The sequence below is a fragment of the Lysinibacillus sp. UGB7 genome (assembly GCF_049058285.1).
GTDB classification, from domain to species: domain Bacteria; phylum Bacillota; class Bacilli; order Bacillales_A; family Planococcaceae; genus Lysinibacillus; species Lysinibacillus sphaericus_B.
In genome coordinates this window covers 1-57,671 of sequence record NZ_JBMGUV010000018.1, presented here as the reverse complement: position 1 = coordinate 57,671, position 57,671 = coordinate 1, and the positions used below count along the sequence as shown (strand labels likewise).

The following is a 57,671-nucleotide window of genomic DNA, read 5'->3' as shown; positions in this document are numbered from 1 at the left end:
TTCAATATAATTTGCATAAAAACGGAGTGGGCAGAAAATGAGAAAAACAAAAATCGTATGTACAATTGGACCAGCAAGTGAATCACCAGAAACTTTAGAAAAACTTATCGAGGCAGGTATGAACGTAGCTCGCTTAAATTTTTCGCATGGCACACATGAAGAACATGAAGTGCGCATTAATTTGATACGCGAAGTAGCAGAGAAGTTAGGCAAACCTGTGGGAATTTTACTAGATACAAAAGGACCTGAAATTCGTACACATAACATGCAAAATGGCGAACTACATTTAACAACAGGTCAAGTTATTGATATTTCAATGACTGAAGTAGAAGGAACAGAGGCAAGTTTCTCTGTCACTTATCATCAATTAATTGAAGACGTAGAACAAAACTCAATTATTTTATTAGACGATGGTTTAATTCAATTACGTGTATTAGCTACAGATACAGAAAATGGCCTAATCCACACAATTGTAGAAAATGCCGGTGTATTAAAAAATAAAAAAGGTGTCAACGTACCAGGTGTTTCTGTGCAACTTCCTGGAATTACCGAAAAAGATGCACAAGATATTTTATTCGGCATTAAGCAAGGCGTCGATTTCATTGCAGCTTCATTCGTACGTCGTGCAAAGGATGTGCTAGAAATCCGTGAGTTGCTTGAACAAAACGGTGGTGGCCATATTCAAATTATCCCGAAAATCGAAAATCAAGAAGGTGTCGACAATATCGACGAAATCATCTTAGTATCCGACGGGTTAATGGTAGCACGTGGAGACCTTGGGGTAGAAATTCCTGCTGAAGAAGTTCCTCTTGTACAAAAGAAATTAATTTTAAAATGTAACCAAGTAGGTAAACCCGTAATTACTGCAACGCAAATGTTAGATTCAATGCAACGTAACCCTCGCCCAACACGTGCTGAGGCAAGTGACGTTGCCAACGCTATTATTGATGGAACAGATGCGATTATGCTATCGGGTGAAACAGCAGCGGGCCTTTATCCAGTTGAATCTGTACAAACAATGAATAAAATCGCAGAGCGTACAGAACATTCATTAGATTATAAGGCTATCGTATCCACAAGAAGTCGTGAAAAAGAAGCAAATATGACAGAAGCCATTTCACAGGCAGTTGCCTATACTTCGATTAACTTAGGCGTAAGAGCCGTACTTGCACCAACAGAAAGTGGTAATACAGCTCGAATGATTGCAAAATATCGACCAGGTGTGCCGATTGTCGCGGTAACAGGCTCTGTCAATACAGCGAGTACATTAACTCTTGTTTGGGGTGTATATCCAGTAGTATGCCAACGTGTAACAACGACAGATGAAATTTTAGAGCTTGCTGTTGATGAAAGCTTAAAACATGGTTATGTAACACACGGTGATGCAGTTGTTATTACAGCTGGTGTACCAGTGGGCGAAGCGGGTACAACAAACTTAATGAAAGTACACATTATTGGAGATTTACTTGCTCGTGGACAAGGTATTGGCAAAGCTTCTGTAATCGGCAAAACAGTTGTTGCAAAAAACGCAGCAGAAGCACTTGCTTATGATACAGAAGGTTGTATTTTAGTAACAGTTGGCTCGGATCGTGATATGATGCCAGCACTAGAAAATTGTATCGGTCTTATTACGGAGGAAGGTGGACTGACAAGCCATGCAGCGGTTGTTGGGCTAAGCCTTGGAATTCCAGTTATTGTTGGTGTTAAAGAAGCAACGACAATAATTCGACACGGTCAAGAAATAACAATGGATGCTGAAACAGGTGTCATTTATAAGGGGCATGCGAGTGTTCTTTAATTAATAACGAAAAAGCTCTAGTACGTGACACCGTACTGGAGCTTTTTGTTTATAGTGCAATATATAGAGGCTAAATAGTATTTACAGCTATCGCTACTGTTCCTTAAAAGTACACAATATTTTGAGCTTTTACTTATAATTTAGGCTCATTGTTTTTTATATGAAACTTATTGGTCTATAATAACGTATAAATGGTATAGCTTTTTCATATAGGAAGGAGAAAAATATGCGAAAAGTTTTTCTTGGTTTCATTGTGTATGCATTAGCCGAATTGGCGTTATTAATAGTTGTTGGTCAAAATATAGGTGTGTTGAATACTTTATTGCTCATTGTGGCAACGAGTGTTATCGGTGTTTATGTAGCAAAAAATAAAGGTATGAATTCTGTACAAAAGGTAAAAGATACGATGGCTAGAGGAGAAGCGCCGGGACCTATTTTAATTAATGCGCTGCTGAATTTTAGTGGCGGTGTGCTGTTAGCATTACCAGGTTTTTTAACGGATCTTATCGGCTTATTACTACTCATGCCTTTTTCAAAAAAGCTGTTTCAACCAATCGTATTTTATTGGATTCGTAAAAAAATGAAAAAAGGGCAGTTTATCATCGTTCAAAAATAGATTTTTCCTTAAGTTTAACAGCCAAGAATAAAAATATAGGGCTGAGTAAAATGCCATAAAATCCGAATAATAAAATAGATGCAGCACTGATGAAAAAAGTGTGGAATGTACGTAATTGAAGTGTATTGGACCACAGCATGGAATCAGCTAGCTGCCTTGTTAATTGAACAAACAAATACAACAGTAAAATCGCAACACATAAAAAAGTATTGCCATTGAAATAAAAGTAAATACTCATGGGTACGAGAAAGACCCCAATACCGAAGAATGGAAGCACATCTGCGAATGCAACGATAAATGCTTTAATAATGGCTTGTTCAAATTGAAAAATCATAAAGCCTGCACAAAGTATGAGGAGTGTAATGGTGAATAACTGAAACTCCACAAATATAAAGTAATGAAAGAGTTGCATGATTTTTGAAAAATGTGATTGCCACTCGTTGCGAAATTTCTTCGGAACGTACTGGAAAAACCAGTAGCGGGATTTACGTGTTTCCAGTAACGCAAAATAGTAAGCGACAAGGAAAATAAACACTTCAATTACATGCTTCATGAATAGTTGCAATAAATTTGCTGTATAAACGAGGATAGAATCAAAAATTGTCAACGATTTTTCCTGTAAAACTTGTATAAACATGGACTCGTATTCAGTGAATAACTGGAAGTTTTGAAGTGTATCTCTTATTTCAGGGAAGATAAGTATGATGCTGTTAATAGATATAATTATGAGGAGAAAAATACAAGTAAGTATCAGTATTTCTACGATAATTGCTGCGAGCCAATAGGCGATTTTACAATAAGAATTGAGAAATTTTATAATAGGATACGTAGAAAAAGATAAAAATATTGCAAGGGATACAGGTAATACGAACCAAAGGATTAATAAATAAAAAATAAATAATAGAATATTTGTAGTTCTTTCGTATGAAAAATACTTAATATTCCTCATTTTTACAAATTCACCTCGTTTCAAATAAAAAAATAATGTCAAAAAATACAAAAGAAACTCTTTGGAACGTGTTTATAGTCGCTCGGGCGCCTTTTTCTTTATTTGGGTGTTTTTCATTCACAAAGCTGTCAAAAATGATTATAATAGCAATGTAAGCGATTTACTTAATGGTTCATATGAGCAAAAACCGTAAATGATAACGATTGAATAGCATTTACAACAAAAATATAAAGTATGAGGGAGCGATAATTTATGTCAGCAACAAAAGGTTTAGAAGGTATCGTAGCGGCGGAATCTAAAATCAGCTCAATTATCGATGACACACTTACATATGTTGGTTACAACATTGATGATTTAGCAGATAACGCATCATTTGAAGAGGTAATTTACCTACTATGGCACACTCGTTTACCAAAAGCGGACGAGCTTGCTGAGTTAAAACAACAATTAGCAGACAACATGTCTATTCCACAGGCAATTGTAGACCAATTCAAAGCATACCCACTTTCAACTGTACATCCAATGGCTGCACTACGTACTGCAGTATCTTTACTTGGTGTATTCGATGAAGAAGCGGATGTAATGGATCCAGAAGCTAACTACCGTAAAGCTATCCGTCTACAAGCTAAAATTGCTACAGTTGTAACTGCGTTCGCACGTGTTCGTAAAGGCTTAGAGCCAATTGCACCAAAACCAGAATTAGGTTATGCAGCGAATTTCTTATACATGTTAAAAGGTGAAGAACCAGCAGCAATCGAAGTTGAAGCATTCGATAAAGCATTAGTATTACATGCTGATCATGAATTAAATGCTTCTACATTCACTGCACGCGTATGTGTAGCTACATTATCAGACGTTTATTCTGGTGTTACTGCAGCTATCGGCGCATTAAAAGGACCACTTCATGGTGGTGCAAACGAACAAGTTATGAAAATGCTAAGCGAAATCGGTTCACTTGAAAAAGTTGAATCTTATATTCAAAATAAATTAGATAACAAAGAAAAAATCATGGGCTTCGGTCACCGTGTATACCGTAAAGGCGATCCACGTGCACCACACCTACGTGTAATGTCACAAAAATTAACTGAACTAACTGGTAAACCAGAGCTTTATGAAATGTCAGTTAAAATCCATGACATGATTGTTGAACAAAAGAAATTACCTGCAAACGTAGACTTCTTCTCTGCGTCAGTGTATGATTCTTTAGGCATTGATCATGACCTATTCACACCAATTTTCGCAGTTTCTCGTACTTCTGGTTGGGTAGCACATATTCTTGAACAATATGCTAACAACCGCTTAATCCGTCCACGTGCGGAGTATGTTGGACCAGGCATGCAAAAATATGTTCCAATCAGCGAGCGCTAATTTGGAAAATATGCTAGAATATTTGGGACTGTGTTACCTTTAACACAGTCCTATGATTATGAATTTAGGAGGCAACAATAATGTCAAACAAAATTGTAGTTGAAAATGGCGTACTTAATGTACCAAACAATCCAGTAATCCCGTTCATCGAAGGTGATGGAATCGGTCCAGATATTTGGGCTGCAGCATCTCGCGTTATCGACGCAGCTGTTGAAAAAGCTTATAACGGCGAAAAGAAAATCGAATGGTTAGAAGTTTTAGCTGGTGAAAAAGCGTTCAACCAAACTGGTGAATGGTTACCACAAGAAACTTTAGACAAAATTAACGAATACCTAATCGCAATCAAAGGTCCTCTTACTACGCCAATCGGTGGTGGTATCCGCTCACTAAACGTAGCATTACGTCAACAACTTGATCTATATGTTTGCTTACGTCCTGTACGTCACTTTGATGGAGTACCTTCTCCAGTTAAACGCCCAGAAGACGTTGAAATGGTTATCTTCCGCGAAAACACAGAAGACATCTACGCTGGTATCGAGTTCGAATCAGGCTCTGAACAAGCTCAAAAAATCATCAACTTCCTACAAACTGAATTTGGTGTTAACCAAATCCGCTTCCCAGAAACTTCTGGTATCGGTGTAAAACCTGTATCTAAAGAAGGTACTGAGCGTTTAGTGCGTTCTGCTATTGAATATGCTATTAAACATAACCGCCCATCTGTAACATTAGTTCACAAAGGGAACATTATGAAATTCACTGAAGGTGGATTCAAAAAATGGGGTTATGAATTAGCTGAAACTGAATTTGCTGATAAAACTTTCACTTGGAATCAATATGATGCAATCAAAGCTGAACAAGGTGAAGAAGCAGCAAACAAAGCACAAGCTGATGCTTTAGCAGCTGGTAAAATCTTAGTTAAAGATTCAATCGCTGACATCTTCTTACAACAAATTTTAACTCGTCCAACTGAGTTTGATGTAGTAGCTACAATGAACTTAAATGGTGACTATATTTCTGATGCATTAGCTGCACAAGTTGGTGGTATCGGTATTGCTCCAGGTGCGAACATTAACTACGTAACTGGTCACGCAATCTTCGAAGCTACTCACGGTACAGCTCCAAAATATGCTGGCTTAGATAAAGTAAACCCATCTTCAGTACTACTTTCAGGCGTATTAATGCTTGAACACTTAGGATGGCAAGAAGCAGCTGATAGCATTACAGCATCAGTTGAAAAAACAATCTCTTCTAAAGTTGTAACTTATGACTTTGCACGTCTAATGGATGGTGCTAAAGAAGTGAAATGTTCTGAGTTCGCTGACGAATTAATCAAAAACCTATAATTTTCCCAACTTTAGTTGCATAAAATTATAGCTGTGATGCATGCAAAATCTGTCGAGATATGTTTGATTAACAGCAAATTATTTTCGACTTTATTTAAATGAAGTATTTCCAACTTGTTTAATCAAGGGAGAGAGAGTTATTCTCCTCCCTTTTTTTTTAACATAAAACCCAAATCAAAGGAGCGTATTCAAATGTCTTTGAAACGTAAAAAAATCTCAGTAATCGGTGGCGGATTCACTGGCGCTACTGCAGCATTTTTAGCAGCTCAAAAAGAACTTGGTGATGTAGTATTAGTAGACATTCCTCAAGCTGAAAACCCAACAAAAGGTAAAGCTTTAGATATGTGGGAAGCTGCTCCAATTCAAGGTTTCGATTCTTATGTTAAAGGTACTTCTGACTATGCAGATACTGCGGATTCTGATGTAGTAATCATCACTGCGGGTGTTGCTCGTAAACCTGGGATGAGTCGTGACGATCTAGTTCAAATCAACCAAGGTGTTATGAAAACAGTTTCTAAAGAAATTGCCGCTCACTCACCAAACGCAACAATAATTGTACTTACAAACCCGGTTGATGCAATGACTTACACAGTATACAAAGAAACTGGTTTCCCTAAAAACCGCGTTATCGGTCAATCTGGTGTACTTGATACAGCTCGTTTCCGTTCATTCGTCGCTGAAGAACTTAACATTTCTGTTAAAGACATTACTGGATTCGTACTAGGTGGCCATGGTGATACAATGGTACCACTTACTCGCTACTCTTTCGCTGGTGGTATTCCACTAGAGTCTTTAATCGCTCCTGAGCGTTTAGAAGAAATTGTTGACCGTACTCGTAAAGGTGGTGCTGAAATCGTAAACCTACTGGGTAACGGTTCTGCATACTATGCGCCGGCTGCTGCAATGATTGAAATGGCTGAAGCGATTCTTAAAGACCAAAAACGTATTCTGCCATCCATTGCTCTTCTTGAAGGCGAATATGGCTACAACGATATTTACTTAGGTGTACCAACACTTTTAGGTGCAGACGGTATTGAAAAAATCTACGAACTTGAATTAACTGATACAGAAAAAGCAGCATTAGATAACTCTGCTGAAGCTGTAAAAGCAGTTATGGAAGTTTTAGCTTAATAAAAAGTTTATGAAATCGAGTGGGAATCATTCCTACTCGGTTTTTTTTATTGTAATGCGGGATAAAATGGTTATTCTGCTTTTCATTGTACTTTTAGAATAAAATTGATACTATGAAGGTAGTATGATAGAAAAGGGGTTGGCGTATCTTTGCTTCAAAAGAACAGTAAACTTGGTCTCACTATAGATGAAATTACGGTTGGCGAGAAAATTCATATTACTGAAAAAATAGAGGATAAAGATTTAATGCTTTATTTAGGGCTTACAAATGATAGCAATCCGCTCTATATTCAACATGATTATGCAGCAATGACACCATTTAAAAAGCCAATTGTACCAACCATCATGTTAAATGGCATTATTACGTCAGCTGTGTCGAAGTATATACCTGGACCAGGTGCACGAATTATTGAACAGCATATAAAATACTTAGGACCACTCTATCATTATGAATTATTTGATACACTATTAGAGGTAACAGTAGTCAATAAAGTACAAAATACAATTACGGTTTCAGTAAACTCATACAATGAGCAAAAGCAACTTGTGATTGAAGGTACATTACTGGTAACGCCACCACTTGCGTTATAGTAAACGTCTTGTAGATTTGAAATGGGGGTTTCAAATCACTATCGGAGGCATTATACATGACAAAAACAATTTTAGTTGTAGAAGATGAATTATCCATTGCAACATTATTAAAATATAATTTAGAGCAGGCTGGTTATGTAGTTGAAACAGCCGCGGATGGACAAGAAGGTCTAGATAAAGCTATCACGCTACAGCCTGATTTAATGCTGTTAGATTTAATGCTTCCTAAGCTAGATGGTATGGAGGTATGTAAACAAATTCGACAGCAGCGCATGAATACACCAATCATTATGCTAACGGCTAAAGACGACGAGTTCGATAAGGTGCTTGGTTTGGAACTCGGAGCAGATGATTATATGACGAAACCTTTTAGCCCACGTGAGGTATTGGCACGTGTGAAGGCGGTATTACGACGCTTTACACAAAATGTCGTAGTTGAGGATAAGGATGAACCATTAGAAAAAATGTATGAGTTTGGTCAACTGCGTGTATATCCAGAGCGTTTTGAGGTTTTTTTACAAGATGAAGCGCTTGAATTTACACCGAAGGAATTTGAACTCTTAATCTATCTACTTGAAAACAAAAACCGTGTATTAACACGTGATCAGTTATTAAGTGCTGTATGGAAATATGATTTTGCAGGCGATACTCGTATTGTGGATGTGCATATAAGTCATCTTCGCGATAAAATCGAAGAAAATAGCCGTAAGCCCATTTTTATTAAAACCATTCGTGGCCTTGGCTATAAATTTGAGGAGCCGAAATCGTCATGAAATCAATGAGCAACCGCTTATTCTTGACATTCATGCTATTGCTCGCAACAATACTAGCTGTCCTAATTATTGTCATAGGTCAGCTTTTTCCTGTTTATATAAAACAGTACAATGAACAGGAGAGCCCGCATATTCAAGAAGCGATAGATAAGGTATTAGAGGAACGACAGATTACACTATCTGCGGACGACAAAGAGGCGTTATTGGCAGTCCAAACAATTGACAATAACGACTCGCTGCTATCTTATTTACATGCACGACTCTTTGTAGTACTCGCGATATTATTCTTAATCAGTATTATTTTAATGGCAATTGTAAGTCGCTATATGATTCAGAATTTTACCGCACCTATTGATAATGTGACAGAAACGGCACTTGAGCTTGCAAAAGGGAATTATCGTGCACGTGCCCATGAAAATGAGCAGGAACGGACGATGCCGCTTAGTCATTCTATCAATATTTTGGCACGTAATTTGCAGGATATTACAACGATACGTGAGGTTGAAGAGGAAAGGCTTAAAACGTTAATCGAAAATATGGGAAGCTCGCTTATGATGATTGGGCGAGAAGGGAATATATCGATTGTCAATCGTGTATTTTTAGAACGCTTTGGCATGCAACTTGAAGACGTGCAAGGAAAGGTTTTTCGTACAATTGGCTTGCCAAAATCATTGGAGCAATTTATCGATCATGTGTTTTTAACAGAAATGCCCTACCGTCAGCAAATTAAGATGGAAGTCCAACAAGAGTTATATAATAAAGAAGTATATGGTGCACCGGTTATTGGAGATCATGGGCGATGGCTTGGTGTTGTAATTGTTATGCATGATATTACTGAGCTTATACGTTTAGAGCAAATTCGAAAAGACTTTGTCGCGAATGTATCACATGAACTTCGTACACCTATTACGTCTATTAAAGGTTTTTCAGAAACATTGCTAGACGGGGCCTATAAAGATGAGAAAATGTTACTGTCTTTTTTAGAAATTATTCATAAAGAAAGTAATCGTCTACAAATGCTCATTCAAGATTTACTTGAACTATCGAAAATTGAACAACATGGTTTTACCGTTAATATTATGCCAATGAACTTGCAAGATGTGCTCATACGAGGAGCAGAGCTAACAGGTCCTCGGCTAGATGAGAAAAATATGAGCTTTAATGTTGATATTCCAAGAGATGTAGAGGTAATGGGTGATGCGAATCGCATCATACAAATTGTTATGAATTTAATTACCAATGCAATCACCTATTCACCCGAAAATACGACTGTGACCATTCGTTTGAAGGAAGATGAAACGTATGGCATTCTTGAAATCGAGGATGAAGGAATCGGTATTGAAAAGCATGAAATTGCTCGTGTCTTTGAACGGTTTTATCGTGTGGATCGTGCACGAAGTCGGAATTCTGGCGGGACAGGCTTAGGGCTTGCCATTGTCAAACATCTAGTGGAGGCACATCATGGGCGTATTCAGGTGGAAAGCGAAGTCGGCGCCGGTACAAAAATGATTGTCATGATTCCTAAAAAATTAACGAATTCTTTACAATAACATGATGTAAGATTCACATTAAGGGACTATACTAATTTGTAGAAACCCCCCAAATAGTTTGATAAGACCAAATGTAGCTTGATTCACTCGTATGCTCATCAGTGGGAGATGAAGAAAACCTTCACTGATTGGAGTTTCATTTTATGGTTGTTGCTACACCACAAAAAGAATCTATTTCCAAAGTTTTTTGGAGGTGGATTCTTTTTGTGTTTTACACTTACCTAAAATAGGTGTAAAGTATAGTAGCATAAAAGATTGAAAGAAGGTTGACCATGAAAATCGCCAAATGTCTCGTGCAAATTGGCTATCTTTACATACTATTATTTGTCGGAAATAGTATTGCACGCATACTTCACTTGCCGATTCCAGGGAGCATAATAGGGCTAGTATTATTGTTTTTACTACTACAGTTTCATATCATAAAACTTGAATGGGTTGAGCTAGGTGCGGGATTATTACTGAGTGAATTATTATTGTTTTTCATTCCATCAGCAATTGGTGTTATCAATTATGATGCACTGTTCGGTGTTCAAGGCATGAAAGTCGTCCTTGTAATCGTCGTGAGTGCCATTGTCGTCATGCTAATGACGGGTTACACAGCACAATGGCTAGAGCAACGAAAGAAGGGTGATACTGCATGAGTATGTTGATTGCTGTAATAAGTTTGCTGGGAACTATCGCCATTTTTTACACGTGTAAAATATTCTATCAAAAGTTTAAAAAAGAATGGCTAACACCAATGCTTATCACACCATTAGTCATCATTACTGTTTTACTGCTAACAGGAACATCCTATGATTCCTATAATGCAGGAGCCAATATTTTAACGAACTTACTTGGGCCGGCGACAATTGCTTTTGCCGTACCGATATATAAAAATTTCTCGCTTCTAAAAAAACATGCCTTTGAAATTTTTCTTAGTATTGCTGTTGGATCGGCTGTTGCAATTATATCCTCATTTTTCATGGCATTAATGCTTGGATTAAATGACGAACTAGTGCACAGCTTAGTACCACGTTCTGTCACAACACCCATCGCAATGGATATTTCAAATATGATTGGCGGTTCGCCAACACTCACTGCTGTTTTCGTTATGACTACGGGTATTCTTGGAAGCCTACTTGCACCACTAATCATTCGATTAAGTCGTTTTCGTACACCGTCCGCAAAAGGTTTAATGCTTGGTATGGGGGCGCATGGTACAGGTACTTCTAAAGCATTTGAGTTTGGTGAGCTGGAAGGTACTTTTGCAAGTTTAGCCATGGTTGTTGCGGCTTTAATTAGTATAATCTTATCAACAACATTTTTCCCTGTATTTGAACAACTTGTTATGAATATCCTGTTGCCTTAATTGGTGACAGGATATTTTGATTATATAACAGTGTAAGACGCCCAATAAATATTATTTTCTTGAAACTTTTTGTAAGTTTTCCCGTATACAATAGTACTAAGTAAAAGGGAGGAACAGACATGAGTGTGAAAAAGACACTAATGATGGTGGGACTTGGAATTTTCGGTATTGTGGCACTGATCGCTGTATTTACATCGTGGTACACAGTAGATGAATCGGAGCAAGCCGTTGTCATTACATTTGGTCGTGCTGATGATATGGTTACAAATCCTGGTTTACACTTTAAATTACCTTGGCCAGTTCAGTCGGTAGAGGTTTTATCGAAAGAAACATTTAGTTTACAGTTTGGTTATAAGCAAAACAAGTCAGGCGAGTTGGAGGACTATGATGCTGAAACGAAAATGATTACGGGGGATGAAAATATTGTCCTAACGGACCTTGTCGTGCAATGGAAAATTACAGAACCGAATAAGTACTTATTCAACTCTCAAAACCCAGAGGAAATTTTACATAGCGCTACATCGAGTGCGATTCGTTCTATTATTGGAAGCTCATCGATTGATGCTGCGTTAACGGAAGGAAAAGCGGACATCGAAGCAAACACTCGAGATCTACTGGTTACTCTAATTGAAAAATACGATATTGGTATCAGTGTTTTAGGGGTGAAGTTGCAGGATGTCGAATTACCTAACAAAGATGTGCGAGCAGCATTTACAGCAGTTACAGATGCACGAGAGATGAAAAATACGAAAATAAATGAAGCAGAAAAATATTTGAACAAGCGCACTAATGAGGCAGAAGGAGAAAAAGATGCCATTATTTCAAAGGCCCAAGGAGCAAAAACAGCACGTGTTGAGCAGGCACAAGGAGATGTGGCAGTCTTCAATAAAATGTATGAACAATATAAAGGTAATCAACAAATTACACGTGAACGTTTGATATTAGAAACACTTGAAAACGTCCTACCGAAAGCACAACTTTATATTATGAATGATGATGGCAGTACAATGAAGTACTTACCATTACAAGCATTACAACCAACAGAACAGCAAACGACTACAGAGACAAAAGAGAAAAAAGAGACAAAAGAGGGGAGCGGTAACTAATGGATCAAAAAAATAAGGACCTTGATAAATTTCTAAGTTTTTTATCAGGTAAAACAAAAACTACCGCTCCTAGTGACGGCGACAATGTCGTGAAAATGTCTAAAAAGAGCCCGATGAACCCAAAGAAATATATATCTATTGCTGTCACATTAACAGTTGTTTTTGCAGTCGCAATTATTTTGTTTACGAATGTATATATTGTAAAAGAATCTGAGTATGCCATCGTTCGACAGTTTGGAGAAGTGGTGAAATTTGAGCGTGAGCCTGGATTAAATATGAAGATGCCGTTTATTCAAAGTGTGACAAAACTACCCAAAAGCCAATTAACGTACGAAATTTCAGAAGAAGAGATTAACACAAAAGATAAAAAACGAATTATCATTGATAATTATGCGGTGTGGCGTATTACAGATCCAAAGTTATTAATTTCAAATGCTGGTACGATTGAAAAAGTTGAATCACGCATGGAAGAGTTTATTTATTCTGTTATTCGTGCAGAGCTTGGACGGATTACTTATGCGGAAATTATTAATGATGAAAATTCTTCACGTGGGAGTATTAATGACCAAGTAACTAAACGTGTCAACGAGTTGCTATTAAACGATAAATACGGAATTGAAGTAGTCGATGTACGTATACGTCGTATCGATTTACCAACTGAAAATGAACAGTCGGTGTTCACTAATATGATTTCGGATCGTGAATCAATTGCACAAAAGTATCTATCAGAAGGTGATGCAGAAAAACGCCGTATTGAAGCACAAACAGATAAAAAAGTTCAAGAAATGCTAGCAACAGCAAATAAAAAAGCATCGTTAATTCAAGCAGAGGGAGAAGAAGAGGCTGCCAAAATTTATAACAGCTCATTCTCAAAAGATCCTGAATTTTATTCCTTGTATCGTACGCTCGAATCGTATAAGAAAACTGTCGGGGAAGATACAGTCATTATTTTGCCATCCACTTCACCATATGCAAAACTTTTATCAGGCTATATACAATAATTTAGTAATCCTTGCAGGGATTTAATAGTAGTGGAAATTGCGTACTAGCAAAGTATGCAATTTCCACTTTTTTGTTATAGCAAATTCATAATTAAGTGTTTCATAGAATCCTATTTTCTGATAAAATTATGATGTTTAGAAATGATAAATGGGGGTAATAGCTGTGAAATTACAAATTAGCACGTGGCTCCAAAATTTAGGAATAGCTTGTAGTATGGCATCGTTGTTTACACTTTTCTTTCGACTAACAGATTTTGAATGGCTGACGAAAAGTGTTTATTATATACCGGTATTTTTTGTGGTTTTGTTTTTAATAAGTTTAGTTATTGCGGAAGATGTCCGTAAGGCATTTAAAAAAATGTTCTGGTACGAGAAACGTAAAGTACAGCGACCTATTTGGCAGGTAGGGATTGGATTCATTTTCTTCCTAGCGCAAATTGGTACAGTCATGGTATTTAGTATAAAGCTCACACAACCTGAGCTTGGTGGTATGCCTTTATTTTTAGTGATTGCTTTTATGAATGCCTTTATTTTAACGGTTATATATGAGGAAATTTTCAATCGCAAAGATAAGACAACAGAAGTAAGCCAATAGTGATATAGAGTCGATTGCATTAGGCAATTGGCTTTTTTTGTGACTAGGCTAGAATTGCTCCAGTTTTGTTCTATTTAGAAATTTTAACGGATTTTCGTCTCTATGATTGGTAAAAAGTTTGTTTTCCCGATAAAGTAATGGGAAGAGGCATTTTCAAACATACGTTTTCGTTTTACAATAGAAAGACGACGACAACGCAGGAGGAATTTTAAATGACAAAGGAAAAATTGCTATTACTGGACGGCAATAGTTTAGCGTATCGCGCGTTTTTTGCGTTGCCATTGTTAACGAATGATAGTGGTATTCATACGAATGCAGTATACGGTTTTACGACAATGTTACAAAGGATTTTGGTGGAAGAACAGCCGACAAAGATGCTCGTTGCCTTTGATGCGGGAAAAACAACTTTCCGTCATGATACGTTTACAGAATATAAGGGTGGACGTCAAAAGACCCCACCAGAATTATCTGAGCAATTTCCATATATACGCAAGCTGATCGATGCATATGGTATTAAACGCTATGAACTTGAAATGTACGAAGCGGACGATATCATTGGGACATTGGCAAAGGAAGCGGCGTCTCAGGATATAGACGTTATTATCGTATCGGGAGACCGTGACTTAACACAGCTCGCAACAGAACAGGTAACCGTGTATATTACGAAAAAGGGTATTACGGAAATTGAAAAAAACACACCAGCCTTTATTGAGGAAAAATACGGTTTAACACCATTGCAAATTATCGATATGAAGGGTCTAATGGGGGATGCTTCGGACAATATTCCAGGTGTGCCAGGTGTAGGTGAAAAGACTGCGGTTAAATTGTTAAAAGAGCACGGATCAGTAGAGGCCCTTTATGAGGCAATGGATACCGTAAAGACTTCTAAAATGAAAGAAAAGCTTGTCGCAAACGAAGAACAGGCACTTATGAGTAAACAGCTTGCAACAATTTTCACAGAGGCACCGATTGAAGTAGCACTGACAGAGCTTACCTATAACGGTCCGGATGAGGCAGCGCTAATCGATGTGTGGCAGGAACTTGGCTTTAAATCACTACTAGAAAAAAGTGATTTTACGATCGAGGAAGAAGAACGTGCACCATTTGCTTATGATATTGTACAAGAAGTAAAACCTGAGTTCCTCAAGGATGTAATGGCCGTACATGTGGAGCTTGAGGACGAGCATTACCATACATGTCAGCAACTTGGAATTGCTTTTACAGACGGTACAGCTACAAAATATGTGCCGTTTGACGTTGCGGTAAAATCAGATGTACTTCGTCGTTGGCTAGAGGATGCAACAAAAGTGAAATATATGGCTGATTCAAAGGCATCCCAGGCAGCCTTAAAGCGTGAGGGGATTCGTTTAGCCGGTGTTGACTTTGATTTACTGCTTGCATCCTACATTAACAATCCTGCACTTAGTGGTGATGATGTGGCAACTCTTGCAAAGGAGCTTGGCTATCGTGATGTACAAGCTAATGAATCGGTTTACGGAAAAGGAGCAAAACGTGCTGTACCAGATACAGCTATACTTGCCGAACATGTGAGCCGTAAAGCCTTTGCTGTTTGGGCATTGCAACCGAAGCTGGAGGAGTTACTGCGTGAAAACGAACAGTTTGAGCTTTATAAAAATTTAGAACTGCCACTTGCAGCCATCTTAAGTGAAATGGAAAGTGAAGGTATTACGGTGAATCGTGCGACGCTAGAAGAAATGGGACAGGAGCTGACTGATAAGTTAGTAGTCCTTGAGCAAGCTATTTATGCTGAAGCAGGCGAAGCATTTAATATTAATTCACCGAAGCAGTTAGGGGTTATACTTTTCGATAAGCTTGGACTTCCTGTAATCAAAAAAACGAAGACGGGCTATTCGACAGCTGCAGATGTATTAGAAAAATTAAAGCCAGAGCATGCGATTATTGAACATATTTTAATGTATCGTCAATTAGGCAAATTACAATCAACTTATATTGAGGGTCTGCTAAAAGAAATTCATGAACAAGATAGCAAGGTGCATACGCGCTTCCAACAGGCATTAACAGCGACAGGACGCCTGAGCTCGACAGATCCAAACCTACAAAACATTCCAATTCGTTTGGAGGAAGGACGTAAAATTCGTCAGGCATTTGTACCATCTCAAGAGGATTGGATTTTATTCTCGGCTGACTATTCACAAATCGAACTGCGCGTTCTTGCTCATATGTCTGAAGATCCAAACTTAGTAGAAGCTTTCCGTGAAGGGATGGATGTGCATACGCGTACTGCGATGGATGTCTTCCATGTATCTGCGGAAGAGGTCGATAGTAATATGCGTCGAGCTGCTAAAGCAGTTAACTTTGGTATCGTTTACGGAATTAGTGATTATGGCTTATCGCAAAATTTAGATATCACGCGTAAAGAAGCTGCTCTATTTATTGACAAGTATTTTGCGAGCTTCCCGGGTGTAAAGCGCTATATGGATGACATCGTACAGGATGCAAAGTTTAATGGCTTTGTGACAACAATATTAAATCGTCGTCGCTATTTACCTGATATTACTAGCTCTAACTTCAATCTAAGAAGCTTTGCGGAGCGTACAGCAATGAACACGCCAATTCAGGGTAGTGCTGCTGACATTATAAAAAAAGCGATGATTGATATGGATGCCCGTTTGAAAAAAGAAAATATGCAGGCAAAGCTTCTTTTACAAGTGCATGATGAATTAATCTTTGAAGCACCAAAAGAAGAGATTGCTCTGCTTGAAAAAATCGTACCAGAAGTAATGGAGAATGCCATCGAGCTTACTGTACCATTAAAAGTGGACTTCAACTACGGGGCAACATGGTACGAAGCAAAGTAGGAGGTGTTAAAGTGCCTGAATTACCAGAAGTTGAAGGTGTTGTACAGGCGTTAAAACCTGAAATTGAAGGACGTACAATTGAACAGGTACAGCTATCTGAAATCATTCGCTTTTCTTTTAGTGAGGGAAAACAATGTATCGTTAAACAATCAGAGCCAGATGCGTTTGAAATGGCGCTAACTCAAATGACAATTCACAGGATTGAACGTCGTGCAAAATATATCTTTTTCCATCTATTGAAAGAGGATGTGCCTTATATATTAGTCAGTCATTTAGGAATGACAGGTGCATGGTTTGTTGTTAATTCCCCTGAAGATATTGGAGAGGCTAAATTTAAAAAACATATTCATGCAACATTTCACATGTCAGACGGTGGGTATTTAATTTACTCAGATATTCGTCGCTTTGGTGAGTTGCGTTTTTTAGCACAGATAGAAGATCATGCACCACTAACAAAAATGGCACCTGAGCCGTTCGATGAGTGCGCGAGTACTTATTTTATTGCCAAAACGTTATTACCTAAATACGAGAACAAGGCTGTTAAAGAAGTGATAATGGATGGACATGTTGTTTCAGGCTGTGGCAATATATATGCCACTGAGGCATTATTTGCTCAAAAAATCCATCCTGCTTGCAAGATGAACCGTCTTAGTGAAAAGCGGAAGCGTGAATTATTTGAGGCGATTGTAGCGATACTTCGGCAAAGTATTGATGCTGGTGGTTCAACAATTTCAGATTATCGCAATATAAACGGTGAGGCGGGAAGCATGCAAAACCGACTGAAAATGTATGGGAAGAAGATATGCCCAGCGTGTGAGACCGAAACGAGTCAAATGACAATTGGTGGGCGCACATCAGTCTTTTGCCCAAATTGTCAACATTAAAGGGGAATTTACTATGATTATCGGACTAACAGGAAGTATTGCAAGCGGAAAAAGTACTGTAGCGAAAATGATGACAGCGCTTGGTTTGCCGATTGTAGATGCAGATATTGTGGCACGTGATGTCGTAGAACCAGGTACAAAGACGTTAACAATAATTGCTGAAAATTTTGGTGAGGCCATATTGCATGCAGATGGTAGTTTAGACCGCGCAAAGCTGGGCGATATCATTTTCCACGAGCCTGCAAAGCGTAAAATCTTAAATGATATTATGCATCCTGCCATTCGGCAAGAAATGCTTCGTCAACGCGATGCTTTTGTTGAAGTTGGGCAAACACATATCGTCATGGATATTCCACTGTTGTTTGAAAGTAAATTACAGCATTTCGTAGAGCGTATTATCGTTGTATCCGTCAGAGAAGATGTACAACTTCGCCGCTTAATGGAGCGTAATCATTTAACGAAGGAGGATGCGCTAGCTCGCATTCATTCCCAGTTGCCATTGTCCGTAAAGGAAAAAGGTGCTCACGCGGTAATTTACAATAATGAAGATTTACAACAAACTGAGGAGCAATTAAAGAAAATCCTTCATCATTGGGGCGTTCTTTAATTTTAAGTGCGTAGCGAGAACATATCGCTACGCATTTTTTTGCGTGTAAGCGCCATAATAAAAATAAAGTAAAAACTTTCATCGATGGGAGTTTTCTTCGATTTTTTAGTTGAAGCAAACGGTTGCTACGGTGGAGTATCCGTTAGTATCAGAGGAACTTATTGGTCATTTATTTTTCAGAAAATAAGAACTTTTTTATTATGAGTATATAATGTTCATCTTTTTTAAAATTGTGTTATACTAATCAGCATAAAGTATAATTAATATGAGTTCGTACTCACAGGAGGATTTTATAAATGACAGTATCAATTGCTATTAATGGTTTCGGACGTATCGGACGTATGGTTTTCCGCCAAGCGATCGTACAAGAAGATTTAAATATCGTTGCGATTAACGCGAGCTATCCAGCTGAAACGTTAGCACATTTGATTAAGTATGACACAAATCACGGAACATTCGAAGGTACGATTGAACCTGCAGGCGATGCTTTACTTGTAAATGGTAAACGCGTGCAAATTATTAGCGAACGTGATCCATTACAATTACCATGGGCGAAAATGGGTGTGGATATCGTTATTGAAGCAACTGGTAAATTCAATGATCGTGAGAAAGCAGCAATGCACTTAGAAGCGGGAGCGAAAAAAGTTATCTTAACAGCACCAGGTAAAAATGAAGATATCACAATTGTTTTAGGTGTAAACGATGAAAAACTTGATGTTGACAAACATGACGTTATTTCCAACGCTTCTTGTACAACAAACTGCTTAGCACCAGTGGCAAAAGTATTGAATGACACATTTGGTATCGAAAGCGGTTTAATGACAACAGTTCATGCTTATACAAATGACCAAAAGAACCTAGATAATCCACATAAAGATTTACGTCGTGCACGTGGTTGCGCCCAATCAATCATTCCGACATCAACAGGTGCTGCAAAAGCATTAAGATTAGTGTTACCAGAGTTGGATGGTAAAATTCACGGTATGGCACTTCGTGTTCCAACACCAAACGTATCTTTAGTTGACCTTGTTGTAGATTTAAACACGGATGTAACAGTAGAATCTGTAAATGCTGCATTTGTGAAAGCCGCAACTGAGGGTCCAATGAAAGGTATCTTAAACTTCTCAATCGAGCCACTTGTATCGATCGATTACAATACAACAACTTACTCTTCAACAGTAGATGGTCTTTCTACTATGGTAATGGGCAACCGTAAAGTGAAAGTACTTGCTTGGTATGACAACGAGTGGGGCTACTCTGCACGTGTTGTAGATCTTATGAAAAAAGTTGCAAGAGCGTTAGAAACAGTTAACGCATAATTTTTATTCCATTAAAACTGCTCTTCAATATTGGCTATAAACAGGGCATATACCAACCTTTTAAATTTACTTTTTAATGAGCACATTGAAATCCTAGTGGTTTCGATGTGCTTTTTTAGCTGGACAAATATACTACATCTTGTCAGAAAAAACGAAAGTGATTTTTTACAAGCGGGAAATTTGTTATAATAGAAATATTAAATTGTTGTGGAATCAGGAGAGTAAATATATGAGATGTCCATCTTGCCAATTTAACGGAACACGTGTAGTGGATTCGAGGCCTGTAGATGATAATAAAGAAATTCGTAGACGTCGTGAATGTGAGTCATGTAGCTTTCGCTTTACAACGTTTGAAAAAATTGAAGAGACACCATTAGTCGTTGTGAAAAAAGAAGGTTCACGGGAAGAGTTTAGCCGCGAAAAAGTATTACGTGGTCTAATTCGTGCTTGTGAAAAACGTCCTGTTGCTCTTGAAGTACTAGAGGGACTTGTCTTATCTATCGAAAAAGATTTACGTCGTATAGGCAATGCAGAGGTACGATCAGAGGATGTCGGAGAAATGGTGATGGACCGCTTGGCGAAAATTGATGAGGTCGCCTACGTGCGCTTTGCATCGGTTTACCGTCAGTTTAAGGACATCAATGTCTTTATTGAGGAAATCAAAGAAATCATTCAACGTCAAACTGAAAAGAAATCATAAAGCAAACAGAGAGGGTGAATGACGTTGATTCATTTGTATAGGGAATTACAACCAGCTGATACTTTTGACATTCGTCTACCTCATGCGCTTTCTACACAAGAACGTCAGTTAGTAACTTTGTTTTACCAGCCCTTAACTGGAGCAGAGCCAATCAGTCTGTATTTAACGTTATGGGCGGAGGCAGAGCAAATGCCAGGGCAGCAAATGTCACATTATTATTTAATGAATGTATTGGGGCTACCCATTGGCAAGGTTTTCGAGGCACGTATTGCGCTAGAAGCAATCGGCTTATTACGCACGTGGAAAAAAGAAGAAGCCGAACAACGTAGTTTTTTATATGAGCTTATGCGTCCATTGGATGCAGATAGTTTTATGAAAGATCCCCTTTTGTCGATGTTCTTGTTCAGTAAGATTGGAGAACAAGCGTATCGGAAACTGCGTCAACGGTTTATTCGACCTGTAAGAGACAGTGAGTTTAAGGATGTGTCACGTGCCTTTATTGATGTGTTTAAGCCAGTTAGTACAAATATTCCTACGGAGTTACAAGTTGGTACGGAAAGTAATAAGCCACAAAAAGTGTATCCGTTCTATTTCGAACAGTTTGACTTTGAGTTGCTGCAAGCCGGGTTATCGGATCAACTAGTGCCAGCGAGTCTATTAACGCTTGATGTACGTGAAGCCATAGCGAAACTAGCTTTCTTATATCACTTAACTGCATTGGACATGCAAAAAGTTGTCATTTTAGCACTCGATGATGATTTAGGCATATCACAAGAGCGACTGCGCAAAGCGGCAGCTGATTTTTATAAACTGACTGTGTCCAAGGAGCCGCCGAAACTTGCTAGAGTTTATGAGGCGCCAGCAGCGGTAGAGGATTCCATGCAAAAAACAAAAGATCAAGAGTTACAACACTATTTAGAAACGACTGCACCGATTCAAGTGTTACGAGATATTAATAATGGGAAAGAGCCACTGCAGACGTCTGTCCAACTCGCTGAAAGTTTAATCGTTCAGCACGGTATGCCAGTAGGAGTGGTCAATGCGCTTCTGGAATATGTCATGTTAACGACCGATATGAAACTACCTAAAAAATATGTTGAAACCATTGCTGACCATTGGGTACGTAAAAATATACAATCAGCGAAGCAAGCAATGGAACTTGCGCGTCAGGAGCATGATAAATATACAACGTGGAAGAATAAACCACAGACGTCAGCGAAAAAGAATACCTATGCAAAAAATCGCCGCGAGGAAAAAGTACCAGATTGGTTTTACAAGAGAAATGATAAGCAAGTAGAGGTACAGTCAGAATCGGCTGTAGATGCAACAGATTTTGAAAAGGAACGACTAAAAATACTAGAAAAGTTAAGCAACCAGCAAGAATAAGGTAGGTGAAAAACAATCGAACCAATTAATGGACCACTACAACGAGTGATTAAAATGCCATCCTTTCAAGAACGTTATGAGGCGATGCGTAAAGAAATTTTAGAAAACCCTCGTGTCCAGACATTTTTAGCAGAGCATGCAGAGGAATTAAGCTATGAGGCAGTAGAACGTAATTTGCCGAAGCTCCATGAATTTATAAGTCAATCTACTGAATGCTGCGGTTGCGACCATACTGCACATTGTACAAACTATTTAACAGGGTTTATTCCAAAACTGCGAGTAGTGCGGAATTCAGTAGAAATCGATTATGTACGTTGTGAACAAAAGGTTCGTGAGGATGATCGTCGTGATATTGCCAATATGATTGCAAGCATGCATATGCCGAAGGATGTTTTACAGGCGACGATTGAGGATTTATTTATTGATGATTATTCGCGTGTCGACATTGCAAATCGTGCAGCAGATTTTGTGCAACGCACACGTGAAACAGGAGTATTGCCAACAAAGGGCTTTTATTTATATGGGCAATTCGGTGTTGGGAAATCATTTGTGTTAGGTGCATTAGCCAATGAACTTGCAACCATTAAAGTGAGATCGGTCGTGGTTTTTGTCCCTGAGTTTTTGCGTGAGATGAAAAATGCAATTGGTGATAATTCACTGCAAGAGAAAATTGACTACGTCAAAAAGGCACCTGTTTTGATGCTAGATGATTTAGGGGCAGAAACGATGTCAGCTTGGACGCGAGATGAAATACTAGGTACCATTTTCCACTATCGAATGGCAGAGCAATTACCAACTTTCATTACGTCTAATTTTAACTATGATGAATTAGAGCACCACTTAGCACAATCGCAAAAAGGTGATTTGGAAGTGGTCAAGGCAGCTCGAATAATGGAGCGTATTAAAGCCATTACGGAGCCTGTGCAAATGGGTGGCAAAAATCGCCGCGATTAATATTGATAGTTGCAATTTACGACAATCGAGCGTATACTTTCACATATACAAAATAACAAAATGCATTGATGAGGACATGAGTTTTGTGTATCAGCTTAAAGAGAGGGGAGTCATTGGCTGTAAGCTTCCTAGTGTGAACACGTTATTTACTACCTACTGAGCAGCGAGAGGGAATATCTTTCGCCGGTCCCTAGCCCGTTAGCTAGCCTTGAGCTTCGTCTGACTTTATGGTCGGAAGGAAGAAGGGTGGAACCACGAGCACACGCTTCGTCCCTTTCATTAGGGACGGGGCTTTTTTGTTTTTTTACGGTTTATTATTTGCTCAATTAGTGAATAAAGTTGCTCCACCCTACATCATTATGCATCAAAACAAAAAAACAATAAGGAGTGCAAACAATATGTCAGACATGATTAAATTAACGTTTCCAGATGGCGCTGTAAAGGAATATGCAAAAGGCACATCGACTGACGACGTAGCAGCATCTATTAGCCCAGGACTTCGTAAAAAAGCTTATGCCGGTAAAGTAAATGGTGAATTACTTGACTTGAAAACACCAATCGAAGAGGATGCAACGATTGCCATCATTACACAAGATGACCAGGAAGCATTAGAAATTCTTCGTCACTCAACAGCTCACTTAACTGCACAAGCAATTAAACGTCTATTCCCAGATGTAAAGCTTGGCATCGGTCCAGTAATTGAAGGTGGATTCTACTACGATATTGATGCACCAACACCAATTACTGCTGAAGACCTACCAACAATTGAAAAAGAAATGAAAAAAATTATCGCTGAAAATATTGAAGTAGAGCGTAAAAACGTTTCTCGTGATGAAGCTCAAGCAATCTTCACTGAAATTGATGATGAATACAAATTAGAACTTCTTGAGGCTATCCCAGCTGACGAGCAAGTATCTATTTACTACCAAGGTGAATTTTTCGACCTTTGTCGCGGTATTCACGTACCATCAACGGGTAAACTACGTGAATTCAAACTTCTTTCATTAGCTGGTGCTTACTGGCGAGGAAACTCTGATAACAAAATGCTGCAACGTATTTACGGTACGGCTTTCTTTAAAAAAGAAGAGCTAAAACATCATTTGCAAATGCTTGAAGAAGCAAAAGAACGTGACCATCGTAAAATCGGTAAAGAATTAGAGCTGTTTACAACTTCTCAAAAAGTAGGGCAAGGTTTACCACTGTGGTTACCAAATGGTGCAACAATCCGCCGTGTTATCGAACGATATATTGTGGATAAAGAATTATCTCTTGGATACAAACATGTGTACACACCAGTCCTTGGTTCAAAAGAGCTTTATCAAACTTCAGGCCACTGGGACCATTACCAAGATTCAATTTTCCCACCAATGGAAATGGACAACGAAACATTAATCATGCGTCCAATGAATTGCCCGCACCATATGATGGTATACAAAAACAGCATGCACTCATACCGTAATTTACCATTACGTATTGCAGAACTTGGTACAATGCACCGTTATGAAATGTCAGGTGCAGTTTCAGGGCTACAACGTGTACGAGGCATGACGTTAAATGATGCGCATATCTTTGTTCGTCCAGACCAAATTAAAGTAGAATTCCAAAAAGTAGTGCAGTTAATCCTTGAAGTATATAAAGACTTCGATTTAAAAGATTACTCGTTCCGTTTATCTTATCGTGATCCAGCAGATACAGAGAAATACTTTGATGATGATGCAATGTGGGAAAAAGCACAAAGTATGTTAAAAGAAGCAATGGATGAACTTGGCTTAGACTACTTCGAAGCTGAGGGTGAAGCTGCATTCTACGGTCCGAAACTTGACGTACAAGTAAAAACAGCTATCGGAAAAGAAGAAACTTTATCAACTGTTCAGTTGGACTTCCTATTACCTGAACGTTTTGACTTAACTTACGTTGGTGAAGATGGTAAACCGCATCGTCCAGTTGTTATTCACCGTGGTGTAGTGTCAACAATGGAACGTTTTGTTGCTTTCTTAATCGAAGAATACAAAGGTGCATTCCCAACTTGGTTAGCACCAGTGCAAGTAGAAGTGATTCCTGTATCAAACGAAGCGCACTTCGACTATGCAAAACAAATTGAAGAGCAATTAACAGCTGCAGGCTTACGTGTAGAGATGGATGATCGCGAAGAAAAACTTGGCTATAAAATCCGTGAAGCACAAATGAAAAAAATCCCATACATGCTTGTGATAGGGGATAAAGAAGTAGAAGCAAAAGGCGTAAACGTTCGTCGCTACGGCTCAAAAGATTCAGAAACAATTAGCTTTGAGGATTTCCTAGCGAACATTAAAGCAGAAGTAGCACGCTTCTAATAAAATCAGATGAAAACCTCCCTCCCGTTGAACGGTGAGTGAGGTTTTTATAGGTAATATAATATTTTTAGGTATAGAATAAAAATTATTAGGTTATACTAATTGTAAATGAGCAAAGTGAAAATAATTATTTGACAGCTTGTTAAGTACATGCTAATATAATGAAGGTTAATGAATACAAAGTTTGTGGTTGAAGTAGAGGCTGCCCGCTTCTCACCTGATACAACGCTTAGGCTGTGAACAGGTATGACACGTTGAATTGTTTTGCGTAAACTTGCGCATGCACATATAGCGGGCGGACATCTTCAAAAATGTCCGTCCTTTTTTTATGGACATGACGAGAGGATGTACCGTTCAACCGGGCAAGGCTTTGCCCAAACCATGTATTCGCGACAATTACTTGGAGGTGGATTACTATTAGCAAAGACATGTATGTAAACGAAGGCATTCGCGCACGTGAACTTCGATTAATCGATCACAATGGTGACCAGCTTGGTGTAAAGACACGTAATGAAGCGCTAGAAATCGCCGCTCGTGTAAACTTGGATCTTGTCCTTGTGGCCCCTCAAGCCAAGCCGCCAGTCGCTCGTATCATGGACTATGGTAAATTTAAGTTTGAACAGCAAAAGAAAGACCGTGAAATTCGTAAAAATCAAAAAGTCATCGTGATGAAAGAAGTTCGTTTGAGCCCAACTATCGATGAACATGATTTTCAAACGAAGCTACGTAATGCCGTTAAATTCCTTGAAAAAGGTGATAAAGTAAAATGTAGCCTACGTTTTAAAGGTCGTGCGATTACACATAAAGATATTGGTCAACGTGTGTTAGATCGTTTTGCTGAAGCTTGTGCTGAAGTATCGACGGTTGAACAAAAACCGAAGATGGAAGGCCGAAGCATGTTCTTAGTTCTTCAACCAAAGAACGAGAAATAATATTAGACGAACAGTTTAGGAGGAATTCGACATGCCAAAAATGAAAACTCACCGTGGAGCTGCGAAACGTTTCAAAAAAACGGGTACAGGTAAATTAAAATATGACCGTGCTTATGGAAGCCACTTATTCGCAAACAAATCTACGAAACAAAAACGTCACCTACGTAAAGCAAACGTAGTATCATCTGGTGACTTCAAACGCATCAAATCATTACTTGTTTACATGAAATGATTAACTACACAAAATAAACTAATATTCATTTTTAAATGAAAAGCAGGAGGTAATTCATATGCCACGCGTAAAAGGCGGAACAGTGACGCGCAAACGTCGTAAAAAAGTATTGAAATTAGCTAAAGGTTACTATGGTTCAAAACATACATTATATAAAGTTGCTAACCAAGCAGTAATGAAATCAGGTCAATATGCATACCGTGACCGTCGTCAGAAAAAACGTGATTTCCGTAAATTATGGATCACTCGTATCAACGCAGCTGCTCGCATGAATGGTCTTTCATACAGCCGTTTAATGCACGGATTAAAAGTTGCTGGTATCGAAGTTAACCGTAAAATGTTAGCTGATCTAGCTGTAACTGATGCAGCAGCATTCACTCAATTAGCAGACGCTGCTAAACAAGCAGTTGCTAAATAATTTTTGACATAGTCAAAATTACTTCTGCGACAGTCGTAGAATGGTGTGAATAAATAAGTATCGTAAAGATTGATGGATTTTTCCATCAGTCTTTTTTTATGTTACACTAGTAAAAAAATAGAAAGAGAAAAGGCATTTTTGCTTCAACTTGTAGCAATTGAATTTTCAACAAATAGATAGAATAGAAAACAGGTGAAACTACATATTGCAAAGGGTATGTTAGGTAAACCACCAAAAGGAGTTTCTCATGGCACAAGCATTACTTGCCTATATGGCAATAGTTTCAGTGGTACTGCTTATTATGATGGGCATGGATAAATCAAAAGCGAAAAAGCATGAATGGCGCATTGCAGAGCGTACATTATTTACATTAGCCATCGCTGGTGGTGCAGTTGGAGGCGTACTAGGAATGTATTTATTCCGTCACAAAACGCGCCACAATAGCTTTGCTTTCGGTTTCCCACTACTTGCAGCTATTCAAATTTTTATCGTCGTGCAATTATGGGGGAGCGCTCTCTAGAGGGCGTCCTTTTTTATTGTAATGATGATGGCATCGATAAATTTGGAAAGTTGGGCGATAAATTTAAATAGTTAGGTGATAAATCAAAAAAGTTGGGTGATAAATTAAAAAAGTTAGGTGATAAATCAAAAAATGTACTCGATAAATCACAAAAAGTCATTCGTTAGACATAAAAACACACCCTCATGAAGAGGATGTGTCGCGCATAAGCTGTTCAATGGGTTGCTTCCAGTTAATTTTGGCGTTTGGATAATTCATTAAGATTTCCTGCTGGAGGTACGTGAAGTCACTTTTAGTAAACCCTTGCAGTGTCGCAGCGTCTCGAGCACCAACGAAAATCGTCACAACCTCAAATGCATCTTCGGTCGTGCCTAAGTATTTTTCGCCTTCAAAAAGTGCACCCTTAAAAGAAATAAAGAAATTTTTTCTTACATTTTTGACGTCATCATAAAAGTAGTACTGGCCTTTTTCATAGGCTTCATCAAGTTTTCGCTTAGGATCAGTTATATAACGTATCGCTTTATAAAATACATAAATAATAAGCGCAATGACAGCAAGTCGAATAAGTAACGGTAACATTTTTAATTTCCCCCTTGAATAAAGGTTATTCCTTCCTATACGATTAGGGGGGACAATTAGTTTCACTATTTATAAATATTTTTAGGAATTTAGGAGAAAAAAATGAATTTACAACAATTGTTTATAATGCAAAAAGAACTAGATGAATTTATTGAGAAAACACAAAAAGTTGAACACGATGTATTTAAGGAAAAAGGATTAGCATTAATGGTCGAACTGGCAGAACTTGCTAATGAAACACGTTGCTTTAAGTTTTGGAGTACAAAAGGACCATCCACACGTGACGTCATTTTAGAGGAATATGTGGATTCGATTCACTTTATATTGTCGCTTGGTTTATTAAAAGGCTATACGACTATCGAAAAGTGGCCAGTGATAGAGGAAAAACGAGATTTGACAGAGACCTTCTTAATGACACAAGACTATATTTTAGCGTTTATTGGTCAGCCAACCGAGGATAAATATTTAGCGATATGGCAATGCTATGGATTGCTTGCGTATAATCTAGGCTTTACTTTTGAAGATGTTGTGTCTGCCTACATTGAAAAAAATGAAGAAAATTATAATCGCCAACGTAATGGCTATTAATTTCAATTTCTAAGAAGTAAAAAAATCGTCAATTTTCAGACGATTTGCTAGGAATATTTCGGTAAACGAAGTATAATAGAGGAGATATAAGATGTAGGAGGCAAAAGGATGACACAACTAGATTCAACTTTGCAAATGTTCAAAGATTTAACGGATGCGAATGGTATTGCAGGTAATGAGCGTGCACCTCGTGAGGTCATGAAAAAATATATCGCACCGTACGCAGATTCAGTAGAAACAGATAATTTAGGAAGTGTGATTGCTAAAAAAGTGGGCGATGAAAATGGCCCTAAAATTGTTGTCGCAGGTCATTTAGATGAAGTAGGTTTCATGGTGACTCAAATTGACGACAAAGGCTTCATTAAATTCCAAACTGTAGGTGGCTGGTGGAGCCAAGTTATGCTTGCCCAGCGTGTAACCATTACAACGCGCAAAGGTGAAGAAATCATCGGGGTAATCGGTTCTAAACCGCCTCATATTTTACCAGCAGATGTACGTAACAAAGTAGTAGACATTAAAGATATGTTTATCGATGTTGGTGCAGCTTCAAAAGAAGAGGTACTGGAATGGGGCGTACGTCCTGGTGATATGGTGACACCATATTTCGAATTTAATGTCATGAAAAACGACAAGTATTTATTAGCTAAAGCATGGGATAACCGTATCGGCTGTGCCATTGCAATTGATGTTATGAAAGCATTAAAGGATGAAAAGCATCCAAATATCCTGTATTCTGTAGGGAACGTACAAGAGGAAGTTGGCCTTCGTGGTGCGAAAACAGCAACGCATAAAATTCAGCCCGATATCGGCTTTGCTGTCGATGTTGGTGTAGCTGGAGATACACCAGGAGTAACGCCAAAAGAGTCAAACAGTAAAATGGGTGCTGGCCCGCAAATCGTTGTCTACGATGCCTCGATGGTATCACATCGTGGCCTACGTGAATTTGTTTTAGACGTGGCAGACGATAACAATATTCCATATCAATTTGAGGCGATGGCAGGCGGCGGTACAGATGCTGGCTCTATTCACTTGACTGCAAATGGTGTACCTGCACTATCAATTGGTATTGCCACACGCTATATCCACTCACATGCGGGTATTTTACACCGTGATGACTACGATAACGCGGTAAAACTTATGGTTGAAGTGATTAAAAAATTAGACCGTGATGCAGTGAACAAAATTACATTTGACTAAGATGATTCGAGCTTGCCCTTGGGCAGGCTCTTTTTAATTGGCTATACTTTTTAAACTACATAAGCAAGGTCCTGTCCTTTACCATTTCTCAAGTGGAAAAGTTAGAATTCACTTTTTGCAGCAATTATTTGTACAATAAAAAAAGTTAATAATGCATAAATATTCGAATTGACGAATTCCTGACACAATCCACAATTAAATTCTAAGTTTTGAAAATAAACATAAAAATTCAGTTGATTTTATATTTATGCATGTGTATACTAAATTCAACAGCAATAAAAGCAAGGAGCGAAGGCTATGAAACTATTAGAAGAAGTACAGTTAAAGTTAGTGTCTAGCTTAAAAGGAAAAGACCTACTGACTTTGTTAGACTATACAAGTGAAGAAGTTCAGGGATTAATTGAACTATCAACTCAACTGAAAATTATTACAAAAGAAGGTAAATGTCCGAAGCTATTAGAAGGAAAAACACTCGGTATGATATTCGAAAAACATTCAACACGTACACGTATTTCATTCGAGGTTGGCATGAATCAATTGGGTGGTAAAGGTATGTTTATGCATGCACGTGATTTACAAATTGGTCGCGGAGAGTCAATTTATGATACAGCACATGTGCTATCAGGTTACTTAGATGGGATTATGATCCGTGCAAACTCACATGCCATGGTAAAAGAACTTGCAGAGCATGCTGCCATTCCAGTTATAAATGGATTAACAGATATTTATCACCCATGCCAGGCATTAGCGGATTTAGAAACAATTGCAGAAAATAAAGGTGAACTAAAAGGACTTAAAATTGCATATGTTGGAGATGGCAACAACGTGGCGCACTCATTAGTAGTCGCTTCTGCACACGTAGGAATGCACGTAGCAGTTGCAACGCCAGTTGGCTATGAATGTGATACAGAGGTTATCGCACAAGCACAAGCTATCGCAGCAGCAAATGGCAGTACGATTACTATTACGAATGATCCAGTAGAAGCGGTGAACGATGCTGACGCTGTTTACGCAGATGTTTGGACATCTATGGGGCAAGAAGAAGAAGCTACCAAACGTCTACAAGATTTTGCTGCTTACCAAATCAATGACGAGCTTGTTGTCCATGCGAAACCTGATTATATGTTCCTCCACTGCTTACCAGCGCACCGTGAAGAAGAAGTGGCAACATCAGTTATAGATGGCCCTAATTCTTACATCTTTGAGCAAGCAGAAAATAGACTACATGCACAGAAGGCAGTGCTTGCATCAATTTTAGGATAAATAAACTTCTGTGGCGAATCAGATAGGTGCTCAACAGTAAAACGGTTTATATGCCTCAAAAAAGGCAGTCTTTGTATCATTTTGGTTGAATGGTTGACATATGCTTCTCGGGTTGAGAAGTGCTGATATATTTAGAGTTCAAGTTGGCAACAGAGGGTGGCAATTTGAATAAATAACAGCGACAAGCAGACAGAGGGATGTGTGTCGCACGCGATGTAAGTTGTCAAGATGGATGGCCTCATCGTTACATAGAGAAAGTAACCTGGGAGACGCTAGGTTACTTTTTTTGTCTTAATTTAACAAACGGTTTAAATTGCATCCTTGTGTTTTTCAAATTCACCGTTCAGAGTTAGCAAGAGCTAGTTCATCAAAATCACAAAAGAGACGAGCTAATTAAGAATTTAAATACCTAGTTTTCCAATCTTTTATAGAGAATAAAGGTGGGAATCTATATAATAGGATAAATAAGTAATTTTAGGAGGGCTACAGTTGAATATTGACCATATCGAAGCGTTTTTATATGTTGTGCATTACAAGAGCATTCATAAAGCTGCTCATGCATTGTTTTTGTCACAGCCAACAGTGACGGCGCGTATTAAATCATTGGAGCGAGACTTAAATGTTGAGTTATTTCACCGGGATGGACGAAGCGTCATCTTATCGGATAAGGGGAAGGATTTCTTACCATTTGCGACACAGATTGTGCAAACGTTTCAGCAAGGAAAGAAGCATTTAAAAGAAACACAGCAATCGGACGAAATATGCATAGGCACAAATCTTGTGACGGCTCAATATTTTTTAGCGTACGCATTGCCTAAATGGAAAAAAAGTTTTCCACACATGCGCTTTCAAATAATAACTGGTACAACAAGTGTGATTTTAGAAAAATTACAAAGTCACCAAATTGATATAGGGTTTATTCAATACGTGCATAAGGATGGCATTAATAATGAGTTCTTGCTGAGTAATGCTGTTAAATTGGTCATGCATCGAGATCATCCTTGTAGCGGAAATTCACTTGTTAAAGCGAAGGAGCTTGCAAAGCAGAAAATGGTGTTTTTTGAGTGTGGTGCGTTTGATTGGAATTATGTGCACAAAATGTTTGAGGTAGAAGGCGTTACAGCCAATATTGAAGTGCGTACAGATCATTTAGAAATAGCCAAAGCATTAATTCACACGAAAGAATACCTGAGTTTTTTGCCACATTTATGTGTGAGAAATGAGCTTGCAAGTGGTGAATTTATAGAAATTGATGTCAAACATTTACTCGATATGAACCAGCATATTTTTTTGACATATAGAAATAAGAAAACACTTGCACCAGCATTTTGGGATACAATGCTAGAAACGGCTGTGCAATTTCAAGAACAAGAAAGGCCTGATTGATAAAATATTTTATTGAGAATTAAAATTTTTTCTATTAAGCGACCTATTGCATAAAGGGTAAATGAACTGTAATATCATCCTCAATCCTATTTTATTTATGAATGTTTAGAGCGCATCATAAGTGAAATATTATTTTTTAACTAAAAACATACTTAACCACTTTGTTTAGTAAAAATAAGAAAATGTGGAGGAGAAAATGATGGTGAGACAGGATAAAATTCGATTTGGTGCAATAATTCATGGTGTGGGCGGAAATATTTCAGGTTGGCGTCATCCAAAGGTAGCGAGCAATCAAAGTGTAAGCTTATCATTTTACACACAACAAGCGCAGAAAGCGGAACAGGGAAAATTTGATGTTGCTTTTATCGCAGATGGTGTATTTATAAATGAAAAGTCGATTCCACATTTTTTAAACCGCTTTGAGCCACTGACAATATTATCGGCATTGGCCGTAGCAACAAAAAATATTGGCTTAGTCGGAACAGTTTCAACGTCTTATAGTGAGCCCTTTACAGTGGCGCGTCAGTTTGCATCGCTCGACCATATTAGTGGTGGTCGCGCAGGCTGGAATGTAGTAACGACACCACTTGAGAGCACAGCTTTAAATTACAATAAGACCATTGAGCAACATCCAAGCCATGCAGAACGCTACCAAATTGCAGAGGAGTATTTAGAAGTAGTAAAAGGGCTTTGGGATTCATGGGATGACAATGCTTTTGTGGCAGATGTTGAAAACGATGTATTTTTTGACAGAGAAAAACTCCATACATTGAACCATAAAGGACAGTATTTCTCTGTACAAGGACCGTTAAATATTGCACGTTCTCGACAAGGTCAGCCTGTAATTTTTCAAGCAGGTTCATCAGATGCAGGTATTCGTTTAGCGGCAAAGGATGCAGATGCAATATTCACGCATGGTGCGTCGATAGAAGAGTCACAGAAATTTTATAAAAAGGTCAAGGCAGAGGTTAAAGCATTTGGGCGTAACCCTGAGGAGGTAAAGATTTTCCCTGGAATATCACCGATAATTGGCGACACAATTGAGGAGGCAGAGGCAAAGTACCAGGAGATCGTTGCGCTTGTTTCTATTGAACGTGCACTGGCTTATCTTGGTCGCTATTTCGATCATCATGATTTTACACAGTATGATGTTGATGCGCCGTTCCCTGAGCTTGGCGATATTGGCGCAAATAGTTTCCGAAGCACAACAGACTATATTAAAAAGTATGCAAGGGAAGAGGGGCTAACACTACGCCAAGTGGCTTTACGAGAAGCAACACCTAAAACTGCCTTCTTTGGAACAGCTCAGCATATTGCAAATTTAGTGCAAGAATGGTTTGAAAAAGAAGCGGCGGATGGCTTTATTATAGGTGTTACAGTTCCAGGAGCACTTGATGATTTTGTTGACAAAGTTGTACCGATTTTACAGGAACGTGGGCTTTATAAAGAGGAATACGAGGCGGATACATTACGTGGTAATTTAGGTTTACCATTTAAAGAAAGCCGTTATATCAAACAGTCTGTCTAAAAACCTAGTAAATTTATTTGAATAAAAGAAATTAAGGAGGCAATGTATGAGTTACTCGTTAGGCATACTAGATCAAAGCCCTATTATTGGGGACGCAACAAACGAACGAACTTTACAAAACACAGTGGCATTAGCACAAAAAGCAGAGCAGTTAGGCTATAGCCGTTTTTGGGTGTCAGAGCATCATAATACGAATACATTAGCTGGGACATCACCGGAAGTTTTAGTATCTTATCTACTGGCAAAGACAAAATCCATTAATATTGGTTCAGGTGGCGTCATGTTACAGCACTATAGCCCATTTAAAGTTGCAGAAAATTTTCATGTGCTCGCATCGTTGGAGCCAGGGCGCGTAGATCTAGGTATTGGAAAAGCACCCGGTGGTTTGCCACTTTCTACAAAGGCTCTGCAATATGGCACGATTAATACAGGGCAAGATTTTGAGGAACGCCTATCATTTTTACAACAATTACTTGATGATGCAGTACCAGCAGAACATGAATTGCATGGTATACAGGCAACGCCTATTCCAAAGGTGAAACCTGGGCTATTTTTACTTGGTGCGAGTCCACAAAGTGCCACACTAGCAGGGAAATTAGGCATTGCCTTTGTCTTTGCGCGTTTTATAAATAGTGATCACGATGTGTTAAAAGAAGCATCAGAGGCATATCGCATGCATTATCCTAAAGGCCATTTTGCTGTCGCCGTAGCTGCTCTTGCTGCACCCACAAAAGAGGAAGCGAAAGATTTAGTAGGCGAGCAAAAAATAACGAAGGTGCATTTAGCCAGTGGTCGAAGCTTAACATTGAATTCTGTGGAGCTAGCTGAAAAATTTGGGCAAGAATCAGGAGAGTCCTTCACTGTCAAACAGTATGATGCAGATATTTTATACGGTACCCCTGAAGAAATAAAAGAACAATTAGATGCCTATCATGCGCAATATCAGATTGATGAATTTATTCTGCATACGCCCGTATTGAAGGCATTAGAGCGTGAACGGTCATTTGAGCTGTTAAGTCCAGTGAATTTACATTTACAACAACAGGAAGCAGTAAGCTAAAGGGGGGCTATGAACATGGTAAAAAAGATAAATGTAGTAGTGTGGTCAAAACAAGGTTGTAGTTATTGTGAGGAAGTAAAAACATACTTACAAGAGAAAGAGATTCCTTATCAAACAGTAGATGTGACACATAATGATGCGTTTCGAGACATTCTTGAGACGAAATACGGTGTACGCTATGTGCCGATAGTAGAAATTGGCTCAAGTAAAAATGGTGTATACAAAGCTGTAACGGAAATAGGGCTAGAGCATTTAAAGGCAGCGCTTGAAGATAGTGTGGCTTTGCATATCTGACACGAAAAGAGGAATTGTATGAAAAAATTATCGCTTTATTTAACAATAGTGCTTACCTTCCTTTTAACAGCTTGTACAAGTGCCGAGGAGATACAAGGAGGTGCGATTAAAAATGAGTCAGCACAAGAGGGAAAAGATGTTCAAAAAATAATTGTGGGTACTGGGACGCAATTTCCAAATATATGTTTCTTAGATGATAAAGGAAACTTAACAGGTTATGATGTCGAGCTTGTTCGTGCTATTGATGAAAAACTACCAGAATATGAAATTGAATTTAAAACAATGGAATTTTCTAATTTACTACTAAGTTTAGAAACAAGAAAAATTGATTTTATCGCACATCAAATGGAAGTCAATAGTGAGCGAGAGAAGAAGTTCTTATTCAACAAGGAGCCTTATAATGTATTTCCATTAAAGGTAACGGTAAATGAGAAAAACGGTGAAATCCAATCCATTGATGATTTAAAAGGAAAAAGTGTCAATGTTTCAGCGACGAGTAACTCGGCTGTCTTTCTTGAAAAATACAATAAAGAGCATGATTTAGGTGTAAATATTGTTTATTCGTCTAGTTCAGCAGATGTCAATAACCAAATTGCAAGTGGTCGTATCGATGCGATCATTACAACGCCATTTGCGGTAAGGTACTATAACGAAAACAATGAAGCCCAACAAAAAGTCGTAGGTGACGCATTATTAAATTCCAAAGTTTATTTCTTACTTAATAAAGACGCGGTGCCATTACAGGAGCGTATTGACGAAGCCATTAGAGAGTTAAAGGCGGATGGAGTTATAAGTAAGTTAAGTAAAAAATGGTTAGGTGACGATTACTCAGTCGATTTCTAAGCAAAACAGGAAAGGGTGAAGGAAGGATGGCGAATGATTTCGACTTCATGCTAATAGCGAACGTACTACCGACATTGCTTCGGTATTTGCCCATAACACTTGAAATATTAATCTTTTCGATTCTTTTTGGGATGCTGTTCGGTCTAGTAATCGCTATACCGAAACTGCTTCACATACCTGTTTTGAAGCAGTTTGCATCGATTTATATATCGTATATTCGAGGGACGCCGATACTGGTGCAGTTGTTTTTAGTGTTTTATGGCATACCAGCACTATTACAAATCCTTCACATCGATGTGACAAGGATGGATGCCATTTATTTTGTCATTATTACGTATACATGCAGCAACGCAGCAGCATTTGCAGAAATTTTTAGAGCAGCTATATTAACGGTTGATCGCGGTCAAATAGAAGCAGCCTATTCAGTTGGCTTAAGCCGTTCGCAAACTTTTATACGTATTGTGCTACCACAGGCGATTCGTGTAGCTTTTCCGAATATGGCCAACACAATGATTAGTTCATTGAAAGATACCTCACTTGCCTTCTCGATTGGGGTTATGGATATGGTGGGACGTGGAGAAACGCTTATTGCCTCCACGACTCGGGCACTAGAAATCTATTTGGCACTCTCCATCGTGTACTATATCATCGTTTTATTACTAGAAAAGATATTAAATAGTAATGAACGCTATCTCAATCGCTATATGCAGAAAGAAGTAGCGACGAACTAGGGGGATTTGACTTTGACAATTGACATTTCTTTTATTTTTGAGGCTTTACAGGAAATTTGTAAAGTGCTGCCGTTAACCTTGTTCATGACGTTTACACCTGTAGTTTTGGGCATTTTAATAGGCATAGTGATAGCCTTTGTACGGATTCAAAATATAAAAATTCTCGCGCCAATATTAAATTTTTATGTGTCCTTTTTCAGAGGCACACCAATTATTATGCATATTATGCTGATTTATTTTGGGCTACCAATTGTAGTGGATGCTGTCGCGCAAGCCTTGAAAATCAATGTCGATGCAAATGCCATTCCTATTTTATTTTTCGTGTTATTTGCACTGACATTAAGCGCTGGAGCGTATGCCTCAGAGATTATACGTTCGGGTATTTTAGCTGTACCAAAGGGGCAACTTGAAGCGGCATATGCTGTAGGTTTAACTTTTTCGCAGGCTATGCGACGTTTTATATTGCCACAAGCTTTTAGTCAGTCGATTCCAAACTTTACGAATGTTTTTATTGGTTTTTTACATGCGACGTCATTAGCATTTTTCGTTTCGATAAAGGAGTTAACGGGAGTAGCCAATATCGTGGCATCCGTTAATTTAAAATTTTTAGAGGCATTTATTGCAGTGGGATTAATTTACTGGGGTGTGTCAGCAGTTATGGAATGGATTGCACACCGTATTGAAAAAAGAGTGACTGCTTATAGTAAGGGCAGCATTTAGAAAAGGAAGCGTTGTATATGGCAGTAGCTGAAATTGTTATTGAACATTTGCGCAAGGAAGATCATACACGGTACTTAGAGGTGCTGGTGGAGAGTTATGCACAGTATGAAAAAGAATATGATAAACCAGAGGATTGGGCACAGTATTTAAGTGATATTCGGACATCGGTTGGTAATCCTGATGCGGAGACCATTTTAGTAGCAAAGCGTAGTAATGAAATTTTAGGTGGACTGCAATTATTTACAAATTCGGAGAAAGCATACGGACTTCCAGAACTAGGCATTGAGTCTACTATTGTACGCTTATTAGGCGTGCATCCAAATGGTAGGGGGCAGGGCATCGCAAAAAAATTATTGCACGAAAGTTTTGCCTTTGCACGTAGTCGACAAGATCAGGTATTGTATTTACATTCTGGTGATATAATGCAAGTTGCCATTGAACTTTATTTATCCATGGGCTTTGTACGTGATGTGTCAAAGGATTTTAATAAAGGTGATAAAATAGTGAAAAGCTTCCGTTATGATTTGTAAGAAACAGAAACCCGCTGAGAGGGTCGTTGTCAGCGGGTTTTCAATGTCTAAATTTGGAGGAGCTTGACCGAACGCATGTGATAGCTGGTCGCTACGATAGGAAATCATGATTTGTTTAAGTGTAATAGCGATTTGAGACAAACTTGAGTATCGTTCGTCACTTATATGGTCCCGTATGCTAAGTAAGGGAAGAAGCCTTCAAAGAACCGTTCTGTTGCTGGCATGAAGTAAGAGCCAAAATGGAAGTCTGGATCAAGCGTTGAAATAATCCACGTTCCGCAGGTTGAATGAGTATCTACGTACATGACAGCAGCACCATCTTCTGTTGAAATTAAAATATCCGAGTGCTCAGGCGGCCAAAAAACACCGTGTTGATGCCAAGTACAGTCAGCTAATGTTAAATAGTCATTAAATAATGGATGTGCTGGGTTTTGTAGGACTAAGCCACTTGAAGCATCTTTTTCTAGCCACCACCAGAAATTTGTCGGACGTTCCTCCCACCTCTGTGACGGTAGCCAATTCCATGGCTGTGGTCCGAAAGCGACAATAATGCCTCCGTTCTCGGCAAATGCATGAATTTTTGTCACACTAGCAAGTAAGAGTTTGTAGTTTAGTTGTGATGGCACGATGAGTACGTCTAGGTCTTCGATGTCTGTTGCAAAAAAATCCGGATGATAAATTAGTTTTGTAATATATTGATTGAATTTTGGTTCGTAGAATGTCCGATAATGGGATTCATTGCCACTGTAAATAACACCGATTTTTCTCATCATTCTCCTTCCTCCTTTAAAGCTTGTACTTCCGATTCGAGCCATGCTAAAAACTGCGGGCGAATGCGGTCGGTCGTTTTGTTTTCGTCAGCATAACCGAGTAAATCACGTCCTGCATGAACTAAAATTGTGCCGTTAGTTGAAGAACGGTCCACATATGTAACAGGCTTATTATTCGCAAATGTTAGTAAAATTTCTGCGTTTGCTGGTGCATGGTGATAACCGCGTGCGAAGAAGCCCGCAACTCCTTTTTTAAACGTCATATCTGCCGTTGTTACACCTTCGAAAATAGTGGATTGTGCAGTTGGAAATACTTCATAATCTTTAAAATTACGGATAAGTTGTGGCATGAATGGTCCACAACCTGGTAACCACTCACGGAATAAATGACCACAGTACACAACGATTTTTTTCTGTGCTAAAAAGCTAGTTATTTTTTCCCGTTGCGTAAATAAAAATTCCTGATCAATAAAGTTTGGAATAATAAGCACATCTATCTCGTTTAAATCCTTCTGTGCAAAATCGTATTGTTCTACGATTCTTGCTTCGCTCCCTGTATCTTTCTGCATACGACCATTAACACCAAAAGCGTGTCCTGGGTCTAGCTTTAGCATTGTAAATGGCATGCTCATCCTATTTCCTCCTTGTAAAAATAATAGGTATTCGTTCAGTGATAAATAATATTAAAAAAATATTGTGGATGCACTATAAATATTATTTATGTCAAAAATATGCCTTGAATTTATTGGGAATATAGAGATTACATTGACAATGATAATCATTATCAATATACTGTGATATATATTTTACTGTAAATGATAATCATTTTCAATAACTTTACATAAAGAAAGTAGGGGATGTTTTGAAACCAATTGCTTATGTTGGCATTGATATTCAATTTGCAAGGCTGTCAGCTGAGGATCGACGACGCGGATTGACATTTTTATATTTATACGATTTACCGTATGCGGATTTACGTGCATATGCTGGGTTAATTATTACCAATTTAGTAGAGGAACAATTTTTGCTAGAACAAAAAATATTGCTCGATCAGTATTTAAAACAGGGTGGGGTAATTTTCTCGTTAACGGAGACATCATTACCTTGGTTAACAGGTGTGCCTAATTGGAAACGTTCCCCGATTCCGTTGAAGGATCGCGAAATTATCATTACAGAACCTATGCATCCAATATTCGCAGACATTGATGCGTATGACATTAACTATCGGAAAGGTGTACGCGGTTTCTTTTCACGTGGATATTTTGAAAACATCCCATTGCATGGCGAGGTACTTATAACCGATCAAAGCGGAGCAGTGATTATCTATGTCGACCATGATTCAACAAATGGCACAATTTTGGCAGGTGCAGGGACGGATATTTATCGGGTCTTTATTGATGAGGATAATACATCGAGCAAATTAAGTGTGCAAATGCTTGCATTCATACGACAGGAATATAAGCGTAATAAAGCGAAAGGGGAGGAATGACAATGATCGGTATAGTAACGAATGGACTACCATTTCAAAATCGCTTTTTTGCGGAGGAAGAATTTAAGTATTTGTATGATGATATTTTGCATATTCGTGAACTACATCGTTATGATTTAGCAAATTACGACACGCTGATTTTATCGTGCCGTTTAGATATTCCACATTTAAAGCGCTATCAGTCACAATTTTTATCGTTTATTGAATCGGGCAAGAGGCTAATTATTTTTGGCGAGGTGTTAGACAATTGGTTCCCTACAATAGATTGGGTGGATTCGGAAGTGAATTTTAGTTGGTGGGTTCAAGATGGTGGTGACCTACCAATGGAAGAACAAAACAAGACACACCCTTTGTTTAAATACGTAGCACTTCGTGATATGAAATGGCATTATCACGGTTCATTTCTAGCACCAGATGGAGCCCAGTCATTACTCGATATTCCTGATGGACGTTCCCTGTTTTATGTAGACAACGTAAGTTTTAACGGTGAATTAGTCGTAACGACACTTGACCCGATGTTTCATATCGGACTTGGATTTATCGATCAATCAAGACCGTTTTTACACGGTATAGCAAAATGGCTAAGAGAGGAAGAAGGACAATGAAGAAATATGGGTTTTTAGCAACATTAGCTTTAACCGCAATGTTGGCTGCTTGCGGCGATAAAGAAGAAATAGTGACGAAACAACCAGCAGAATCATCAACATCTGAAGTACAAACAACAGCTGAAGAGAAAATTGTGACAGACCAACTTGGAAGAGAAGTAACTGTGCCGGGCACAATCGAACGTGTGGTTACTGGCGGAATTTTGCCTTACTTTTCTACTTGGTATGTAGCGACAAATTCTACAAAAGAGATTGTAGGCATGCATCCCAACTCCTACAATGCAGCGCAAAACTCAATTTTAGCGAAAATTTCACCAGATGTTTTAAAGGCTGAAACATCTTTCATCCAAAATGGTGAAGTGAATGTTGAAGAATTAATGAAAGTAAATCCGCAATTATACGTAGAAATTGCCACAGATGAGAATTCTATTAACAAAATAACAGAAGCAGGTATTCCCGTTGTCGCTGTAAAAGCGATTGATGCTGCGGCCGCTGAACCATTGGCAACATTCAATAGCTGGCTTACATTAACAAGTCAAATGGCAGGAACAACCGAGCGTGCTGACCGTTTCTTAGAAGAAGGCAAAAAAGTACAGGAAAAGCTCGATGCAAAATTAAAAGACGTCGTAACACAGGACAAGCCACGTGCGCTCATTTTGTTTATGCATAATGATAAATCAATCACAGTTGGCGGGAAAAACTTCTTTGGCAATCAATGGTTGAATGCAACAGGAGCGGTGGACGTCGCTGAAAATGATATACAAGGAAAAAAAGAAGTAAATATGGAGCAAATTTACGCATGGAACCCAGATATTATTTACATAACAAACTTTACAGAGACTCAGCCTGTAGATTTACTTGAAAATAAGGTGAATGGCCAGGACTGGAGTGAAGTTAAAGCTGTACAAGACGGTAAAGTGTATAAGATTCCACTGGGCATATATCGCTGGTTCCCACCAAGTGGTGATGCACCGTTAATGTTAAAATGGATGGCACAAAAAAACCACCCAACACTATTTGACTATAAGATTGAAGATGAAATAAAAACGTACTATAAAGATTTTTATGAATTTGACGTAACAGACGAAGAAATTCATTCGGTATTAAATCCTTCTTCTGACGCGGCGAAATATTAAGGACTGATGGTTAGATGAAGAAATGGAAAGTTGCATTGTTATGGTTGCTGCCCATTGTGGTAGCAATCGTTTCTCTTGGCGTTGGCCGTTTCGAGGTAGGGCTTGAGCATATTTTAAAAATCCTTACTTCGCAAGTGTTCCCGATAGAACAAACTTGGACACAAATGGAAGAAACGGTCGTTATGAATATTCGGTTACCTCGTATTTTACTTGCCCTTCTGATTGGCGGAGGATTAGCAATTGCGGGTGCAGGTTTTCAAGGCATGTTTGGTAATCCCCTTGTATCACCTGATATTTTAGGTGTTTCGGCGGGGGCTGGTTTTGGGGCATCACTAGGGATTTTATTATTTGGGCAAAATTTCACAGCGCAAGTAATGGCCTTGATTTTTGGGCTAGGGGCAATTGGCTTTACATTTCTAGTAGCTGGTGCAAAGAAAAATGCACCTATTTTTATGTTCGTATTAGCTGGTGTTGTAACATCCGCGCTCTTTAATGCGTTGATTTCCCTAACAAAATTTATGGCGGATCCGGAAGAAAAGTTACCAGCGATTACATATTGGCTTATGGGAAGTCTGGGAACAGCGACGTATCAAGATTTATATATTGGTGGTCCACTTATTTTAATTGGTATTCTACTATTATATTTACTTCGCTGGCGTTTGAATATTTTAACATTGCCAGAGGATGAGGCAAAATCAATGGGGATTCCAGTGGCACGTTTAAAATGGGTAGTAATTTTTGGTGCGACACTTATTACTGCAGCATCTGTCGCTGTCGCAGGTATTGTTGGTTGGGTCGGTTTAATTATCCCGCATGTCGCACGTATGCTTGTTGGCAATAACAATCAATATGTTTTGCCTGTGTCTGTTGCGATTGGAAGTGTCTATTTATTGATTATTGATGATTTAGCCCGCTCATTAACAGCAACGGAAATTCCGTTGTCTATACTGACAGCGATTATCGGGGCACCGTTCTTCGCATACTTATTACGCCGTTCAGGAGGTGGCTGGGGATGAAAATAGAAGTGGTGGATGGTAATTATTATTATGAAAAACGCCGCAAAAAATTTCCTCAATTATACGCAAGGGATATAAATTTCACCCTAGCGCCTGGTGAGATAATGGCTATTCTTGGACCAAATGGTGCTGGAAAAACAACGATGTTGAAATGTATTACAGGGCTTCTTGATTGGAAAAAAGGAAAGACATTGATTGATGGGAAACCTCTTGCATCACTGGATCGAAAAGAACTATGGAAGCGTATTGGCTATGTGCCACAAGCACATAAAATGGTATTCGGCTTTTCGGTGGAGGAGCTTGTTGTCATGGGGCGTGCACCTTACATTAGTACACTGGCTCAGCCATCAGCGAAGGATATGGCAGCAGCACATGTAGCACTTGATACGATTGGTATTTTGCATCTTGCGAAGAAATCATGCAATGAAGTTAGTGGGGGTGAACTCCAGTTGGCTTTGATTGCACGTACACTTGTGTCTGATCCGGAGGTATTAATTTTGGATGAGCCAGAATCACATTTGGATATACAAAAGCAAATTGTGATTTTGCAAACCATTAAGCAATTGTCACAGGAACGCGGTATTTCGTGCATCATTAATACGCATTATCCGAATCATGCATTTTACCTTGCTGACAAGGTAATGATGACAGCGAAAGAAAAGGGCATTGTTTATGGTAATGTACAAGAAGTGATGACGGAATCCCAGATGAAGGAGTTTTTCGGCATTGAGCTGAAGAAAATTATTTATGAGGAAGAGGATTATCTCGTTGAAACAATGGTACCTCGCGCACTAGGGACAGAACGTGATTTTAGTAATTGCCGTTTTAATGATTTTCAATAAAAAGGTGGGGCTGTCTAAAAAGTCCTTCAAACAATAATGTGAGCCTTCCTATAGGGTAAAAAATAGCATGATTGGACACCTCTAAGTATGTTGTTTTTACTTTTGGGTCAGCCCCATCAGACTGTAGACAACTTAAAAAAAGGAGTTTGTTTACTGTATTTTTTCTTTTCAAATAGAAGTATCTATATGAAACCGTTGATTTGCGCTACGGCGGGCGCTTTTCGCGGGCATGGCTTCAGTCTCCTCGTCGCGAGGGCTCCTGTGGGGCCTTTTCGCTCATGCTATTCCCGCAGAAGTCGCCGCCTGCGCTCCAATCAACTAGTGCATCTATAAATGATTGAGGTGATGGATAGAAGGAATAACAATATTTATAATGAACGATATCCATTAGACATGCTGACAATTACCCAAATGGTGCCTGAAGACCATTTAGTACGCCAATTGGAAGCGGCTATTGATTTTAATGTTATTTATCCATTAGTAGCATCTCAGGTCTCGAAAATACTTAATGTTTACAGTTTTTTCTTTTCAAATAGAAGTATCTTTAGGAACTCGTTGATTTGCGCTGCGGTGGACGCTTTTCGCGGGCATGGCTTCATTCTCTTCGTCGCTAGTGCTCCTGCGGGGCCTTTAGCTCATGCTATTCCCGCAGAAGTCGCCGCCTACGCTCCAATCAACTAGTGGTCGTCTATAAATGATGGAGGTGATGGATAGGAGGACGAACAATATTAATAATGAACGGGATTGCTGACAATGGACTGACCAAATGGTGCCTGAAGATCATTTAGTACGTCAATTGGGATTTTCTTAAGTATTTTTATGTAACCGTTGATTTGCGCTGCGGCGGACGCTTTCGCGGGCATGGCTTCATTCTCCTCGTCGCGAGGGCTCCTGTGGGGCCTTTTCGCTCATGCTATTCCCGCAGAAGTTGCCTGCGCTCCAATCAAATAGTGTACTTCTATCGCATCTTAAAAGAAATTGCGGATCAAGGATTATGGAGCACTGACCATGTCTTTATTGATTTGACACATGTCAAAGTGAGTGCGAACAAGCGTAAATTTGCAAAGAAAATCGTGCACAAGGAAACGCGTGCATTATGAGGCAAAACGTCAAGAAGGGCTGAATCAAGTCGCGTACTACTGTCGTTAATAAGGGCTATTTGTAACAACTATTTTTGATAAATGTCAAAAGGTATTCGGCATGTGAACATTCCGAATACCTTTTGTGGACAATCTTTTAAAAAAAGTATGATTCTAGACCAAGCATAACTTTACATTGAGAAAATTTTACCTGGATTCATGATGTTGTTTGGGTCAAGAGCTGCCTTGATGCTCTTCATGACCAGTAAAGAAGCGCCGTGCTCCGTTGCCTGGTATTTCATTTTTCCGATACCTACACCGTGTTCACCGGTGCATGTGCCGCCACGAAGCAATGCATATTGCACGAGATGTTCGTTAAAACCATCGGCCTTCGCCTGTTCCTCAACGTCATTTGGGTCTAACATCAACAGGGCATGGAAATTACCGTCTCCCACATGACCTACAATTCCTCCTGCCAGTCCAACTTCATCTAGTTGTTCACGAGCATATAAAATTGTTTCAGCTAACATTGAAATTGGCACACATACATCTGTCGACATGAGCTTTTTCCCTGGAAAGGCATGAATATAGGCATAGGCCAGCGAATGACGTGCCTCCCAAAGTTTGTTGCGTGCGGCATTGTCATGCTCAAATTCAACAGTCAAACAATGAAAATCTTCAAAAATTTCTGTTGCAAATTCGATATCAGCCTGCATACCCGCTTCATTTCCGTGGAATTCTAAAAATAATGTTGGTTTTTCATTATAAGATGTTTCATTATAAATATTTGCTTGTGTTATAGAAGCCTCATCAACAAGTTCGACGCGTCCAACTGAAATGCCTGCTTGTAATAATGTGGCAACTGCACTGACAGCATCGCCGACTGTCGCAAATACTGCACGACCAGCAGTCACAAACTCCGGTATACCATAGACTTTCAAAGTTAGTTCGGTAAAGCAACCTAATGTGCCTTCAGAACCGACAAATAAGCCATTCAAGTGATAACCAGAAGAAGATTTTGCTGCCAAACTACCTGTATGAATAACTGTGCCATCTGCGAGTACAACTTCTAAATCACGTACTTGATCGCGCATCACGCCGTAACGTACAGCGGTCGTTCCACTTGCATTTGTTGCTGCCATGCCGCCAAGTGTAGCGTCAGCACCAGGGTCTACAGTGAACTGAAGCCCATGTTTTTTTAATTCCTTATTCAACTGTGCACGTGTCACACCAGGTTGTACTTTAACGAGTAAATCCTCTGGTCGAATATCCAAAATGGCATTCATTTCAGAGAAGTCGATGGAGATTCCCCTTGCAATTGGAATCGCATTGCCCTCTAAGCTTGAGCCCACGCCAAATGGTACGACTGGTATACGCTCGGCATGTGCAACTTTCAAGATGGCACTGACATCCGCTGTAGAACGCGGAAAAACAACGATGTCTGGCATGCTCATTGCGTGATGGGATTCATCTTTCCCATGTAGCTCCCGCACCGTTTCGTTCGTTGATACTTGCTCATCCAATAACACTTTTCTTAGTTGATTTACTATTAACTCTACAGCAACAGACATTCCAATCCCTCCAAACTTTCAGATAAATCTAATTTATCATGCGTTTATTGGAAATGGAATGAACTGATTATAAAAAATTAGTGTGCAAAGACTTTTTCTAGCTTTTGTACGAATTCATCCTGCTCAGCAGTACTAGATTGTTGCCACCACTTCTCAAAAAATACACCGAGACCTGGTAGTAAGTGTTCCTCGCCGCGTTCAATAGCATCTACAACAATATCCTTAATTTCTGTTGCTGATTGTCCATGTACATTGGCTGTAATCGCATCTCTTATTTGAAAATTCATCTAATTCTTCGCCTCCTTATTAGTAATTTGTCCATCGATTCAAGAAATATGTATAAAAATCAGAGCAAAACTTAGGATTTGGGAAATTTCCACCCTATATTTCTGTAGTTAGTTAAACAGCTATTTATATATCATATGGGGGATTTCAGCAAAATGGCTGTTCGACGCGTTCATTATGAATGGCTACGATAGTATCACCTAGGAATAACGGATTGTGCACAGTCGGCAGGATAAAAAATGTCTAAACAACATGAAAAGCAACTCCTATCACCAGAGCTACCATTTGCAAAAGTATTAGAATTAGTGCAGCCAATGATTACGTCTATTTTTTTGAAGTGTCATATTTACAAAGATTTTGACTATTATCGACATATTGCTGCAATAGCGGTTTGGGAGGCATGGAAAAAAGCTGACCCTGCGAAAGGGCTATTTTCTTCTTATATTTATACGACAGTGAGAGGAGAAATCATGAAGGAGTTAACAAAAGAAAAACGTATTGAAAAGCAATTTGCGCCGATGGATGATGAGACGTTAAATGCATACCGAATACGTGAGGAGCAAGTTGATCACGAGGTAGAGTCGGCTTTGTTAGAAACGATAATGCTCCAATTAAAAATGGAGGAAAGAAAATTGTTAGTTCTTTTTTACTTGGAGGATTATAGCTATGAAGAGGTAGCAAGTGAACTACAGTTGTCCGTTGTAGCAGTCAAAAAAAGACGTGTAAGACTGATGATAAAACTTCGTCAACTTTTAGCTTCTAAAGAAGAACGATGAGATATAGGTATGCTAATATCTAAATAAATTGAATATTAGCATACTTATAATAATTGCATACAAATTCCAAAAAAAATGCTATGATTTGTAAGAAGTCAAAGAAATATACAATTTTAAAAGCTTTATTTCTTATTAATAGATGAAATTACCTATTTATTTCGAGTGATACATACTAGTATTAGGGTTCAAAAGGGTATGGAGGGTTAGTGTTGGAGAAAAGGAGTAATCATCAAAAGTTAGACAAGAAAGAGATATGGTATATAGCATTACCATTACTATTGTTAATACCTCTCTTAGGTTACGGGAATCAGCTCAACAGAGTTTATACGGAAGAAAGTTACATATATTTAAATTTAGTTATGCAAATACTGATTGTTGTTTTTACAATGGCAATTGCCATTCATTCTTGGCTAGTATTTTCACACTTATTATCAAATCAAACATTATACATAGGTAGCTTGTTTTTTATCATTGCACTTTTAGAGATAGCAAACATTGTTATATTAGGGGCAAATGCTATGCAAAGCTCTTATATGAACATGTGGTTACATCTGCTCATGCGTTTATGTTTGGCAATAGGTGTATTGTTTATTATTTTAAAAGCTAAAAAACGATTAACGATGGTTTATCGAGTATATACATATGGCGTTTCCTTACTATTTGTTACGTGTGCACTTATTATTTTGTCTAGACCTCCGATGATTTTACAGCCATTTATTGAAGAAGATACCTGGGTGTATATCGCACTTGATAAGGTTCACCTATTAGCAGCGATTTTGCAAGGTATAACGATATATATTCTATGTAAGTATTATAAAAAAGTACCTAAACGAGTCATGTGGCTAATTAGTGCGGCATTTTACTTAATTTTAAGTGATATTTTATTTGTTATTGGGAAATATCCAAATGAAATTTGGAACTTTTCAGCGCTTATTTTCCAATTTTATGCGTTTTATCTGATTTTAAAAGCGATATATTATACATCGGTTGAAAAGCCTTATCAGCAACTTTTACAGATTAAACAAGACCTTGAACACTCGCAACAGGAACTACGATTTCAAGCCTATCATGATGATATTACACAACTACCAAACGAGCGTCTTTTGCTGAAAATCTTGAAGGAAGATTTGCATACAGATAGAGAGCAAAAAGCAGTAATCGCAATTGAAATTGATCGATTAGCAGCGATTAGTGCATCTATCGGGATTAGTTATTCCAATAAAATGATGAAGCTCGTATCGGAAAGAATCCAAGCGATTTTACCTCCACACTACTTTGCGACAAAACTACGTGAGGGTCAGTTCGTCGTTTATATTGATCATGTTCGGACAAAAGAAGAGCTGTTGCAATTTTGCTTTAACTTAAAAAGTGCTATGGATAAGCCATTACAAGTACAGCTATTCTCTCTAAATGGTAATTTAAATATTGGTATTGCGTTACATGAAGATGGTAGCTCAGGAGAGGAATTATTGATGCATGCGCAGTTAGCTATGCGTGAGGCGAGCCAAATCCCACAGCGATTTCTTTTTTACACCCCTAGTATGTCTAACGGCATGGCAGATCGTATCATGCTGGAGCAAGAACTACATAAGGCACTTACAAATCATGAATTTTATCTGGAATATCAGCCACAAGTAAATTTGAAAACAGGTAACATTGAATCTGTGGAGGCACTTGTACGTTGGCGCCATCCAACAAGAGGCTTTGTACCACCTGATATGTTTATTCCGATTGCAGAAGAATCCGGCCTTATTATTCCTCTTGGAAAATGGGTATTAGAAACAGCATGTTGCCAAGCAAAGACGTGGGAAGCACAGGGTCTGCCACAAATGAAGGTGGCAGTCAATTTATCGCTCGGACAGTTATTCCAGCAGGATTTGGTGCAAATGGTTAAGGGGATTTTACAGCAAACAAAGTTAGAGCCTCATTATTTACAACTAGAAATTACAGAAAGTATGACGATGAATATCGATCAAATGACACAGTTGCTTCATGAACTTAAAGCACTTGGTATTCAAATTGCAGTCGATGATTTCGGTACGGGTTATTCGTCGCTTTCATACCTAAAAGATTTCCCCATCGATTGTTTGAAAATCGATCGTGCCTTTGTACGTAATATTCAGCATGATCCTAACGATGAAGCACTTGTTTCCATGATTATTTCAATGGCCAAGCATTTACGCTTAAAAGTAGTTGCTGAGGGAATTGAGGAAGTGGCTCAGCTTGCATTCCTTATTGATGGCGGTTGTGATTATATCCAGGGCTATTTATTTAGTAAGCCAATTGCCGCTGAGCAACTAACAGCAACCTTTAATGAATTACATAGTCATGCAGATGAGATTCTAGGGCAGTTTAAATATGTTGAGGAATATATTATTTGAAAACCGACAATAAGTAGGATTTACAATAATTCCCTTGAAACGATGCGCAAAACGAGCACGCAAAATTTAAAATTGCGTGCTCGTTTATTTAGGGTTTAGACAAATGATGTTATTAATGTACGAGATATTCTTCTTTTAATTCTGAAATATCGACTTCGGATCGTTCTTCTAACGAGCGTCGTAAATGCACAGTTGCTGTTTTTTCATCATCGTGAAGCTTGTCAATCCATACAGAAACGTCATTGTATGTTACTTCATATTCTGATGAAGAGGCGACAATTTCTTGCGCACGTTGATATTCCAATCGAAGCCCTCCTTATTTTTTTTGCTTATTTTTAGTTACTGCATTAATAAGCTCCGTAAACTCTTGCGAAAACTCTTCTTTCACTTTGTCTGGCGCGATTTTTTGGTTTTTTGGCGTTTGAGGTAATGAACCTTTGTTGTTACTTTGCCCTTGCTTATTATCTCTTCCCATGTTGCATTCTCCTTTCCATTTGATATATCTTAATATGGCATTGAAACGGATTTTTTATCATGGGCAAATATTGGACAAGAAAAGTGAAGAGCAATTTGCAAATACATTTTAAGCTGTTGTGCAATAATAAAAAAGACTATTATGTTTTGTATTGTTTTATAATCGAGAAATCGTTATTTAATAATACCCAGTTCTGTGGGAAAGGGAAACCTAGTGCCCAATAGCTGACACCACGAAGATTGTATTGTGTAACCATGTTGAACTTCGCTTGAGCGCTTCTGGCATCTTCAAACCATACTTCATGATTTCTACCTTGTTCATCAACATAACGGAAATAAGGAGATTGAGCAGTCATATCATATTGAATGGTTGCGCCATATTTTGCTGCTCTACTGATTGCTTCTTGAGGGCTAAATGTCTCTGCTTCTTGCCCTTGAACATGTGGCAGAATCCAGTCTCGGGCATAAATTTGAAAACCTAAAAATATTTTTTCAGCAGGAATTACTGAAAGGGCATATTCCACAACTTTCCTCATTTCGTTAATGGGCGAAATAGCTTGTGGAGGACCCAGTCGATAGCCCCATTCATACGTCATCAACACCACAAAATCCGCAATTCTCCCGTGTGCCTCATAATCATGTGCTTCATATAATGTTCCAGTTTGGCTGGCGCTTGTTTTTGGTGCAAGAGCAGTCGAAACTAAATATCCTTTCGGGTGAAGACGGTCAACAGCTAATTGTAGAAATAGATTGTAATTTTCCCGATCTGTTGGTAAGACATTTTCAAAATCAATATTTAACACCTTATAGCCCTTATCTTGCATCACTTGCATCACATTATTTATTACCTTCTCTCTTAATGCCGCATTAGATAAAATTACATGCGCTAAATTGGAACCTGCTTCTGTAGAAGAGAAGTTTGTAATGGTTAGCATAGGGATAATATTTTTTGAAATAGCAGCGTCTATCATGGCTTTATCATTTATGGGCTGTAATGATCCATCTTCCTTTATCATATAAGCAAAGGGACTAAAATAAGTAAGCAGATTGCCTATGGCGTCAATAGAATTAACCGCTTCTTCACTCGGCTGATACGTATAAGCATTTACTTCAATTGTAGGTTTCGCTCTTGGAATAATTAAGCGCATTCCCGCATATATCATATTTGGATTTGTGATGCCATTTTCTAAAACTAAAGTTTCAACGGTCATACCATAGCGATTGGCGATTTGTGATAATGTCTCCCCAGGTTGCACAATATGCGTAATTGGTGGAATAACTAGTTTTGTTCCAGGCGTTAAGTTATCTGGATTTGTTAGATGATTCTCTAGGATAAGCAATTGAACGGGCACACCATATTGTTGTGCAATCGTCCCTAAATTTTCGCCACTTTTAACGATGTGCGTTGTATAAGGCGAAGGAATAACGAGTGATTGACCGACCATCAATTGATTTGGATTGGGTAACGCATTTAATTGGACAATCGTATTGAGTGGGACAGCGTAGCGGTTCGCAATTTGCCAAAGTGTTTCACCGGTGCTCACCACATGTATAATCATCAAGACACCCCCCAAAGTAGTTTCATTAGTGCATCATATGTAAAAGGCTATAAAATGAGTATTTATCTGATGCGTAATAAAGGATATACAGTAACGTTTTATACTTTTAAAAATTTCAAAATTCATATTTCTTTCCCAATGCTGTGCATAGGATAGTACATGCACATGGCATCATTTGAGAAAGGAGTTGTACGTTGAAGAAGGTAAAGCTAACAGGAAGAATTGTTACCCCTGGTGATCCGGATTACGAACAGGCTAGGATTAATAACAACTTAAGCATTGCAAAATTCCCAAGTAAAATTGTATTTTGTCAAAATACAAAAGATGTAGTAAATGCATTAAGATGGGTTAGGGAAAACAATGAACCATTTCGAATAAGGAGCGGTCGGCATAGCTATGAAAATTATTCTCTAGTGAATGAAGGCATAGTTATTGATGTAAGTGACATGAATGCAATAACTATCAATGTGAAAGACATGACAGCAAGAATTGAAGCAGGGGCTGATTTAGGGAAAGTATATCGTGAATTATGGGAATATGGCATGACCATTCCAGCAGGAACCGAAAGCAGTGTCGGAGTCGTTGGCTTAACACTCGGTGGGGGAATTGGTATGCTATCACGGCAGTTTGGGCTTACTTGTGATAATTTATTGGAAATTGAAATGGTCGGCGCAAGTGGTCATTTAGGAGCAGAACTTATAAAGGCAAACAACCATTCGAACAGCGATTTATTTTGGGCTTGCTGCGGGGGAGGTGGCGGGAATTTCGGCATTGTCACAGCACTGACATTTAAGCTCCATCCTATTTCAGATGTGTCTATTTTCTCAATCACGTGGGGCTGGGAAGATTTTGAGCTCGCCTTTGATGCATGGCAGAAGTGGGCCCCTTATACAGACGAACGCTTGACCTCACAGATTGAGCTCAAATCAAAGGAAGTGGGTGAAGTTGTTGCCCAAGGCGAGTTTGTTGGTTCAGCACATGAATTAAAAAAACTCCTTCGTCCTTTAAGGAGGACTGGTTCACCGACAAGTGTATGGATAAAGGACGCCCCTTACATCAAAGCTGTGCGATTTTTCGATGTCCCAAGTGGCAATCAACCTGCACTTCGCAAAAGGTCGGGTTCGTTTATTGAAAAACCTTTTCCACACGCGGCTATCAGAAGAATGAAAGAATTTTTAGCTAACGCGCCAAATAGAAATGCTGAAATTTGGCACCAATCGCTCCGAGGTGCAGTAAGCCAGGTTGCGCCAAGTCGTACTGCCTATTTTTATAGAAATGCCCTCATTGCCCAAGAATACCTAACTACATGGGAAGAGCCACAAGAAGAAAAACAAAACATTCAATGGATCGAAGACTTGAGACGAGCATTATCGCCTTACACTGCTGGTGATTACGTGAATTTTCCTGATCGCAATATAAAAGATTGGCCTACCGCATATTATGGACGAAACTTCAGACGGCTTAGAGAAATCAAGACGACATATGATCCATTCAATGTGTTTCATTTTCCACAAAGTATTCCGCCTGTTAGGAAGTGGATTTGAGGGTGCCTGGCACGCACACAATTCACTACAATTATTAAACGAAAAAAAAGATGACATTAAGAAAAAATCCTTAAATGTCATCTTTTTGTAGTTATTCTTCTACTAAGTAATGGTAGATATCGTGTTGCACCGGGTTTTCTAGAAACATGTTCATAGTAGCTACAGAATATGGCTTTCCTTTATCTATTAACTTACCATTTTGAGCACTTTTAGAATCGACAATTCCTTTACCTAGGTAATAAAAATCTTTGCCCTCACCATTATGTTTTTTTACAAACAAGTGAATAGCTATATTTAAAGCATGGGAATTTACAATTGGTGCAATGTCTTTAGCTGTGATGCTTCGATTCTTTGTAGAACACCATTTGAAAATTTCTGCTGATAAAAACTCGTCCATGTATTTAACTTCAGAATCATCATTTTCAGCTTTATGATAATTTACTAAGATAGGACAAGAATTCATCTTGATTCGACCACCATTAAGTGTACCTTCTTCATTGCGATCCCAATTCAGCAGTCTACAGATGTCTTTTCGAGAATATTTTTTATAGAGTGTAAACGGTTGAGTAATATTGTATTGTTTATTCTTCTCATAGGCGCATGAAAGAATGTCAACAAGCATGGATTTGTATTGTGAATTATGAAGGCTAGTTTCCAGCTCATTGTTAAAGTAATATATGTCATTTTGCAACATGATGATAGGTATTGAACCATATTTCTCTCGTGCGGTAGTGACAAAGAAATCTAAAGTCAAATAGTTCTCAACAGAAATAAGTGTTTCATCATCTAAATATGTACCAGATTGTTCTAGTAAACGGATATAATCCATTTTTGAAACTGAGCCAGTTTTTAATAATTGATCGAGTAAAATGATTTCGTGAATTCTTTTTCCATTGATGAGCTCTAATGAAAACATTGTTAAAATAGCAAGCTCATAGCATGACAAAATAGGTACAGTTTCTTTCATTTTAGCTAAAAAGGCGTGGTAGTTTAGACTATTTTCAAAAATAACTTCGGGGTCTAATGAGTTATATTTTATAAAATCAAGGAGTGTAGGAACCCTACCGAGTCGATATTTTAGATCTGTGTATTTCGAGCGTAAAAATCTTACTGACGATAAATTTAATTTTTTTTCATCAATAGCTGCAAAAATCCGCTTCTTAGCAATTTCCTCAAAGTTTATTGTGGAGACCCCTTGAATATAATTTGTATTTACTGTTTTGCGCCGTATGTTATCTTTGTTCATAGTTTGGTCGCCAGATAATGCGATTGGAATTAAGTAATTGTTTTTATAATTACCAATAAAATCGATAACAGTGACATACTCTTTAGAATCATGTTTACGTAATCCTCGTCCAAGTTGTTGAATAAAGATAATGCTCGATTGCGTTTGACGTAGCATAATGATTTGATTTAAATAAGGGATATCAATTCCTTCATTAAAAATATCTACTGTTAAAATGTATTCAAGCTCAGAACGCTCCAATTTTTTAATAGCATCCTCTCGTTCTGCTTGTGAGTGGTCACCTGTAAGAGCCATTGTTTTTAAACCGCGGAGATTTAATGCTGTTGATAATGCATGTGTTTCTTCTTTTGAACGACAGAATATTAATCCTCGTACTTTTTCGCCTGAATAGCCATAGTAATTGATTTTTTCGATAATATGTTTAACGCGTTCATCAGAAACAAGGAACTGAAGTTTTGAAGTATCATCAATGAGTTCACCATCTTTTTCGTATTCAGTAACACCAAAATAATGGAAGGGACAAAGCATATCTTCTTCAAGAGCTGCTTGGAGGCGAATTTCATAGGCAATATTATAATCAAATAGCTCGTAGGTATTATAATTATCTGTACGTTCTGGAGTTGCCGTCATGCCAAGAAGAAATTCAGGTTCAAAATAATTGAGAATGGCCTGGTAAGTATTTGCTCCTGCACGATGCGCCTCATCTATTAAAATATAGTCGAAGTTATTCTTTTTAAATTGTAGTAAATAGCGCTGTGAAGATATAGTTTGAACGGTTGCAAATAAATACTTAGCATCTGTGTCTTTTGAGTTACCCGAAAGAATGCCGAAATCGACTTCTGGACCACCTAGTATTTTTTGATAATCTTGCAGTGCTTTCTTTAAGATTTGCTCTCGATGCACAACAAAGAGCATTTTTTTCGGTGCAAAATTTCGTACATCAAATGCAGATAAATACGTCTTACCTGTTCCAGTTGCTGAAATAATGAGGCCTTTTTTCGCACCAGATGCTCTGAGATTTTTTATTTGTTCAAGAGCTGATGTTTGCATTTTATTTGGCTGGACAGCAAGACTATCTGCTAGAGCGTTTGTTAAATATTGGGGCGCATTAATCTCCAAAGCATTTGCAGTAGTCTGTTTTATAAATGGTTGTAGGACATAGCTTTGTTTGTAATTTGTAATCCATTCATTTGTTAATGGAATTGCTTCATACCAAGCATCCTCAAATTGCCTTTTAAAATGATTGATGACCTCACCATTTTCTAATGATGTTAAAAACATATTCCATTCATAATTTACTTTCAGTGCGCTATCAGTTAAATTTGAGCTTCCTACTATTAACGAATAATAATCTTGATGTTCGAATATATATCCCTTGGAGTGAAAGCCTTTAATGCCAGTCAATCGAACCTCAACATTCTCAAGCTTCAATAATTCTATAAACATCTTCGGTTGATTAAAGTTTAAAAATGTCGATGTTAAAATTCGACCTTTTATGCCCTTAAGTCGGAGGTCGTAAAGCATCGTTTTTAAGGTAGCTAATCCACCTTCTGTAATAAAGGCGACAGAAAAAGTAAAAGTTCGGCACGTTTTTAATTCTTGTAGTAGTGTCGATAAAACATTTTCGTGCGTTTTATTTGTTAGTAGCTTTGGCTTGAATTGCGTAGGTACAGCCTTATTTTGATCAATAAAACCTTTATAAAAAGATTGTTCGATTTTGCGAATTAGTTGCTCCATATACTTCACACCATTTCATTGAAATTCATAGCCTTTATTTTTCATTCATAATTTTTTCAACTGCAGGTATATCAGCAGGAGCGAAGTTAAGTTCAAAAAGTTGTTTACGAGAAACCCATCTAGTTTCAGCGTGTTCGATTGCGATGGGTTTGCCTTTTAATAATTGAGCTTTATACGTTTCTAAGCGAACAATAAACTTTTCGTATTCGTATGTAGTATCTTCCACTTTTTCTCCAACTTTTATAGAGCAATTAAATTCTTCGGTAATTTCTCTGATTAATGCTTGTTCAGGCGTTTCTCCAACTTCGATTTTACCTCCAGGGAATTCCCAATAATTTGCTAATGTCATTTCTGGACTTCTTAAAGCACAAAAAATCTCCTGCTTCTCATTCTCAATAATTGCTCCAACTACATGTACATTTTTTTTCATAAATTTTCACCCTATAATATTATTTATACAATAATCATAGCTGATTTAATGGAAATGAGCAGCAAATTTTAGCAGATTGTTTGAACGATAAGAAATATCTATAAATAAAGGTCAAGTAACTGCTGTTATGACTAAATATTTTAAGACCTCCTCTTATCAGTTCTGCTTTATCCGACAGCATAATATAGTGAAATATACTTTTTTTTGATTCCTTTTATAAGACATGCAAGGGAGGTCGTGCGGATGCTCTCAAAATTATTTGGTAAACGGAAGTTGCACATTTATGCACCGATGCATGGAGAGATTGTGTCACTTGATCAAGTACCTGATCCCGTTTTTAGCGAAAGAATGCTTGGTGAAGGGCTAGCAATCGTACCTATTGATGGGCATGTTCATGCACCGATTGACGGTACAGTCATATTTGTTGCTGAGACGAAACATGCGATCGGGATTCGCGCAAAGGATGGTACAGAGCTTCTTATTCACATTGGTTTGGAAACAGTTTCACTAAATGGGCAAGGCTTTACGATATTGGTGAAAGAAGAGGAGCCTGTATCAATTGGTCAAATACTAATTAAGGTAGATTGGGACTTCGTTCGAGAAAATGCGAAGAGTATTATAACGCCGATACTCATCACCAACAATAAAGAGCGACAAATTCAATATCAAGGATCAAAGGAAGGTATTGTGGGAAAAACATTGTTAATGATTGTTA

The 57,671-nt window shown here is 38.3% G+C and carries 59 protein-coding genes, 1 pseudogene and 1 other annotated feature (1 of these 61 running past the window's edge); of the genes and pseudogenes, 48 read left to right on the top strand and 12 right to left on the bottom strand.

Features of this window, described 5'->3' with window-relative positions:
* The 3 genes from pfkA to ACOMCU_RS16685 all read left to right on the top strand — a co-directional run.
* Nucleotides 1-10, top strand: partial view of a 6-phosphofructokinase gene (gene pfkA / locus ACOMCU_RS16695; protein WP_010860183.1) — the end only. It extends 950 nt beyond the left edge of the window; the window shows 10 of its 960 coding nt (coding positions 951-960); the start codon falls outside the window, past its left edge; it ends in the stop codon at nt 8-10.
* A 27-nt stretch (nt 11-37) separates the two neighbouring features.
* Nucleotides 38-1,798, top strand: a complete 1,761-nt coding sequence (gene pyk, locus ACOMCU_RS16690; protein WP_010860182.1) for a pyruvate kinase — start codon at nt 38-40, stop codon at nt 1,796-1,798.
* Nucleotides 1,799-2,024: 226 nt separating this feature from the next.
* Nucleotides 2,025-2,414, top strand: a complete 390-nt coding sequence (locus ACOMCU_RS16685) for an FxsA family protein (RefSeq protein WP_421050786.1) — start codon at nt 2,025-2,027, stop codon at nt 2,412-2,414.
* Here the strand turns inward: ACOMCU_RS16685 and ACOMCU_RS16680 are convergent.
* Complete coding sequence (locus tag ACOMCU_RS16680) at nt 2,398-3,363, bottom strand: AI-2E family transporter (protein ID WP_230491865.1); 966 nt, start codon at nt 3,361-3,363, stop codon at nt 2,398-2,400. The genes ACOMCU_RS16685 and ACOMCU_RS16680 overlap by 17 nt on opposite strands.
* Nucleotides 3,364-3,615: 252 nt before the next feature.
* On the opposite strand from ACOMCU_RS16680, the gene citZ reads away from it, so the two are divergent.
* The 23 genes from citZ (at nt 3,616) to ACOMCU_RS16565 (ending at nt 27,297) form a co-directional block, all read left to right on the top strand.
* On the top strand, nt 3,616-4,731 hold the full coding sequence (citZ, locus tag ACOMCU_RS16675) for a citrate synthase (RefSeq protein WP_421050785.1): 1,116 nt from the start codon (nt 3,616-3,618) through the stop codon (nt 4,729-4,731).
* An 80-nt stretch (nt 4,732-4,811) separates the two neighbouring features.
* A complete protein-coding gene (gene icd, locus ACOMCU_RS16670) occupies nt 4,812-6,074 on the top strand; it encodes an NADP-dependent isocitrate dehydrogenase (RefSeq protein ID WP_010860179.1) in 1,263 nt (420 codons plus the stop codon).
* Between the two features lie 192 nt (nt 6,075-6,266).
* Nucleotides 6,267-7,205 carry a malate dehydrogenase gene (gene mdh, locus ACOMCU_RS16665; protein ID WP_010860178.1) on the top strand — a complete coding sequence of 313 codons (939 nt, stop codon included), beginning with the start codon at nt 6,267-6,269 and terminating at the stop codon, nt 7,203-7,205.
* 150 nt (nt 7,206-7,355) lie between these two features.
* A complete protein-coding gene (locus ACOMCU_RS16660) occupies nt 7,356-7,796 on the top strand; it encodes a MaoC/PaaZ C-terminal domain-containing protein (RefSeq protein ID WP_421050784.1) in 441 nt (146 codons plus the stop codon).
* A 56-nt stretch (nt 7,797-7,852) separates the two neighbouring features.
* Nucleotides 7,853-8,569, top strand: coding sequence for a response regulator transcription factor (locus ACOMCU_RS16655; protein ID WP_010860176.1), 717 nt, complete (start codon nt 7,853-7,855; stop codon nt 8,567-8,569).
* Nucleotides 8,566-10,119, top strand: coding sequence for a two-component system histidine kinase PnpS (gene pnpS, locus ACOMCU_RS16650; protein ID WP_010860175.1), 1,554 nt, complete (start codon nt 8,566-8,568; stop codon nt 10,117-10,119). Before ACOMCU_RS16655 ends, pnpS begins: the two co-directional genes overlap by 4 nt.
* A 272-nt stretch (nt 10,120-10,391) precedes the next feature.
* Nucleotides 10,392-10,760, top strand: a complete 369-nt coding sequence (locus ACOMCU_RS16645) for a CidA/LrgA family holin-like protein (RefSeq protein WP_036130635.1) — start codon at nt 10,392-10,394, stop codon at nt 10,758-10,760.
* Entirely contained in the window at nt 10,757-11,470 is a 714-nt protein-coding gene (locus ACOMCU_RS16640) for an LrgB family protein (RefSeq protein WP_421050783.1), read from the top strand. Before ACOMCU_RS16645 ends, ACOMCU_RS16640 begins: the two co-directional genes overlap by 4 nt.
* A gap of 119 nt (nt 11,471-11,589) precedes the next feature.
* On the top strand, nt 11,590-12,576 hold the full coding sequence (gene hflK / locus ACOMCU_RS16635) for an FtsH protease activity modulator HflK (RefSeq protein WP_421050782.1): 987 nt from the start codon (nt 11,590-11,592) through the stop codon (nt 12,574-12,576).
* Nucleotides 12,576-13,577, top strand: a complete 1,002-nt coding sequence (hflC, locus tag ACOMCU_RS16630; protein WP_421050781.1) for a protease modulator HflC — start codon at nt 12,576-12,578, stop codon at nt 13,575-13,577. The genes hflK and hflC overlap by 1 nt, the downstream gene beginning before the upstream one ends.
* 163 nt (nt 13,578-13,740) lie before the next feature.
* A complete protein-coding gene (locus tag ACOMCU_RS16625; RefSeq protein WP_036130631.1) occupies nt 13,741-14,172 on the top strand; it encodes a hypothetical protein in 432 nt (143 codons plus the stop codon).
* Between the two features lie 212 nt (nt 14,173-14,384).
* Entirely contained in the window at nt 14,385-17,012 is a 2,628-nt protein-coding gene (gene polA, locus ACOMCU_RS16620) for a DNA polymerase I (RefSeq protein ID WP_421050780.1), read from the top strand.
* 11 nt (nt 17,013-17,023) lie between these two features.
* Nucleotides 17,024-17,896: a bifunctional DNA-formamidopyrimidine glycosylase/DNA-(apurinic or apyrimidinic site) lyase gene (mutM, locus tag ACOMCU_RS16615; protein WP_421050779.1), complete on the top strand. Its 873-nt coding sequence runs from the start codon at nt 17,024-17,026 to the stop codon at nt 17,894-17,896.
* Between the two features lie 13 nt (nt 17,897-17,909).
* Nucleotides 17,910-18,503 (top strand): dephospho-CoA kinase, encoded by a 594-nt coding sequence (coaE, locus tag ACOMCU_RS16610; RefSeq protein WP_010860168.1) that lies wholly within the window; start codon nt 17,910-17,912, stop codon nt 18,501-18,503.
* Nucleotides 18,504-18,799: 296 nt separating this feature from the next.
* Nucleotides 18,800-19,822 carry a glyceraldehyde-3-phosphate dehydrogenase gene (locus ACOMCU_RS16605; protein WP_421050778.1) on the top strand — a complete coding sequence of 341 codons (1,023 nt, stop codon included), beginning with the start codon at nt 18,800-18,802 and terminating at the stop codon, nt 19,820-19,822.
* Nucleotides 19,823-20,051: 229 nt separating this feature from the next.
* Nucleotides 20,052-20,522 carry a transcriptional regulator NrdR gene (nrdR, locus tag ACOMCU_RS16600; RefSeq protein ID WP_219361974.1) on the top strand — a complete coding sequence of 157 codons (471 nt, stop codon included), beginning with the start codon at nt 20,052-20,054 and terminating at the stop codon, nt 20,520-20,522.
* 18 nt (nt 20,523-20,540) lie between these two features.
* Nucleotides 20,541-21,908: a replication initiation and membrane attachment family protein gene (locus ACOMCU_RS16595; protein WP_036130626.1), complete on the top strand. Its 1,368-nt coding sequence runs from the start codon at nt 20,541-20,543 to the stop codon at nt 21,906-21,908.
* Between the two features lie 24 nt (nt 21,909-21,932).
* Entirely contained in the window at nt 21,933-22,862 is a 930-nt protein-coding gene (dnaI, locus tag ACOMCU_RS16590) for a primosomal protein DnaI (RefSeq protein ID WP_268891045.1), read from the top strand.
* Nucleotides 22,863-23,260: 398 nt separating this feature from the next.
* Nucleotides 23,261-25,195 (top strand): threonine--tRNA ligase, encoded by a 1,935-nt coding sequence (gene thrS / locus ACOMCU_RS16585; RefSeq protein WP_036130622.1) that lies wholly within the window; start codon nt 23,261-23,263, stop codon nt 25,193-25,195.
* A gap of 187 nt (nt 25,196-25,382) precedes the next feature.
* Nucleotides 25,383-25,528: a sequence feature (ribosomal protein L20 leader region), on the top strand.
* A gap of 95 nt (nt 25,529-25,623) precedes the next feature.
* Nucleotides 25,624-26,127 (top strand): translation initiation factor IF-3, encoded by a 504-nt coding sequence (gene infC / locus ACOMCU_RS16580; protein WP_010860162.1) that lies wholly within the window; start codon nt 25,624-25,626, stop codon nt 26,125-26,127.
* 31 nt (nt 26,128-26,158) lie between these two features.
* Nucleotides 26,159-26,359 carry a 50S ribosomal protein L35 gene (rpmI, locus tag ACOMCU_RS16575; protein ID WP_010860161.1) on the top strand — a complete coding sequence of 67 codons (201 nt, stop codon included), beginning with the start codon at nt 26,159-26,161 and terminating at the stop codon, nt 26,357-26,359.
* Between the two features lie 58 nt (nt 26,360-26,417).
* Nucleotides 26,418-26,777 carry a 50S ribosomal protein L20 gene (rplT, locus tag ACOMCU_RS16570; protein WP_010860160.1) on the top strand — a complete coding sequence of 120 codons (360 nt, stop codon included), beginning with the start codon at nt 26,418-26,420 and terminating at the stop codon, nt 26,775-26,777.
* A 247-nt stretch (nt 26,778-27,024) separates the two neighbouring features.
* Nucleotides 27,025-27,297: a DUF1294 domain-containing protein gene (locus ACOMCU_RS16565; RefSeq protein WP_010860159.1), complete on the top strand. Its 273-nt coding sequence runs from the start codon at nt 27,025-27,027 to the stop codon at nt 27,295-27,297.
* A gap of 183 nt (nt 27,298-27,480) precedes the next feature.
* On the opposite strand, the gene ACOMCU_RS16560 is transcribed toward ACOMCU_RS16565, so the two are convergent.
* Nucleotides 27,481-27,876, bottom strand: a complete 396-nt coding sequence (locus ACOMCU_RS16560) for a hypothetical protein (protein ID WP_036130616.1) — start codon at nt 27,874-27,876, stop codon at nt 27,481-27,483.
* Between the two features lie 102 nt (nt 27,877-27,978).
* Here ACOMCU_RS16560 and ACOMCU_RS16555 point away from each other — a divergent pair, with 102 nt between their 5' ends.
* From ACOMCU_RS16555 to ACOMCU_RS16505, 11 genes are all read left to right on the top strand, one after another.
* A complete protein-coding gene (locus tag ACOMCU_RS16555) occupies nt 27,979-28,464 on the top strand; it encodes a dUTP diphosphatase (RefSeq protein WP_421050776.1) in 486 nt (161 codons plus the stop codon).
* A gap of 108 nt (nt 28,465-28,572) precedes the next feature.
* On the top strand, nt 28,573-29,661 hold the full coding sequence (locus ACOMCU_RS16550) for a M42 family metallopeptidase (RefSeq protein WP_010860157.1): 1,089 nt from the start codon (nt 28,573-28,575) through the stop codon (nt 29,659-29,661).
* Between the two features lie 297 nt (nt 29,662-29,958).
* A complete protein-coding gene (gene argF, locus ACOMCU_RS16545) occupies nt 29,959-30,924 on the top strand; it encodes an ornithine carbamoyltransferase (protein WP_010860156.1) in 966 nt (321 codons plus the stop codon).
* 489 nt (nt 30,925-31,413) lie between these two features.
* A complete protein-coding gene (locus tag ACOMCU_RS16540; RefSeq protein WP_010860155.1) occupies nt 31,414-32,310 on the top strand; it encodes a LysR family transcriptional regulator in 897 nt (298 codons plus the stop codon).
* A gap of 199 nt (nt 32,311-32,509) precedes the next feature.
* Nucleotides 32,510-33,838: an LLM class flavin-dependent oxidoreductase gene (locus tag ACOMCU_RS16535; protein ID WP_036130611.1), complete on the top strand. Its 1,329-nt coding sequence runs from the start codon at nt 32,510-32,512 to the stop codon at nt 33,836-33,838.
* 46 nt (nt 33,839-33,884) lie between these two features.
* On the top strand, nt 33,885-34,898 hold the full coding sequence (locus ACOMCU_RS16530; RefSeq protein ID WP_010860153.1) for an LLM class flavin-dependent oxidoreductase: 1,014 nt from the start codon (nt 33,885-33,887) through the stop codon (nt 34,896-34,898).
* Nucleotides 34,899-34,913: 15 nt separating this feature from the next.
* Nucleotides 34,914-35,192, top strand: a complete 279-nt coding sequence (locus ACOMCU_RS16525; protein ID WP_010860152.1) for a glutaredoxin family protein — start codon at nt 34,914-34,916, stop codon at nt 35,190-35,192.
* Nucleotides 35,193-35,210: 18 nt separating this feature from the next.
* On the top strand, nt 35,211-36,035 hold the full coding sequence (locus ACOMCU_RS16520) for a transporter substrate-binding domain-containing protein (protein ID WP_421050774.1): 825 nt from the start codon (nt 35,211-35,213) through the stop codon (nt 36,033-36,035).
* A 26-nt stretch (nt 36,036-36,061) separates the two neighbouring features.
* On the top strand, nt 36,062-36,766 hold the full coding sequence (locus tag ACOMCU_RS16515; protein WP_010860150.1) for an amino acid ABC transporter permease: 705 nt from the start codon (nt 36,062-36,064) through the stop codon (nt 36,764-36,766).
* Between the two features lie 12 nt (nt 36,767-36,778).
* Nucleotides 36,779-37,486: an amino acid ABC transporter permease gene (locus ACOMCU_RS16510; protein WP_036130607.1), complete on the top strand. Its 708-nt coding sequence runs from the start codon at nt 36,779-36,781 to the stop codon at nt 37,484-37,486.
* Nucleotides 37,487-37,503: 17 nt separating this feature from the next.
* The gene (locus ACOMCU_RS16505; protein ID WP_010860148.1) at nt 37,504-38,016 is read left to right on the top strand and encodes a GNAT family N-acetyltransferase; all 513 of its coding nucleotides are present in this window, start codon (nt 37,504-37,506) and stop codon (nt 38,014-38,016) included.
* Nucleotides 38,017-38,177: 161 nt separating this feature from the next.
* Here the strand turns inward: ACOMCU_RS16505 and ACOMCU_RS16500 are convergent, their stop codons facing one another.
* Both ACOMCU_RS16500 and ACOMCU_RS16495 read right to left on the bottom strand, forming a co-directional pair.
* Complete coding sequence (locus ACOMCU_RS16500) at nt 38,178-38,786, bottom strand: hypothetical protein (RefSeq protein WP_036131599.1); 609 nt, start codon at nt 38,784-38,786, stop codon at nt 38,178-38,180.
* Nucleotides 38,786-39,418 carry a hypothetical protein gene (locus ACOMCU_RS16495; RefSeq protein WP_421050773.1) on the bottom strand — a complete coding sequence of 211 codons (633 nt, stop codon included), beginning with the start codon at nt 39,416-39,418 and terminating at the stop codon, nt 38,786-38,788. Before ACOMCU_RS16495 ends, ACOMCU_RS16500 begins: the two co-directional genes overlap by 1 nt.
* A 230-nt stretch (nt 39,419-39,648) precedes the next feature.
* Between ACOMCU_RS16495 and ACOMCU_RS16490 the strand changes: the two genes are divergently transcribed.
* From ACOMCU_RS16490 to ACOMCU_RS16465, 6 genes are all read left to right on the top strand, one after another.
* Nucleotides 39,649-40,275: a hypothetical protein gene (locus tag ACOMCU_RS16490; RefSeq protein WP_036130601.1), complete on the top strand. Its 627-nt coding sequence runs from the start codon at nt 39,649-39,651 to the stop codon at nt 40,273-40,275.
* Nucleotides 40,276-40,277: 2 nt separating this feature from the next.
* The gene (locus tag ACOMCU_RS16485) at nt 40,278-40,880 is read left to right on the top strand and encodes a hypothetical protein (protein ID WP_036130599.1); all 603 of its coding nucleotides are present in this window, start codon (nt 40,278-40,280) and stop codon (nt 40,878-40,880) included.
* Nucleotides 40,877-42,016 carry an ABC transporter substrate-binding protein gene (locus tag ACOMCU_RS16480; protein WP_036130597.1) on the top strand — a complete coding sequence of 380 codons (1,140 nt, stop codon included), beginning with the start codon at nt 40,877-40,879 and terminating at the stop codon, nt 42,014-42,016. Before ACOMCU_RS16485 ends, ACOMCU_RS16480 begins: the two co-directional genes overlap by 4 nt.
* A 14-nt stretch (nt 42,017-42,030) precedes the next feature.
* Entirely contained in the window at nt 42,031-43,032 is a 1,002-nt protein-coding gene (locus ACOMCU_RS16475) for a FecCD family ABC transporter permease (protein WP_036130593.1), read from the top strand.
* Entirely contained in the window at nt 43,029-43,874 is an 846-nt protein-coding gene (locus tag ACOMCU_RS16470; protein ID WP_421050772.1) for an ABC transporter ATP-binding protein, read from the top strand. The genes ACOMCU_RS16475 and ACOMCU_RS16470 overlap by 4 nt, the downstream gene beginning before the upstream one ends.
* A gap of 333 nt (nt 43,875-44,207) precedes the next feature.
* Nucleotides 44,208-44,555 (top strand): hypothetical protein, encoded by a 348-nt coding sequence (locus ACOMCU_RS16465; protein ID WP_421050805.1) that lies wholly within the window; start codon nt 44,208-44,210, stop codon nt 44,553-44,555.
* Nucleotides 44,556-44,602: 47 nt separating this feature from the next.
* Here the strand turns inward: ACOMCU_RS16465 and ACOMCU_RS16460 are convergent, their stop codons facing one another.
* Nucleotides 44,603-44,737 carry a hypothetical protein gene (locus tag ACOMCU_RS16460; protein ID WP_421050771.1) on the bottom strand — a complete coding sequence of 45 codons (135 nt, stop codon included), beginning with the start codon at nt 44,735-44,737 and terminating at the stop codon, nt 44,603-44,605.
* A gap of 93 nt (nt 44,738-44,830) precedes the next feature.
* Here ACOMCU_RS16460 and ACOMCU_RS16455 point away from each other — a divergent pair.
* Nucleotides 44,831-44,999: pseudogene (locus ACOMCU_RS16455) on the top strand (IS5/IS1182 family transposase); the annotation flags it as partial.
* A gap of 145 nt (nt 45,000-45,144) precedes the next feature.
* Here ACOMCU_RS16455 and ACOMCU_RS16450 read toward each other — a convergent pair.
* Both ACOMCU_RS16450 and sspI read right to left on the bottom strand, forming a co-directional pair.
* Nucleotides 45,145-46,524, bottom strand: a complete 1,380-nt coding sequence (locus ACOMCU_RS16450; protein ID WP_421050770.1) for an FAD-binding oxidoreductase — start codon at nt 46,522-46,524, stop codon at nt 45,145-45,147.
* 77 nt (nt 46,525-46,601) lie between these two features.
* Nucleotides 46,602-46,811 carry a small acid-soluble spore protein SspI gene (gene sspI / locus ACOMCU_RS16445; RefSeq protein ID WP_010860143.1) on the bottom strand — a complete coding sequence of 70 codons (210 nt, stop codon included), beginning with the start codon at nt 46,809-46,811 and terminating at the stop codon, nt 46,602-46,604.
* Nucleotides 46,812-47,048: 237 nt separating this feature from the next.
* Here sspI and ACOMCU_RS16440 point away from each other — a divergent pair, with 237 nt between their 5' ends.
* Together ACOMCU_RS16440 and ACOMCU_RS16435 are read left to right on the top strand one after the other, a co-directional pair.
* The gene (locus ACOMCU_RS16440) at nt 47,049-47,585 is read left to right on the top strand and encodes an RNA polymerase sigma factor (RefSeq protein WP_421050769.1); all 537 of its coding nucleotides are present in this window, start codon (nt 47,049-47,051) and stop codon (nt 47,583-47,585) included.
* 209 nt (nt 47,586-47,794) lie between these two features.
* Nucleotides 47,795-49,966 carry an EAL domain-containing protein gene (locus ACOMCU_RS16435; protein ID WP_421050768.1) on the top strand — a complete coding sequence of 724 codons (2,172 nt, stop codon included), beginning with the start codon at nt 47,795-47,797 and terminating at the stop codon, nt 49,964-49,966.
* A 112-nt stretch (nt 49,967-50,078) separates the two neighbouring features.
* Here the strand turns inward: ACOMCU_RS16435 and ACOMCU_RS16430 are convergent, their stop codons facing one another.
* The 3 genes from ACOMCU_RS16430 to ACOMCU_RS16420 form a co-directional block, all read right to left on the bottom strand.
* Complete coding sequence (locus ACOMCU_RS16430; RefSeq protein WP_010860141.1) at nt 50,079-50,270, bottom strand: H-type small acid-soluble spore protein; 192 nt, start codon at nt 50,268-50,270, stop codon at nt 50,079-50,081.
* Nucleotides 50,271-50,282: 12 nt separating this feature from the next.
* A complete protein-coding gene (locus ACOMCU_RS16425) occupies nt 50,283-50,441 on the bottom strand; it encodes a YfhD family protein (RefSeq protein ID WP_155242467.1) in 159 nt (52 codons plus the stop codon).
* A 139-nt stretch (nt 50,442-50,580) separates the two neighbouring features.
* Entirely contained in the window at nt 50,581-51,999 is a 1,419-nt protein-coding gene (locus ACOMCU_RS16420) for a LysM peptidoglycan-binding domain-containing protein (protein ID WP_421050767.1), read from the bottom strand.
* A gap of 194 nt (nt 52,000-52,193) precedes the next feature.
* Between ACOMCU_RS16420 and ACOMCU_RS16415 the strand changes: the two genes are divergently transcribed.
* On the top strand, nt 52,194-53,543 hold the full coding sequence (locus tag ACOMCU_RS16415; protein ID WP_010860139.1) for an FAD-binding oxidoreductase: 1,350 nt from the start codon (nt 52,194-52,196) through the stop codon (nt 53,541-53,543).
* 91 nt (nt 53,544-53,634) lie between these two features.
* Here ACOMCU_RS16415 and ACOMCU_RS16410 read toward each other — a convergent pair whose 3' ends face one another.
* Nucleotides 53,635-56,526 (bottom strand): DUF3427 domain-containing protein, encoded by a 2,892-nt coding sequence (locus ACOMCU_RS16410; RefSeq protein ID WP_421050766.1) that lies wholly within the window; start codon nt 56,524-56,526, stop codon nt 53,635-53,637.
* A gap of 34 nt (nt 56,527-56,560) precedes the next feature.
* Nucleotides 56,561-56,956 (bottom strand): 8-oxo-dGTP diphosphatase MutT, encoded by a 396-nt coding sequence (gene mutT, locus ACOMCU_RS16405; RefSeq protein WP_421050765.1) that lies wholly within the window; start codon nt 56,954-56,956, stop codon nt 56,561-56,563.
* Between the two features lie 243 nt (nt 56,957-57,199).
* On the opposite strand from mutT, the gene ACOMCU_RS16400 reads away from it, so the two are divergent.
* The coding region (locus ACOMCU_RS16400) for a PTS sugar transporter subunit IIA (protein WP_421050764.1) at nt 57,200-57,671 on the top strand (472 nt) is incomplete at its 3' end.

Excerpts from the sequence above, each read along its gene's own strand:
- ACOMCU_RS16460 (WP_421050771.1), bottom strand. The coding sequence starts at position 44,737 with ATGCCCGCGAAAGCGTCCGCCGCAGCGCAAATCAACGGTTACATAAAA.
- nrdR (WP_219361974.1), top strand. The coding sequence starts at position 20,052 with ATGAGATGTCCATCTTGCCAATTTAACGGAACACGTGTAGTGGATTCG.
- polA (WP_421050780.1), top strand. The coding sequence starts at position 14,385 with ATGACAAAGGAAAAATTGCTATTACTGGACGGCAATAGTTTAGCGTAT.
- ACOMCU_RS16420 (WP_421050767.1), bottom strand. The coding sequence starts at position 51,999 with ATGATTATACATGTGGTGAGCACCGGTGAAACACTTTGGCAAATTGCG.
- ACOMCU_RS16470 (WP_421050772.1), top strand. The coding sequence starts at position 43,029 with ATGAAAATAGAAGTGGTGGATGGTAATTATTATTATGAAAAACGCCGC.
- ACOMCU_RS16500 (WP_036131599.1), bottom strand. The coding sequence starts at position 38,786 with ATGAGAAAAATCGGTGTTATTTACAGTGGCAATGAATCCCATTATCGG.
- mdh (WP_010860178.1), top strand. The coding sequence starts at position 6,267 with ATGTCTTTGAAACGTAAAAAAATCTCAGTAATCGGTGGCGGATTCACT.
- ACOMCU_RS16685 (WP_421050786.1), top strand. The coding sequence starts at position 2,025 with ATGCGAAAAGTTTTTCTTGGTTTCATTGTGTATGCATTAGCCGAATTG.
- ACOMCU_RS16505 (WP_010860148.1), top strand. The coding sequence starts at position 37,504 with ATGGCAGTAGCTGAAATTGTTATTGAACATTTGCGCAAGGAAGATCAT.
- ACOMCU_RS16465 (WP_421050805.1), top strand. The coding sequence starts at position 44,208 with ATGATTGAGGTGATGGATAGAAGGAATAACAATATTTATAATGAACGA.
- ACOMCU_RS16520 (WP_421050774.1), top strand. The coding sequence starts at position 35,211 with ATGAAAAAATTATCGCTTTATTTAACAATAGTGCTTACCTTCCTTTTA.
- ACOMCU_RS16410 (WP_421050766.1), bottom strand. The coding sequence starts at position 56,526 with ATGGAGCAACTAATTCGCAAAATCGAACAATCTTTTTATAAAGGTTTT.
- ACOMCU_RS16595 (WP_036130626.1), top strand. The coding sequence starts at position 20,541 with ATGACGTTGATTCATTTGTATAGGGAATTACAACCAGCTGATACTTTT.
- ACOMCU_RS16565 (WP_010860159.1), top strand. The coding sequence starts at position 27,025 with ATGGCACAAGCATTACTTGCCTATATGGCAATAGTTTCAGTGGTACTG.
- rpmI (WP_010860161.1), top strand. The coding sequence starts at position 26,159 with ATGCCAAAAATGAAAACTCACCGTGGAGCTGCGAAACGTTTCAAAAAA.
- pnpS (WP_010860175.1), top strand. The coding sequence starts at position 8,566 with ATGAAATCAATGAGCAACCGCTTATTCTTGACATTCATGCTATTGCTC.
- ACOMCU_RS16425 (WP_155242467.1), bottom strand. The coding sequence starts at position 50,441 with ATGGGAAGAGATAATAAGCAAGGGCAAAGTAACAACAAAGGTTCATTA.
- sspI (WP_010860143.1), bottom strand. The coding sequence starts at position 46,811 with ATGAATTTTCAAATAAGAGATGCGATTACAGCCAATGTACATGGACAA.
- pyk (WP_010860182.1), top strand. The coding sequence starts at position 38 with ATGAGAAAAACAAAAATCGTATGTACAATTGGACCAGCAAGTGAATCA.
- coaE (WP_010860168.1), top strand. The coding sequence starts at position 17,910 with ATGATTATCGGACTAACAGGAAGTATTGCAAGCGGAAAAAGTACTGTA.
- ACOMCU_RS16475 (WP_036130593.1), top strand. The coding sequence starts at position 42,031 with ATGAAGAAATGGAAAGTTGCATTGTTATGGTTGCTGCCCATTGTGGTA.
- ACOMCU_RS16555 (WP_421050776.1), top strand. The coding sequence starts at position 27,979 with ATGAATTTACAACAATTGTTTATAATGCAAAAAGAACTAGATGAATTT.
- ACOMCU_RS16605 (WP_421050778.1), top strand. The coding sequence starts at position 18,800 with ATGACAGTATCAATTGCTATTAATGGTTTCGGACGTATCGGACGTATG.
- ACOMCU_RS16550 (WP_010860157.1), top strand. The coding sequence starts at position 28,573 with ATGACACAACTAGATTCAACTTTGCAAATGTTCAAAGATTTAACGGAT.
- ACOMCU_RS16535 (WP_036130611.1), top strand. The coding sequence starts at position 32,510 with ATGGTGAGACAGGATAAAATTCGATTTGGTGCAATAATTCATGGTGTG.
- argF (WP_010860156.1), top strand. The coding sequence starts at position 29,959 with ATGAAACTATTAGAAGAAGTACAGTTAAAGTTAGTGTCTAGCTTAAAA.
- ACOMCU_RS16680 (WP_230491865.1), bottom strand. The coding sequence starts at position 3,363 with ATGAGGAATATTAAGTATTTTTCATACGAAAGAACTACAAATATTCTA.
- thrS (WP_036130622.1), top strand. The coding sequence starts at position 23,261 with ATGTCAGACATGATTAAATTAACGTTTCCAGATGGCGCTGTAAAGGAA.
- infC (WP_010860162.1), top strand. The coding sequence starts at position 25,624 with ATGTATGTAAACGAAGGCATTCGCGCACGTGAACTTCGATTAATCGAT.
- ACOMCU_RS16645 (WP_036130635.1), top strand. The coding sequence starts at position 10,392 with ATGAAAATCGCCAAATGTCTCGTGCAAATTGGCTATCTTTACATACTA.
- hflK (WP_421050782.1), top strand. The coding sequence starts at position 11,590 with ATGAGTGTGAAAAAGACACTAATGATGGTGGGACTTGGAATTTTCGGT.
- rplT (WP_010860160.1), top strand. The coding sequence starts at position 26,418 with ATGCCACGCGTAAAAGGCGGAACAGTGACGCGCAAACGTCGTAAAAAA.
- hflC (WP_421050781.1), top strand. The coding sequence starts at position 12,576 with ATGGATCAAAAAAATAAGGACCTTGATAAATTTCTAAGTTTTTTATCA.
- ACOMCU_RS16640 (WP_421050783.1), top strand. The coding sequence starts at position 10,757 with ATGAGTATGTTGATTGCTGTAATAAGTTTGCTGGGAACTATCGCCATT.
- mutT (WP_421050765.1), bottom strand. The coding sequence starts at position 56,956 with ATGAAAAAAAATGTACATGTAGTTGGAGCAATTATTGAGAATGAGAAG.
- ACOMCU_RS16560 (WP_036130616.1), bottom strand. The coding sequence starts at position 27,876 with ATGTTACCGTTACTTATTCGACTTGCTGTCATTGCGCTTATTATTTAT.
- ACOMCU_RS16485 (WP_036130599.1), top strand. The coding sequence starts at position 40,278 with ATGATCGGTATAGTAACGAATGGACTACCATTTCAAAATCGCTTTTTT.
- ACOMCU_RS16440 (WP_421050769.1), top strand. The coding sequence starts at position 47,049 with ATGTCTAAACAACATGAAAAGCAACTCCTATCACCAGAGCTACCATTT.
- ACOMCU_RS16480 (WP_036130597.1), top strand. The coding sequence starts at position 40,877 with ATGAAGAAATATGGGTTTTTAGCAACATTAGCTTTAACCGCAATGTTG.
- ACOMCU_RS16525 (WP_010860152.1), top strand. The coding sequence starts at position 34,914 with ATGGTAAAAAAGATAAATGTAGTAGTGTGGTCAAAACAAGGTTGTAGT.
- ACOMCU_RS16450 (WP_421050770.1), bottom strand. The coding sequence starts at position 46,524 with ATGTCTGTTGCTGTAGAGTTAATAGTAAATCAACTAAGAAAAGTGTTA.
- citZ (WP_421050785.1), top strand. The coding sequence starts at position 3,616 with ATGTCAGCAACAAAAGGTTTAGAAGGTATCGTAGCGGCGGAATCTAAA.
- ACOMCU_RS16655 (WP_010860176.1), top strand. The coding sequence starts at position 7,853 with ATGACAAAAACAATTTTAGTTGTAGAAGATGAATTATCCATTGCAACA.
- ACOMCU_RS16495 (WP_421050773.1), bottom strand. The coding sequence starts at position 39,418 with ATGAGCATGCCATTTACAATGCTAAAGCTAGACCCAGGACACGCTTTT.
- ACOMCU_RS16515 (WP_010860150.1), top strand. The coding sequence starts at position 36,062 with ATGGCGAATGATTTCGACTTCATGCTAATAGCGAACGTACTACCGACA.
- icd (WP_010860179.1), top strand. The coding sequence starts at position 4,812 with ATGTCAAACAAAATTGTAGTTGAAAATGGCGTACTTAATGTACCAAAC.
- ACOMCU_RS16530 (WP_010860153.1), top strand. The coding sequence starts at position 33,885 with ATGAGTTACTCGTTAGGCATACTAGATCAAAGCCCTATTATTGGGGAC.